Source organism: Mangrovicoccus algicola (assembly GCF_014903745.1).
In the GTDB taxonomy this organism is placed as follows: domain Bacteria; phylum Pseudomonadota; class Alphaproteobacteria; order Rhodobacterales; family Rhodobacteraceae; genus Mangrovicoccus; species Mangrovicoccus algicola.
The window spans coordinates 1-47,914 of the sequence record NZ_JACVXA010000039.1 but is presented as its reverse complement, the minus strand read 5'-3'; the positions used below and the strand labels follow the sequence as shown (position 1 = coordinate 47,914).

General features: G+C 68.3%; 41 protein-coding genes, 1 tRNA gene and 1 pseudogene. 28 read left to right on the top strand and 15 right to left on the bottom strand.

All coding sequences use genetic code 11. The features are described from left to right. Positions 1 to 194: 194 nt before the first annotated feature. From ICN82_RS13105 to ICN82_RS13095, 3 genes are read right to left on the bottom strand one after another with little or no spacing between them, the layout of a single operon-like run. Positions 195 to 1,463 (bottom strand): bifunctional folylpolyglutamate synthase/dihydrofolate synthase, encoded by a 1,269-nt coding sequence (locus ICN82_RS13105; protein WP_193183498.1) that lies wholly within the window; start codon positions 1,461 to 1,463, stop codon positions 195 to 197. After that, positions 1,460 to 2,371 carry an acetyl-CoA carboxylase, carboxyltransferase subunit beta gene (gene accD / locus ICN82_RS13100; protein WP_193183496.1) on the bottom strand — a complete coding sequence of 304 codons (912 nt, stop codon included), beginning with the start codon at positions 2,369 to 2,371 and terminating at the stop codon, positions 1,460 to 1,462. Before accD ends, ICN82_RS13105 begins: the two co-directional genes overlap by 4 nt. Before the next feature lie 56 nt (positions 2,372 to 2,427). Further along, positions 2,428 to 3,306, bottom strand: coding sequence for a CPBP family intramembrane glutamic endopeptidase (locus ICN82_RS13095; protein ID WP_193183494.1), 879 nt, complete (start codon positions 3,304 to 3,306; stop codon positions 2,428 to 2,430). Between the two features lie 81 nt (positions 3,307 to 3,387). On the opposite strand from ICN82_RS13095, the gene recQ reads away from it, so the two are divergent. Then, entirely contained in the window at positions 3,388 to 5,439 is a 2,052-nt protein-coding gene (gene recQ, locus ICN82_RS13090) for a DNA helicase RecQ (protein WP_193183492.1), read from the top strand. A 167-nt stretch (positions 5,440 to 5,606) separates the two neighbouring features. Here recQ and ygfZ read toward each other — a convergent pair whose 3' ends face one another. Next, entirely contained in the window at positions 5,607 to 6,377 is a 771-nt protein-coding gene (ygfZ, locus tag ICN82_RS13085) for a CAF17-like 4Fe-4S cluster assembly/insertion protein YgfZ (RefSeq protein ID WP_193183490.1), read from the bottom strand. Between the two features lie 71 nt (positions 6,378 to 6,448). Between ygfZ and ICN82_RS13080 the strand changes: the two genes are divergently transcribed. Then, entirely contained in the window at positions 6,449 to 6,991 is a 543-nt protein-coding gene (locus ICN82_RS13080; RefSeq protein WP_193183488.1) for a glycosyltransferase, read from the top strand. On the opposite strand, the gene ICN82_RS13075 is transcribed toward ICN82_RS13080, so the two are convergent. Further along, on the bottom strand, positions 6,988 to 7,644 hold the full coding sequence (locus tag ICN82_RS13075) for a glutathione S-transferase family protein (protein ID WP_193183485.1): 657 nt from the start codon (positions 7,642 to 7,644) through the stop codon (positions 6,988 to 6,990). The genes ICN82_RS13080 and ICN82_RS13075 overlap by 4 nt on opposite strands. A gap of 113 nt (positions 7,645 to 7,757) precedes the next feature. Between ICN82_RS13075 and ICN82_RS13070 the strand changes: the two genes are divergently transcribed. After that, complete coding sequence (locus ICN82_RS13070; RefSeq protein WP_193183483.1) at positions 7,758 to 8,969, top strand: polyhydroxyalkanoate depolymerase; 1,212 nt, start codon at positions 7,758 to 7,760, stop codon at positions 8,967 to 8,969. Here ICN82_RS13070 and ICN82_RS13065 read toward each other — a convergent pair. Further along, the gene (locus tag ICN82_RS13065) at positions 8,950 to 10,032 is read right to left on the bottom strand and encodes a hypothetical protein (RefSeq protein WP_193183481.1); all 1,083 of its coding nucleotides are present in this window, start codon (positions 10,030 to 10,032) and stop codon (positions 8,950 to 8,952) included. The genes ICN82_RS13070 and ICN82_RS13065 overlap by 20 nt on opposite strands. Positions 10,033 to 10,149: 117 nt before the next feature. Continuing rightward, the gene (locus ICN82_RS13060) at positions 10,150 to 13,584 is read right to left on the bottom strand and encodes a pyruvate carboxylase (RefSeq protein ID WP_193183479.1); all 3,435 of its coding nucleotides are present in this window, start codon (positions 13,582 to 13,584) and stop codon (positions 10,150 to 10,152) included. A gap of 253 nt (positions 13,585 to 13,837) precedes the next feature. On the opposite strand from ICN82_RS13060, the gene ICN82_RS13055 reads away from it, so the two are divergent. The 13 genes from ICN82_RS13055 to ICN82_RS12995 all read left to right on the top strand — a co-directional run bounded on the left by ICN82_RS13055 (position 13,838) and on the right by ICN82_RS12995 (position 27,814). Further along, complete coding sequence (locus ICN82_RS13055; protein WP_193183476.1) at positions 13,838 to 16,195, top strand: ATP-dependent helicase; 2,358 nt, start codon at positions 13,838 to 13,840, stop codon at positions 16,193 to 16,195. An 883-nt stretch (positions 16,196 to 17,078) separates the two neighbouring features. Continuing rightward, a complete protein-coding gene (locus ICN82_RS21660) occupies positions 17,079 to 17,579 on the top strand; it encodes a division/cell wall cluster transcriptional repressor MraZ (RefSeq protein ID WP_193183474.1) in 501 nt (166 codons plus the stop codon). Between the two features lie 3 nt (positions 17,580 to 17,582). Then, positions 17,583 to 18,569 (top strand): 16S rRNA (cytosine(1402)-N(4))-methyltransferase RsmH, encoded by a 987-nt coding sequence (gene rsmH, locus ICN82_RS13045; protein WP_193183472.1) that lies wholly within the window; start codon positions 17,583 to 17,585, stop codon positions 18,567 to 18,569. Next, a complete protein-coding gene (gene ftsL, locus ICN82_RS13040) occupies positions 18,566 to 18,916 on the top strand; it encodes a cell division protein FtsL (RefSeq protein ID WP_193183470.1) in 351 nt (116 codons plus the stop codon). The genes rsmH and ftsL overlap by 4 nt, the downstream gene beginning before the upstream one ends. Continuing rightward, positions 18,913 to 20,733 carry a peptidoglycan D,D-transpeptidase FtsI family protein gene (locus tag ICN82_RS13035; protein WP_193183468.1) on the top strand — a complete coding sequence of 607 codons (1,821 nt, stop codon included), beginning with the start codon at positions 18,913 to 18,915 and terminating at the stop codon, positions 20,731 to 20,733. The genes ftsL and ICN82_RS13035 overlap by 4 nt, the downstream gene beginning before the upstream one ends. Positions 20,734 to 20,743: 10 nt before the next feature. Next, a complete protein-coding gene (locus tag ICN82_RS13030) occupies positions 20,744 to 22,237 on the top strand; it encodes a UDP-N-acetylmuramoyl-L-alanyl-D-glutamate--2,6-diaminopimelate ligase (protein WP_193183466.1) in 1,494 nt (497 codons plus the stop codon). Then, a complete protein-coding gene (locus ICN82_RS13025) occupies positions 22,234 to 23,631 on the top strand; it encodes a UDP-N-acetylmuramoyl-tripeptide--D-alanyl-D-alanine ligase (RefSeq protein ID WP_193183464.1) in 1,398 nt (465 codons plus the stop codon). The genes ICN82_RS13030 and ICN82_RS13025 overlap by 4 nt, the downstream gene beginning before the upstream one ends. A gap of 4 nt (positions 23,632 to 23,635) precedes the next feature. Beyond that, a complete protein-coding gene (gene mraY / locus ICN82_RS13020) occupies positions 23,636 to 24,718 on the top strand; it encodes a phospho-N-acetylmuramoyl-pentapeptide-transferase (protein WP_193183462.1) in 1,083 nt (360 codons plus the stop codon). Next, complete coding sequence (locus ICN82_RS13015; RefSeq protein WP_193183460.1) at positions 24,718 to 25,185, top strand: hypothetical protein; 468 nt, start codon at positions 24,718 to 24,720, stop codon at positions 25,183 to 25,185. Before mraY ends, ICN82_RS13015 begins: the two co-directional genes overlap by 1 nt. Beyond that, complete coding sequence (locus ICN82_RS13010; protein WP_193183458.1) at positions 25,182 to 25,487, top strand: hypothetical protein; 306 nt, start codon at positions 25,182 to 25,184, stop codon at positions 25,485 to 25,487. The genes ICN82_RS13015 and ICN82_RS13010 overlap by 4 nt, the downstream gene beginning before the upstream one ends. Positions 25,488 to 25,523: 36 nt before the next feature. Next, positions 25,524 to 26,213 (top strand): TenA family protein, encoded by a 690-nt coding sequence (locus ICN82_RS13005; protein ID WP_193183457.1) that lies wholly within the window; start codon positions 25,524 to 25,526, stop codon positions 26,211 to 26,213. Positions 26,214 to 26,217: 4 nt separating this feature from the next. Then, positions 26,218 to 27,633 (top strand): UDP-N-acetylmuramoyl-L-alanine--D-glutamate ligase, encoded by a 1,416-nt coding sequence (gene murD, locus ICN82_RS13000; protein ID WP_193183455.1) that lies wholly within the window; start codon positions 26,218 to 26,220, stop codon positions 27,631 to 27,633. A gap of 106 nt (positions 27,634 to 27,739) precedes the next feature. Next, positions 27,740 to 27,814 (top strand) — tRNA-Val (locus ICN82_RS12995). Between the two features lie 82 nt (positions 27,815 to 27,896). Here ICN82_RS12995 and ICN82_RS12990 read toward each other — a convergent pair. Continuing rightward, on the bottom strand, positions 27,897 to 28,328 hold the full coding sequence (locus ICN82_RS12990; protein ID WP_226898473.1) for a tyrosine-type recombinase/integrase: 432 nt from the start codon (positions 28,326 to 28,328) through the stop codon (positions 27,897 to 27,899). Between ICN82_RS12990 and ICN82_RS12985 the strand changes: the two genes are divergently transcribed. Then, positions 28,312 to 29,556, top strand: a complete 1,245-nt coding sequence (locus tag ICN82_RS12985; RefSeq protein WP_193183451.1) for an IS256 family transposase — start codon at positions 28,312 to 28,314, stop codon at positions 29,554 to 29,556. The genes ICN82_RS12990 and ICN82_RS12985 overlap by 17 nt on opposite strands. 6 nt (positions 29,557 to 29,562) lie before the next feature. Here ICN82_RS12985 and ICN82_RS12980 read toward each other — a convergent pair whose 3' ends face one another. From ICN82_RS12980 to ICN82_RS12960, 5 genes and pseudogenes are all read right to left on the bottom strand, one after another. After that, on the bottom strand, positions 29,563 to 30,027 hold the full coding sequence (locus ICN82_RS12980) for a hypothetical protein (RefSeq protein WP_193183449.1): 465 nt from the start codon (positions 30,025 to 30,027) through the stop codon (positions 29,563 to 29,565). A 67-nt stretch (positions 30,028 to 30,094) separates the two neighbouring features. Further along, positions 30,095 to 30,604 (bottom strand): annotated as a pseudogene (locus tag ICN82_RS12975) (IS5 family transposase); the annotation flags it as partial. A gap of 38 nt (positions 30,605 to 30,642) precedes the next feature. Beyond that, positions 30,643 to 33,036 (bottom strand): methyl-accepting chemotaxis protein, encoded by a 2,394-nt coding sequence (locus ICN82_RS12970; protein ID WP_193183447.1) that lies wholly within the window; start codon positions 33,034 to 33,036, stop codon positions 30,643 to 30,645. Positions 33,037 to 33,557: 521 nt separating this feature from the next. Continuing rightward, the gene (locus tag ICN82_RS12965; RefSeq protein WP_193183445.1) at positions 33,558 to 34,241 is read right to left on the bottom strand and encodes a cysteine hydrolase family protein; all 684 of its coding nucleotides are present in this window, start codon (positions 34,239 to 34,241) and stop codon (positions 33,558 to 33,560) included. Between the two features lie 63 nt (positions 34,242 to 34,304). Beyond that, positions 34,305 to 34,826 carry a DUF1097 domain-containing protein gene (locus ICN82_RS12960; RefSeq protein ID WP_193183443.1) on the bottom strand — a complete coding sequence of 174 codons (522 nt, stop codon included), beginning with the start codon at positions 34,824 to 34,826 and terminating at the stop codon, positions 34,305 to 34,307. Positions 34,827 to 35,028: 202 nt separating this feature from the next. Between ICN82_RS12960 and ICN82_RS12955 the strand changes: the two genes are divergently transcribed. From ICN82_RS12955 to ICN82_RS12925, 7 genes are all read left to right on the top strand, one after another. Further along, on the top strand, positions 35,029 to 36,480 hold the full coding sequence (locus ICN82_RS12955) for a glutamine synthetase family protein (RefSeq protein ID WP_193183441.1): 1,452 nt from the start codon (positions 35,029 to 35,031) through the stop codon (positions 36,478 to 36,480). An 81-nt stretch (positions 36,481 to 36,561) separates the two neighbouring features. Continuing rightward, a complete protein-coding gene (locus ICN82_RS12950) occupies positions 36,562 to 37,530 on the top strand; it encodes a carbon-nitrogen hydrolase family protein (protein ID WP_193183439.1) in 969 nt (322 codons plus the stop codon). Then, entirely contained in the window at positions 37,527 to 38,207 is a 681-nt protein-coding gene (locus tag ICN82_RS12945) for a type 1 glutamine amidotransferase (protein WP_193183437.1), read from the top strand. The genes ICN82_RS12950 and ICN82_RS12945 overlap by 4 nt, the downstream gene beginning before the upstream one ends. Further along, positions 38,188 to 38,796 (top strand): helix-turn-helix domain-containing protein, encoded by a 609-nt coding sequence (locus tag ICN82_RS12940; RefSeq protein WP_193183435.1) that lies wholly within the window; start codon positions 38,188 to 38,190, stop codon positions 38,794 to 38,796. Before ICN82_RS12945 ends, ICN82_RS12940 begins: the two co-directional genes overlap by 20 nt. A 576-nt stretch (positions 38,797 to 39,372) precedes the next feature. Then, positions 39,373 to 40,026: a protein-L-isoaspartate O-methyltransferase family protein gene (locus ICN82_RS12935; protein ID WP_193183433.1), complete on the top strand. Its 654-nt coding sequence runs from the start codon at positions 39,373 to 39,375 to the stop codon at positions 40,024 to 40,026. A gap of 47 nt (positions 40,027 to 40,073) precedes the next feature. After that, complete coding sequence (locus ICN82_RS12930) at positions 40,074 to 41,495, top strand: TolC family outer membrane protein (RefSeq protein ID WP_226898471.1); 1,422 nt, start codon at positions 40,074 to 40,076, stop codon at positions 41,493 to 41,495. Beyond that, positions 41,492 to 41,950, top strand: a complete 459-nt coding sequence (locus ICN82_RS12925; RefSeq protein WP_193183431.1) for a hypothetical protein — start codon at positions 41,492 to 41,494, stop codon at positions 41,948 to 41,950. The genes ICN82_RS12930 and ICN82_RS12925 overlap by 4 nt, the downstream gene beginning before the upstream one ends. Before the next feature lie 171 nt (positions 41,951 to 42,121). On the opposite strand, the gene ICN82_RS12920 is transcribed toward ICN82_RS12925, so the two are convergent. Further along, on the bottom strand, positions 42,122 to 42,442 hold the full coding sequence (locus ICN82_RS12920; RefSeq protein ID WP_193183429.1) for a DUF6280 family protein: 321 nt from the start codon (positions 42,440 to 42,442) through the stop codon (positions 42,122 to 42,124). Positions 42,443 to 42,660: 218 nt separating this feature from the next. Between ICN82_RS12920 and efp the strand changes: the two genes are divergently transcribed. Further along, positions 42,661 to 43,224 carry an elongation factor P gene (gene efp, locus ICN82_RS12915; RefSeq protein ID WP_193183427.1) on the top strand — a complete coding sequence of 188 codons (564 nt, stop codon included), beginning with the start codon at positions 42,661 to 42,663 and terminating at the stop codon, positions 43,222 to 43,224. A 22-nt stretch (positions 43,225 to 43,246) separates the two neighbouring features. On the opposite strand, the gene ICN82_RS12910 is transcribed toward efp, so the two are convergent. Continuing rightward, a complete protein-coding gene (locus ICN82_RS12910; protein ID WP_226898470.1) occupies positions 43,247 to 44,464 on the bottom strand; it encodes an FAD-dependent monooxygenase in 1,218 nt (405 codons plus the stop codon). Positions 44,465 to 44,550: 86 nt separating this feature from the next. Between ICN82_RS12910 and ICN82_RS12905 the strand changes: the two genes are divergently transcribed. From ICN82_RS12905 to ICN82_RS12895, 3 genes are all read left to right on the top strand, one after another. Then, positions 44,551 to 45,879, top strand: a complete 1,329-nt coding sequence (locus ICN82_RS12905; RefSeq protein WP_193183423.1) for an amidase — start codon at positions 44,551 to 44,553, stop codon at positions 45,877 to 45,879. A gap of 139 nt (positions 45,880 to 46,018) precedes the next feature. Continuing rightward, positions 46,019 to 47,203, top strand: a complete 1,185-nt coding sequence (locus ICN82_RS12900; RefSeq protein ID WP_193183421.1) for an aminotransferase class I/II-fold pyridoxal phosphate-dependent enzyme — start codon at positions 46,019 to 46,021, stop codon at positions 47,201 to 47,203. Positions 47,204 to 47,214: 11 nt separating this feature from the next. Further along, the coding region (locus ICN82_RS12895) for a DNA translocase FtsK 4TM domain-containing protein (protein ID WP_193183418.1) at positions 47,215 to 47,914 on the top strand (700 nt) is incomplete at its 3' end.

Below are 47,914 nucleotides of genomic sequence, written 5' to 3'. Positions count from 1 at the left end.
GCCGCGCGGAGGGTCCGGCCGATCCGCCCGCCCGCGCGCGGAAACGCCCGTCGCCGGGCGCGCGCCGCGCAGTTCCCTGCGGGCCTCCGGCGGATGCCGGTCCTTCAGGGGCAGGGCGGATGCCTGCCTGTCCGTCTCGGGAGATGCCGGTGCGGCGCCCGTTGCGCCGGGGCGGCGCCGGAGCGCCCGCGCGGTCAGGCTTCGCGCAGCACGGCGCCCGCCAGGTAGAGCGAGCCGCAGATCAGGATGCGCGCCCTGGGGGCCACGTCGTTCAGCGCGGCTAGCGCGGCCGCGACCGACTCGGCGGCATTGGCCTGCATCCCGGCCTCCGTCGCGGCGGCGGCCGTCTCCTCGGCGCTCAGCGTGGCCGGGGCATCCGGGATCCCGACCGCGATCACGTTGCGCACATGCGCCGCCAGCGGCTTGAGATAGCCCAGCGGGTCCTTGGTGTTCAGCATCCCGCAGACGAGGATCGTCTCTTTCTGGGGCATCTTGGCCAGGGTCGCGGCCAGCGCCTCGCCCGCCGAGGGGTTGTGCCCGCCATCCAGCCACAGCTCTGCCTTCGGAACCAGCGCGTTCAGCTTCGTATCGATCAGGGGCTGCATCCGCGCGGGCCAGTCTGCCCCGGTCAGCGCGGTCTCGCAGGCTTCCGCCGCCATGCCCAGGTGGCGCAGCGCGGCCACGGCCATGCCGGCATTCTCGATCTGGTGGCGGCCGCGCAGCGCGGGCATCGGCAGGTCCAGCAGCCCGTCCGCGTCCTGGAAGACCAGCTTGCCCATCTCTTCCCAGGCATCGAAATCGCGGCCGCAGACGATCAGCGGCGCGCCGATCCGCGCGGCGCGGGCCTCGATCGCCTCCATCGCCTCGGCGGGCTGGCGCGCGACGATGCAGGGCACGCCGGGCTTCAGGATGCCGGCCTTCTCCGCCGCGATCTGTCCCAGCGCATCGCCGAGATATTGCTGGTGGTCGAGGCTGACGGGGGTGATGACCGTCAGGCGCGGCCGGTCCAGGACATTGGTGGCATCCAGCCGTCCGCCCAGCCCGGTCTCCAGCAGGCACCAGTCCGCGGGCACGCGCGAGAAGCCCAGGAAGGCTGCGCAGGTGGTGATCTCGAAATAGGTGATCGGGTCCGGGCCGTTGGCGGCAAGGCACTGATCCAGCAGCGCGTTCAGCGCATCCTCGGAAATCAGCTCCCCGGCCAGGCGGATGCGTTCGTGGAACCGCACCAGATGCGGCGAGGTATAGGCATGCACGGTCCCGCCCGCGGCTTCCAGCCCGGCGCGGATCATCGCCAGGGTCGATCCCTTGCCGTTGGTCCCGGCGATGTGGATCACCGGGGGCAGGCGCGTTTCGGGATGGTCCAGCGCCGCCAGAAGCCGCTCCACCCGGTCCAGCGTCAGGTCGATCACCTTGGGGTGCAGCGTCATCATCCGCGCCAGCAGCGCGTCGGACCCCTGCGTCATTCTTCCGCCTGGGGCTCGGCCGGGGTGCCGGGGGCGGGCAGTTCGCCCATGATCGCCGGCGGCAGGCCCATCAGCATCCGGGTGATGGTGATCAGCTCGGTGCGCATCTCGCCGCGCGGCGTGACGCGGTCCAGCATCCCGTGTTCCAGCAGGTACTCGGCGCGCTGGAACCCCTCGGGCAGCTTCTCGCGGATCGTCTGCTCGATCACCCGCGGCCCGGCAAAGCAGATCAGCGCGTTGGGCTCGGCGATCTGCACGTCGCCCAGCATCGCGTAGCTGGCCGTCACGCCCCCGGTGGTGGGATGGGTCAGCACGACGATATAGGGCAGGCCCGCTTCCTTGAGCATCTGCACGGCGACGGTGCTGCGCGGCATCTGCATCAGCGACAGGATGCCTTCCTGCATGCGCGCGCCCCCGGCGGCGGAGAACAGCACCAGCGGCCGCCCCTGCTTCACCGCCGTTTCGGCGGCGGCAATGATCGCATTGCCGACATACATGCCCATGGACCCGGCCATGAAGCCGAAATTCTGCGCGGCGGCCACGATCGGGGTGCGCCCGATCTCGCCGGTGGCGACCAGCATCGCCTCCTGCTCATGCGTGCTGCGCTGCGCGGCCTTCATGCGGTCGGGATAGCGTTTCTGGTCGCGGAAATGCAGCGGGTCGGCGACCGGCGCGGGCACCTTCACCTCGGCGAACATGCCGCCGTCGAACAGGGCGATGAACCGGTCGCGCGGGGTGATCGCCATGTGGTGGCCGCAATTGGTGCAGACATTCAGGCTTTCGCGCAGCTCGCGATGGAACAGCATGGTGCCGCACTCGTCGCACTTGGTCCACAGGTTCTCGGGCATCTCCCGGCGGGAGAAAAGCGAGTTGATCTTGGGACGGACGTAGTTCGAAATCCAGTTCATGAGCCTGCCTGTGTCACCGTTGCGCCTCAGATACTGACGCTGCGGGGGAATTGCAATCAGCGCGCCGTCGGCCGGGCCAGGATCGCCCAGGCCAGGGCCAGCGGGACGAGGTCGACCAGCGCCAGCCAGGGCTGCGCCTGCAGCGCCTCCACCGGGTAGGGCACATGCCAGAGCGCCAGTCCCGAAAGCTGGCTCTCGCTGGAGAAGACGAGGATGGCGAAGGCGTTGTTGGCCAGGTGCAGCCCCCAGGCGCTGCCCAGATTGCCGCTGCGCCGGGTCAGGTCCGCCGCGGCGAGCCCGAAGGCCAGCGCGTAGCCCATCGCCAGGGGCGACATGACCCCGAGCCCCGGCGCGTAATGGGCCGCGCCGAAAAGCAGCGCCGGCAGCCAGAACCAGATCAGCGGCCATCGCGGCAGCCGCGCGGCCAGCTGCTGCATCAGCAGCGCGCGGAACATCAGTTCCTCGGCCAGCGTCTGACCGGCGATCAGGATAAGCGCCGGCAGCAGCAGCGAAGCCCACAGGACCGGGTCGACATTCAGCGACGCGGCGGCGTCGCCATCCCCGGGCGCCACCCAGAGGAATGCCGTCATCACCAGCGCCATCACCAGCGCGGCGCGCAGGAAATCCGGCAGCCATCCCTCGCCCCAGAGCGTCGCGGGCGGGCGCCGCAGCAAGAGCCGCGTGACCAGCAGCACCGACAGGACCAGCGGCAGGAAACTGGCCAGCAGCACCAGCACCGACAGCGGCGTGGCGCCCCCGGCCAGGTCTTCCAGCACCGCGGGCGCGCCCGGGCCGAGCAGCCCGACCGCCGCCCACAATCCCGCCGCCTGCAGCGCGAAGGTCAGCACCAGGATCGCAAGGATCGCGAGGAGGGTGCGCCACAATCCGCTGCGCGGGCGGGCCGGGGCGATGAAGCGTTCGAAACGGGGAGGCATCGGGGCCTTGCTTGTTAACCGGGGCTTGTTGTGTCAGAGTTATGCCGGAACGAGCAGCAGACAAGAACAGGCCTTCGCCCCATGCCAGACGGGCTTTTCCGGTCCCCCGGCAGCTTGCTGTCGGAGATATTCGGTTTCGACGCCTTCCGCCCCGGACAGGAGGAGATCGTCGATGCCGTCATCGCGGGCCGCGACACGCTGGCCATCATGCCCACGGGCGGCGGCAAATCCCTGTGCTACCAGCTGCCCGCGCTCTGCCGCGAGGGCGTCACCGTGGTCATCTCGCCGCTGATCGCGCTGATGCGCGACCAGGTCCGCGCGATGCGGGCCGTCGGCGTGGAGGCGGGCGCGCTGACCTCGGGCAATACCGAGGAAGAGACCGAGGAGGTCTTCCGCGCCATCGATGAAGGGCGGCTGAAGCTTCTCTACATGGCGCCCGAACGGCTGGCCGCCTCGGGCACGCGCATGCTGATGCAGCGGCTGGGCGTCGGGCTGATCGCCGTGGACGAGGCGCATTGCGTCAGCCAGTGGGGCCATGATTTCCGCCCCGACTACCTGCGCATCGGCGCGCTGCGCAGCGATCTGGGCGTGCCGGTCGCCGCCTTCACCGCCACCGCCGATGCCGAGACCCGGGCGGAGATCGTGACGCGGCTCTTCGGCGGAGGGCAGCCGGACACCTTCCTGCGGGGCTTCGACCGGCCGAACATCCACCTGGCCTTCCAGCCCAAGGACAATCCCCGCCGCCAGATCCTGTCCTTCGCCGCCGCGCGCAAGGGCCAGTCGGGCATCGTCTATTGCGGCACCCGCGCCAAGACCGAGCAGCTGGCCGATGCCCTGCGCAAGGACGGGCACGAGGCGGTGTCCTATCACGGCGGCATGGATGCCGAGGACCGGCGGATGGTGGAAACCCGGTTCAGCCGCGAGGACGGGCTGATCGTGGTGGCCACGGTCGCCTTCGGGATGGGGGTCGACAAGCCCGACATCCGCTGGGTCGCCCATGCCGACCTGCCGAAATCCATCGAGGCCTATTACCAGGAGATCGGCCGCGCAGGGCGCGATGGCGGCCCGGCCGAGACGATGACGCTCTATGGCCAGGACGACATCCGCCTGCGCCGCGCCCAGATCGACGAAAGCGCCGCGCCGCCCGAACGCAAGGATGCCGATCATGGCCGCCTGAACGCCCTGCTGGGCCTGGCGGAGGCGCTGGGATGCCGCCGGCAGGTGCTGCTGGGCTATTTCGGCGAAGAGTCCGACCCCTGCGGCCATTGCGACCAGTGCCAGGTCCCGCCCGAGATCATCGACGGCACGGTGGCGGTGCAGAAGGTGCTGTCGGCGGCGCTGCGCACCGGCGAAAGCTTCGGCGCGGGGCATCTGATCGACATCCTGACCGGATCCGAGACCGAGAAGGTCAAGATCCGCGGTCATGACCGGCTGCCGACCTTCGGCTGCGGCCGGGAATTCTCGAAGACCCAGTGGCAGGGGCTGATCCGGCAGATGATGGGGCGCGACCTGCTGCGGCCCGATACCGAACGCCATGGCGCGCTCTACATGACCGAGGCCGCCCGCCCGGTGCTGAAGGGCGAGGTCCGGGTCGACCTGCGCAGGGACGCGATGGCCAGGGCGGAGCGCCGTCCCGCCGCAAAGGAGATGGTCCCCGAGGAGGATGCGCCGCTTTTCTCGGCGCTGAAGGCCAAGCGCAGGGCGCTGGCGGAGGCGCAGCAAGTGCCGGCCTATGTGGTCTTCAACGACAAGACCCTGGCCGAGATGGCCGAGCGGCGGCCGCAGGGCCTGGACGAGATGGCGCGCATCGGCGGCGTCGGGGCGAAGAAGCTCGAGGCCTATGGCGCGGCCTTCCTGGAGGTGATCGCGGGCGAGGCGGAGCGGCTGCACCCGGCGCGGCGGCGGCTGGCGGGCTCGCGCTCCGGGACGCTCTATGACCGGCTGCTATCGGCACAGGCCGAGCTGGCGCGCGGCGATTGCGGCACGCTGAAGCCGCTGAGCTGCTCGGCCGGACAGATCGCCCGCATCGCCGAGATGCGTCCGCGCGACATCGCCATGATGGAGACGATCCTGGATGCGCGCCGTGCCGAACGGTTCGGCCCCGCTTTCCTCGACATCCTGGCAGAGGAATGAGCGCCGCTGCCGGGCATCCCGGGGTCGCATTCCGGGGGCGGCGTCCGTCGGCCGCCTGATCGGGGGGCACGGACCTGACCCGGCCCGGCACCGCCCGGAAGGGGGGGCTTGCCCGGGGCCGGGCATCGCGGCGGGCGCTTCGGTGAGGGTGCGCGGCTGCGGGCCGGTCAGTCGCCCGCGGCCAGTTCCACGCGTGCCGGGCCTGCCGTCATCTCCGGGCCGATCCGGTCGAAGCGCAGGAAGGCCAGCCCCAGCCCCTCCGCCTGGGAGTAGAGCGTTCCCGCCGTCTTCCCCGCGGACAGGACCGGCGTGCCGACCGGGACGGGTTCGGAGACGCTGACCGGGCGCAGTCCCTTGCGCAGCTCGGTCTTGTGCTTCATGCGCGCGACGATTTCCTGCCCGACATAGCATCCCTTGCGGAAATCCACGCCGTTGAGCCGGTCGAACCCGGCCTCCAGGATGTAGCTGTCATTCGGGATCAGCTCCAGATCCGCCTCCGGCACGGCTTGCGCGATGCGCGCGGCCTCGATCATCGCGGCGACCCGGGGCGTCTCGGCCAGGTCCGGCCCGTAGCGGCGCCAGCCCAGGGCGGGATGGCGCGGATCGGCAAAGGCGCCTTCGGGCACCGGGCCCAGCCCGCGTTCCACGCCCAGCTCCGTGGTCTCGATGGTCACTTTCGCGCGCAGCTTGTACAGCCTCAGCCGCTGCGCCACCGCCTCGGCATGGGCGGCGGGCAGATCCATCAGCACCGCCTCCGCCCCGTCGGGGACCAGGAAGAAATCCGACAGGTACTTGCCCTGCGGGGTCAGCAGCGCGGCATAGACCGCCCCGTCCTTCAGCCTCTCGATGTCGTTGGTGACGAGCCCCTGCAGGAAGGAACGGGCCTCGGCGCCCGAGAGGCGCAGCACCTTGCGCGGACGTTGTGTTTGCTCTGCCATGGCTCTAGGTCTCCGGGTCAGGGGCGCGGGTCGCGCCGAAAATGACCGAAGAGCCCAGGAAAGGAAAGGCCATGGCGGCACCGATCTCCGTGGTGATCCCGACGCATGACGCGGTCGCGACACTGCCGGGCACGCTGCACTCGGTCCTGCCGGGCCTGACCACGGGGCTGATCCGGGAACTTGTCTTCGCCGATGACGGCACGCAGGCGGCCATCGCGGAGATCGCCGACGAGCTGGGCGCGCGGCTGGTGCGGGGGCCGCTGGCGGCGGGGCTGGCGGCGGCGGCGGGCGACTGGCTGCTGTGCCTCGACGCCGATACGCATCTGGGCGGCGACTGGTGCCGGGGATTGGCGCGGCACATGTCCGGGGAGGCGGGGCAGGCGGGGTATTTCCCGGTGCGGCCGCGCCGGGCGGGGATCGGACCGGTCCTGGCGGCGGCGCGGATGAACGGGCAGGCGCGCCTGCTGGGCCGCCCCTCGGCGGTGCAGGGGCTGTTCCTGCCGCGCGGGTTGCGCGCGGCGGCGATGCCGGGCGGGGGGTTGCGCGACCTGGCGCGCGCCCCGGCGCTGCGGGGGCGGTTCCGCGCGATGGAGGGGCTGGCGGAGCCGGGCTAGAACTCGACTTCCAGTTCGGCCATCTCGTCGGGTTCTGCCATGGCGGCGGCTTCCCAGTCGCGCATCGGTTCCCAGTCGAAGATCGTCCGGCAATAGGCGGCCAGCGGCGGCTCCAGCTCCACCGCATAGGTGCGGAAGCGCGTGCAGACCGGGGCGAACATCGCATCGGCCACGGAGGGCGCGTCGCCGAACAGGAACGGCCCGCCATAGGCGCGCAGGCAGTCGCCCCAGATTTCCTTGACATGGGCGATGTCGGGCCGCGCGCCCGAGAAGACCTTGAAGGCGGCGTGGCGCGCCTTGATGTTCATCGGCAGCGCGGAGCGCAGGTTGAAGAACCCCGAATGCATCTCGCCCGAGATGGCGCGGCAATGGGCGCGTGCCTTGCGGTCGGCAGGGAACATCCCCGCATCGGGGAAGGTGTCATGCAGGTAATTGGCGATGGCCAGCGTGTCCCAGACCTCCACCCCGTCATGGGCCAGGCGCGGCACGCGCACCGTCGGCGACAACAGCAGCAGTTCCTGTCGGGTGCCGGGATCGTCGATAGAGACGGGCTTTTCCTCGAAATCAAGCCCGGCGAGGCGGCACAGCAGCCAACCGCGCAGCGACCAGGACGAGTAGTTCTTGGACGAAATGGTCAGAGTTGCCTGAACCATGGCCGCTTCTCCGCGTTTCATGCCGCACTGCAGATAATACTGTCGCAGCAGGGTGAAACATGCACTAACTTTTTTCTGCGAGACAAACTGCGGCAAGGCAGGGGGCAGGCAGGATGCTGTATGCGGGCTATCAGTTCCAGGATGACGCGATCGCGCCCATGCGGCGGATGGCGCGCAGCCTGCGCCTGGGCGGGACCCCCTGGGGACAGGTGATGACCGGCGCGGCAGCCTGGTTCGACGCCTCGATGGAAATGCTCTCGCGGTTCGAGCTGGGCCATGCCCGCCCCGATTTCGGCATCCACAAGGTGCGGGTCGGCAATCGCGACGCGACCGTGACCGAGGAGGTGGCGATGCGGCTCCCTTTCGGCCAGCTGCTGCATTTCCGCAAGGATGTCGATACCGCGCAGCCGCCGATCCTGGTGGTCGCGCCCCTGTCGGGTCATTTCGCGACGCTCCTGCGCGGCACGGTGGAGGTGCTGCTGCGCGATCACGACGTCTATGTCACCGACTGGGCCAATGCCCGCGACGTGCCCCTGTCCGAAGGCGCCTTCGGGGTGGAGGATTACGTCGCCTACCTGATCCGCTTTCTCGAACATATCGGGCCGGGCTCGAACATCCTGGCGGTGTGCCAGCCCTGCGTGCAGGCCCTGGCCGCCGTCGCGGTGATGTCGGAGGACGGCAACCCCGCCACGCCGGTCTCGATGACGCTGATGGCCGGGCCGATCGACGTGCGCGAAAGCCCCACGGCGGTCAACGACCTGGCCAACGAGAAGCCGATGGACTGGTTCGAGACCAATGTCATCGCCCGCGTGCCCGCGCGGCATCCGGGGGGCGGCCGGCTGGTCTATCCGGGTTTCGTGCAGCTTTATGCCTTCATGTCGATGAACATGGAGCGCCACCAGGACCAGCACCGGCGGCTGTTCAACCACCTGGTGCGGGGCGAGCTGCGCGAGGCGCAGAAGATCAAGGATTTCTACGACGAGTATTTCGCCGTCCTCGACCTGCCCGCGGAATTCTACCTGGAAACGATCGAGCGGGTGTTCCAGAAGGCGGAACTGGCCACGGGCGAATTCACCTATCGCGGCCGCAAGGTGAAACCGGCCGCGATCCGGCGCACCGCGCTTCTGACCGTCGAGGGCGGGCGCGACGACATCTGCGCGCTGGGGCAGACCTCGGCCGCGCATGAGCTGTGTTCGTCGCTGCGGCCGCATCTGAAGCGGCATCACCTGCAGGCCAATGTCGGCCATTACGGGGTGTTCAACGGGCGCCGCTGGGAAAACGAGATCTATCCCCAGGTCAGGAACCTCATCCTGGCGATGGAGTAGCCTCGGCGCGGCGGGCCTGCCGCTCTGTCCTCTCCTGGGTCTTTCCGACATGCCACAGGTAAAGCCGCAGAAGCTTGTCGGCGGGGGCGGGGAAACGCCCCGAGATCGCCTTTTCCGCCAGAAGCGCGTCCAGCGGGGCCATGGGGATGCCCGACAGATCTGCCATATGCGCCTCCAGCGCCTCGCGGGGGGGCGCGGCATCCTGCAGCGCGGCGGTGAAGTCGATGGCGAACGCGTCGCGCAGCCAGGGCGTCTCGGCATGTTCCGCCAGGCAGGCCACCCGTGCCGCCTCGAGGCCGGGTCCGGGATAGGCGGCGGCGATCTCGGCGCCCAGGGCCAGGCGCGCGGCCTGCAGCACGCGGTCGCCGTCGCGCAGCGGCATGGTCCGGTTGAAGCAATAGACCAGCTTGGTCGCGGCGGCGCTCATGCCTTCGTTGCGCGTCCGGCGGGTCATGCGGGCCGTGTCCAGCCCGGTCAGCGCGGCGAAATCCTCGACGATGTCATGGCCCTTCAGCTTGTCGCGCGCGAATTCGCGGACCCGCAGCCGGCTGACCCGCGGATCGTCCCGGAACCCCTCGGTGCGCAGCCGGTAGAGCGGGTCGCAGACCGGAGGCAGGGCGGCGATGCCGCCGCCGCGGATGCGCTGCTGGAAGGCAGAGAGGGCATAGCCGCCGGGCGAGCGCAGATAGCACACCACGTCGAGCCGCGGGACCCTGTCGCGCAGGAACCCGATCAGCGCCGTCTTTCCCTGCGGGTCGAGAATGCTGATATCCTCGCCCGACAGGATCAGCCTGCGGCGGTCGGGGCGGGCCAGCAGGGCGTCGAGGCGGTTCAGGAAGCCGCGGCGCCGGTCCTCGACCTGCGACGGGCCCAGCCCCAGGGCGCGCCAGTGGTGATAGGCGCCGGGCTGGGAGGAGAAGGCGGTATAGACCGGGACGGAATGGTTGGCGGATTGTCCGAGCTGCGCATAGACCGTGTCCCCGTCGTCATAGCCCGCCAGCGTCGCCTGCAGCGAGCTCGTCCCCGTCTTGTGCATGCCGACATGCAGCAGAACCTCTTCCATCGCGCGCCTCCTCCCGCAAGGATCGATGCCAGGCCAGCCTAGCGGCCGCTCCTGCCGGGGCAAAGGCGGCAAATCGGTCGCGCGGGGCGGGGGCGGCGCACCGCCCCCGGCCGGGGGTCATTCCAGTTCGACCAGAAGGTCCTTGGCGTCGATCTGCGCGCCGGGGGTGACATGGACGGCCTTCACCTTGCCCGCCGCTTCGGCATAGAGCCCGGTCTCCATCTTCATCGCCTCGATCACCACGATCAGGTCGCCCTCCTTCACCTCCTGTCCCGGCGCGACCGAGATCTGCGAGGCGATGCCCGGCATCGGCGCGCCGATATGGCGGGGGTTCCCGGCCTCCGCCCTGGGCCGCGCCGCGGAGGAGGCCTTGGCCGCCCGGTTGGGCACGCGGATCGTGCGCGGCTGGCCGTTCAGCTCGAAGAACACCCGCACATCGCCATCGTCCTGGGTCTCGCCCACCGTCTGCAGCCGGATCTCCAGCGTCTTGCCGGGATCGATCTCGACCGAGACCTCCTCGGCCGGTTCCATCCCGTAGAAGAAGGTCCGCGTCGGCAGGGTGCGCACCGGCCCGTAGGTTTCGTGCCGCGCCATGTAATCGGCGAAGACCTTGGGATACATCAGCGACCCGTTCAGGTCCTCGTCGTCGATCTCCACCCCGAACTGTTCCGCCAGCTTCGCGCGCTCGGCCTCCAGGTCGACGGGCGGCAGGTGCAGCCCCGGACGTTCGGTATTGGGCGCCTCGCCCTTCAGCACCTTGGCGACGATGCCTGCCGGGAACCCGCCCGGGGGCTGGCCCAGATTGCCCTTCATCATGTCGATGACCGAGTCGGGGAAGGCGACGTCCTTCTTGGGATCCTCGACCTCGGCGCGGGTCAGCCCCTGCGACACCATCATCAGCGCCATGTCGCCGACCACCTTCGAGGAGGGCGTGACCTTCACGATGTCGCCGAACATCTGGTTCACCTCGGCATAGGTCTGGGCGACCTCGTGCCAGCGCTCCTCCAGCCCCATGGACCGGGCCTGCGCCTTGAGGTTGGTGAACTGCCCGCCGGGCATCTCGTGCAGGTAGACCTCGGAGGCCGGGGCCTGAAGCCCCGCCTCGAAGGCCGCGTATTGCGCCCGCACGGCCTCCCAGTAATCCGAGATCTCGCGGATCCGGGCGATGTCCAGCCCGGTATCGCGCGCGGTGTGGCGCAGGCTTTCGACGATGGAGCCGAGGCAGGGCTGCGAGGTGCCCCCCGAGAAGGCGTCCATCGCGGCATCGACCGCATCCACCCCGGCCTCGGCGGCGGCCAGGATCGTGGCGCCCGCCACGCCCGAGGTGTCATGCGTGTGGAAATGGATCGGCAGGCCGACCTCCTCCTTCAGCGCGCGCACCAGCATCCCGGCCTGTGTGGGTTTCAGCAGGCCCGCCATGTCCTTCAGCCCCAGCACATGCGCGCCCGCGGCCTTCAGGTCCTTGCCCATGGAGACGTAGTAATTCAGGTCGTATTTCGACCGCGCCGGATCCAGCAGATCGCCCGTATAGCAGATCGTGCCCTCGCAGAGCTTGTCCGCCGCGATCACCGCATCCATGGCGACGCGCATGTTCTCCACCCAGTTCAGGCTGTCGAAGACGCGGAAGACATCCACGCCCGAGGCCGCGGCCTGCGCCACGAAGCTTTGCACCACATTGTCGGGGTAATTGGTGTAGCCCACGCCGTTGGAGGCGCGCAGCAGCATCTGGGTCATCACGTTGGGCATGCGCGCGCGCAGGTCGCGCAGCCGCTGCCAGGGGCATTCCTGCAGGAAGCGATAGGCCACGTCGAAGGTCGCGCCGCCCCAGCATTCGACGGAAAACAGCCCCGGCAGATGCGCCGCATAGGCAGGCGCCACGCGGATCATGTCGATCGAGCGCATCCGCGTCGCCAGAAGCGACTGGTGCCCGTCGCGCATCGTCGTGTCGGTCAGCAGGAGCCGGTCCTGCGCGGCCATCCAGTCGGCGACCGCCCGCGGCCCTTCGGCCTCCAGCAGGGTGCGCGTGCCCGCGGGGGCCAGCCCGTGCTCGACCTCCGGCGGGCGCGGCTCGCGCGCCTCCGGCTTCACGCGCCCGGCGGTCTCGGGTTGGCCGTTCACCGTGATGTCGGCGATATAGGTCAGCACCTTGGTCGCGCGGTCGGCGCGGGTCTTGAAATCGAACAGCCCGGGCGTGGTGTCGATGAACTTGGTCGAATACTCGTTGTTGAGGAAGACCGGGTGTTTCAGCAGGTTGATGACGAAATCGATATTGGTCGACACGCCGCGGATGCGGAATTCGCGCAGCGCCCGGTCCATCCGGCGGATCGCGGCCTCGGGGGTCTGCGCCTTGGCCGTCACCTTCACCAGCAGCGAGTCGTAATAGCGGGTGATGACGCCGCCGGCATAGGCCGTGCCGCCATCCAGCCGGATCCCCATGCCGGTGGCGCTGCGATAGGCGGTGATGCGGCCGTAATCGGGGATGAAGTTGTTCTGCGGATCCTCGGTGGTGATCCGCGTCTGCAGCGCGTGCCCCGTCAGGCGGATGTCGTACTGGCTGGCCTTGCCGGTCGCCTCGGTCAGCGACTTGCCCTCGGCGATCTTGATCTGGGCCTGGACGATGTCGATGCCGGTGACTTCCTCGGTGACGGTATGTTCCACCTGGACCCGCGGGTTCACCTCGATGAAGTAGAAGCGCCCCGTCTCCATATCCATCAGGAATTCGACCGTGCCCGCGCATTCGTAATTCACATGGGCGCAGATCTTGCGGCCCAGTTCGCAGATCTCCTCGCGCTGCGCCTCGGACAGGTAGGGGGCGGGGGCGCGTTCGACGACCTTCTGGTTGCGCCGCTGGACCGAGCAGTCGCGTTCGTAGAGGTGATAGATGTTGCCCATCTTGTCGCCGAGGATCTGGACCTCGACATGGCGGGCGCGGGTGATCATCTTCTCCAGGTAGCCCTCGCCATTGCCAAAGGCGGCCTCGGCCTCGCGGCGGCCCTCGGCGATCTTGTCCCTCAGCTCGGACGGGTCCTGGATCGGGCGCATGCCGCGCCCGCCGCCGCCCCAGCTGGCCTTCAGCATCAGCGGATAGCCGATCCCGGCGGCCTCGGCGGCGATGGCGTCGAAATCATCGCCCAGCACTTCGGTCGCCGGAATCACCGGCACGCCCGCGGCAATCGCGACCTTGCGGGCAGAGGCCTTGTCGCCGAGCGCGCGCATCGTTTCGGCCTTCGGGCCGATGAAGGTGATCCCCGCCGCGTCGCAGGCCTCGACGAATTCGGGATTCTCCGACAGCAGGCCGTAACCGGGATGGATCGCGTCGGCGCCCGACATCTTCGCGACGCGGATGATCTCGGGGATCGACAGATAGGCCGCAACCGGGCCCAGCCCTTCGCCGATCCGGTAGGCCTCGTCCGCCTTGAAGCGGTGCAGGCCCAGCTTGTCCTCCTCGGCATAGACCGCGACGGTCTTCTTGCCCAGCTCGTTGGCTGCCCGCATCACGCGGATCGCGATCTCGCCGCGATTGGCCACGAGAATCTTCGAGAACTCCGCCATGGTCACATATCCTTACCAATATCGACGCCTGAGCGTGACTTAGCCCGCCACGCGACAGCTGGCAAACATTTGTGCGCGACAGGCGGCAAAGTGTTGCATATGTTGCGCTAACATTTGGGCGCCCTGCGGGGGATGCGCCCGTTTTCCAGACTTCAAGCAGAGATTTGCCGGTGAAGGGCGATCTGCGGAAATTTCCGGAACGTATCGGGAACACGCCTTCTCACCCGGGCCGGGCCGCGCTATAAGGCGGATCATGAACGAATTCGATGACAGCGACGCTTTCGAGGCGGCCGCGATTCCGCTGTCGCGCCGGGCCATGGCGGCGCGGCCGATGCCCTATCTGGACGGGCTGAACCCGGCACAGCGCCTGGCGGTGGAAACGCTGGACGGCCCGGTGCTGATGCTGGCCGGGGCGGGGACCGGCAAGACCCGCGCGCTGACGGCGCGGATCGCGCATCTGATCTCCACCGGGGCGGCGCGCCCGAACGAGATCCTCGCCGTGACCTTCACCAACAAGGCCGCGCGCGAGATGAAGAACCGGGTCGGCAGCCTTCTGGGCCAGGCCGTGGAGGGGATGCCGTGGCTGGGCACCTTCCACGCGATCTGCGTCCGGCTGCTGCGCCGCCATGCCGAACTGGTCGGCCTGAAGTCGAACTTCACCATTCTCGACACCGATGACCAGATCCGGCTGCTGAAACAGGTGATCCGCGCCGCCGGGATCGACGACAAGCGCTGGCCGGCGCGGCAGCTTGCCGGGATCATCGACCATTGGAAGAACCGCGCCTGGCGGCCCGATGCCGTGCCCGCGGCAGAGGCCAGCGCCTTCAATGACCGCGGCATCCCGCTTTATGCCGCCTACCAGCAGCGGCTGCTGGATCTGAATGCCTGCGATTTCGGCGATCTGCTGCTGCATGTGGTGACGATCTTCCAGAAGCACCCGGACGTGCTGGCGCAGTATCACCGCTGGTTCCGCTACATCCTCGTCGACGAGTACCAGGATACCAACGTCGCCCAGTACATGTGGCTGCGCCTTCTGGCGGCGGGGCATCAGAACATCTGCTGCGTCGGCGATGACGACCAGTCGATCTATGGCTGGCGCGGCGCCGAGGTCGGCAACATCCTGCGCTTCGAGAAGGATTTCCCCGGCGCCGAGGTGATCCGGCTGGAGCAGAATTACCGCTCCACCGCGCATATCCTCGCGGCCGCGTCCGGCGTGATCCGCGGCAACCAGGGACGGCTGGGCAAGACGCTGTGGACCCAGGCCGAGGGCGGCGAGAAGGTCCGCCTGATCGGCCATTGGGATGGCGAGGAGGAGGCGCGCTGGATCGGCGAGGAGATCGAGGCGATGGGCCAGGGCACGCGCGGCATGCGCCCCTTCGGCCTGGATGACTGCGCCATCCTCGTGCGGGCCTCCCATCAGATGCGCGCCTTCGAGGACCGGTTCCTGACCATCGGGCTGCCCTACCGGGTGATCGGCGGGCCGCGATTCTACGAACGGCAGGAAATCCGCGATGCGATGGCCTATTTCCGGCTGGTCACCTCGGCGGAGGATGACCTGGCCTTCGAGCGGATCGTCAACACGCCGAAACGCGGGCTCGGCGACAAGGCCCAGCAGAAGATCCAGATTGCGGCGCGGGAGGCGGGCATTCCCCTGAAGGAGGGCGCGCGGCGGCTGGTCGAGGCGAAGCAGATCACCGGCAAGGGCGCCGCGGCGCTGCGCGCGCTGGTGGAGGGTCTGGATCGCTGGGCGATGATGCTGCGCGCGCCCGACGCGAACCACGTGGAAATCGCCCAGGTGATCCTTGACGAATCCGGCTATACGGCGATGTGGCAGAACGACAAGTCGCCCGAGGCGCCGGGTCGGCTGGAGAACCTCAAGGAGCTGGTCAAGGCGCTGGAGGGGTTCGAGAACCTGCAGGGATTCCTCGAACATGTCGCGCTGGTCATGGATAACGAGGCGGGCAATTCCGGGCCGCAGGTGTCGATCATGACGCTGCATGCGGCCAAGGGCCTGGAATTCCCGGCGGTCTTCCTGCCGGGCTGGGAGGACGGGCTGTTCCCGTCGCAGCGGTCGATGGACGAATCCGGGCTGACCGGGCTGGAGGAGGAGCGCAGGCTGGCCTATGTCGGCATCACCCGTGCCGAGGAGGTCTGCACCATTTCCTTCGCCGGGAACCGCCGCGTCTATGGCCAGTGGCAGTCGCAGCTGCCCTCGCGCTTCGTGGATGAGCTGCCCGAAGATCACGTCGAGGTTCTGACGCCGCCCGGGCTCTATGGCGGGCAGGGCGCGCCCGCGGCCCGTTCGTCGCTGGATGACCGGGCCTCCCGCGCGGATGTCTACAACTCTCCGGGCTGGAAGCGCCTGCAGGAATCGCAGTCCCGCCCGCGCCCCATGCATCAGCCCAAGGAGTCGCTGACCTCGGTGATCGATCTGGACGCCGTGTCCAGCTTCACCATGGGCGAGCGCGTCTTCCACCAGAAATTCGGCTATGGCGCGGTGGCGGGGATCGAGGGCGACAAGCTGGAGGTCGATTTCGAGCGGGCGGGCACGAAACATGTCGTCGCGCGCTTTCTGCGACCGGCCGCGGCGGCCGACGATCCCCCGTTCTGACCCCAATTCAGGGCCCGGCCCCGTCCCGGGCGGGCCGGGCGTGAGGTTCCGTGAGGTTTCGTGATCGGCCGGAGGGGCGCCGCTGCGCCTGCCTGGCTGCGGCGCAAAAAAAAGCGGCGACACCAGGGAGGAGGAGGGTGCCGCCGCGAAGACAGAAAGCCCAGGGAGGAGGAGGGGCTTCCTGATCTGAATGTCGAAGGAAGCCTGACCCGCGGGTCAGGGCGCAGCCCCTCGCTTCCCATGGGACTACCATACCATTTTGCTGCGACTGCACAATGAAAATTTTGCCGCGGACGGCTCAAATCTGCCATGCGATTTGTGCATATTAATAAAAATACCTTTTTATATATGATAGTTAAAAGGAATTTGCCTGTCGGCTTCGTTTGCCGTAGGGGCGCCCGCCATGCTGCATGTGCAAAATGCGCTGCGCGGCGCCGACGGGGAATCGGGCCGGACGGGGCTGCGGCGGCATCCTCATGGGAATTCATGGAACCGGGGGGATTCCATGGCACCTCCGACGACGCTATGGTGAAAATCAGCGCAATCCCTGGCTGGATCTGCGTTCGGCAGGGGGCGTGCGGGTCGTTTCTTTCCCCTTGTTTTCACGCCTTTCCGCAGGGTTCCGGAATTTCCGCCTCCTGTTGCGTAAATTCCTCTTGAGTTCCATGAATTCCCATAGTATCCCTTTGGATAACGGAGAAAAGAAAACAAAAGAGCAGGCTTCATACAGGCACTCATCTCTCCGGTAAGAAATCTTCGCGCGGGTGTGTCCCCCAGATTTGCCAGCGCAGAAGATCGACCAAGAGGCATAGGTGGCGGATCAGGCTGTGGCAGCGGCCCGGTCCGCCGCTCTCGTTAAGGCGGGCGGATAGGGAAACGGGTCGTGCACTGCACCTTCCGGGGCGAAATCGGGCAGAAGATCGACGCGAAGGGCCGCGTCTCGATTCCTGCGCAGTTCCGCAAGGTGCTGGATGACGGCGATCCCGACCGCGAGACCGGCGAAGACCCCAACCTGATCATCGTCTACGGCGACAGCCGCCGCGCCTTCCTCGAGGGCTACAGCGCCCGCGCCATGGCCGAGGTCGAGGCCAAGATCCGCGCAATGAAATCCAGCCCGAAGAAACGCGTCCTGACCCGCATGTTCCTGACCCAGACCTGGGAGACCCGCGTCGATTCCACCGGCCGCATCGTGCTGCCCAAGCCGCTGCGCACGCGGCTGGGTCTGGGCGAGACCGGCGAGCTGACCTTTGCCGGGACCGGCGAGACCTTCGCGATCTGGAATTCCGTGGACTACCCCGCCGCCATCGGCGAGGAGGATCTTGCCCAGATCGAGGGGTTCGAGGAGGACATGGATATCGCCGACCTGCTGGACATGGAGGACTGAGCCGTGTCGGAGGCGCCCCATGTCCCGGTCCTGATCGGCAAGATCATCGAGGCGGCCAGTCCCGTGCGCGGCCGCTGGCTGGACGGCACGCTGGGGGCGGGGGGCTATGCCCGGGCGCTGCTGGAGGCCGGGGCCGAGCATGTCACCGGGGTCGATCGCGATCCGCTGGCGCTGCAGCTGGCGGCGGAATGGGGCCGTCCCTATGGCGAACGGCTGGGCCTGTATCACGGCACCTTCTCCACGCTGGACCGTGCCACGGACCGGCCGCTGGACGGGGTGACGCTGGATCTGGGCGTCAGCTCGATGCAGCTTGACCTCGCGGAGCGGGGGTTTTCCTTCCTGCGCGACGGGCCGCTGGACATGCGGATGAGCCAGGAGGGCGTCTCGGCCGCGGATCTGGTCAACCGTGCCTCCGAGGAGGTGCTGGCCGACATTCTCTATCATTACGGCGAGGAACGCGCTTCGCGCCGGATCGCGCGGGCCATCGGCAAGGCGCGGGCGGAGGCCCCGGTCGAGACGACCGGGCAGCTGGTGAAGATCGTCGAATCCTGCCTGCCGCGGCCCAAGCCCGGCCAGAGCCACCCGGCCACCCGCAGCTTCCAGGCGCTGCGCATCGCCGTGAATGACGAATTCGGCCAGCTGATCGAGGGGCTGGAGGCGGCCGAGCGCGTGCTGGCCCCCGGCGGCTGGCTGGCGGTCGTCACCTTCCATTCGATGGAGGACCGCGTGGTCAAGCGGTTCATCCAGGCCCGCGCGGCGCGTTCGGGCGGCGGCGGCAGCCGCTACGCCCCCGCGCAGGAGGTGCAGGAGGCGGTGCTGACCCCCAGCCCCAACCGCGCCATCGCCCCCGATCCCGAGGAAATCGACAGCAATCCGCGCGCCCGCTCGGCCAAGCTGCGGCTGGCGCGCCGTACCGATGCCGCGCTTTGGCCGCTGGACCGGGCCCAGCTCGGCCTGCCGCGGCGCATCCTGCCGGAGGATTTCTCATGAGAACGCTGATCGGCTTCCTTCTGGGTCTCGCCGTGCTGGGCCTGGGCTTCTGGGCCTACCAGGAGAATTACCGCACGCGCGACGCGGTCGACCAGGTCCGCGCGACCAAGCGCGAGATCATGCATCTGCGCGACGAGCTGACGATGCTGCGCGCCGAATGGGCCTGGCTGAACCGGCCCGAACGGCTGCGCATGCTGGTGGATGCCAACGGGGCGGCGCTGGGGCTTTCGGACATGGCGCCGGACCGGTTCGGCGTGCTCGACCAGGTGGCCTATCCGACCCGGCCCTATCTTTCCGTCCAGCCGGTTCTGCCCGGCGCGGCGGCGCCTGCGGAGGCCCGGCCATGAGCGACCTGCCCGAGGATGACGACGCCCCCCGCCGCCCGCTGCGGCCGCTGGCCCCGGTTCTGCGCGCGCGCGATCGCGGCGAGAATCCCGACCTGATCGAGCGCGCCAACCGCATCCGCCGCCATGACGGCATCCGCGAAAGGCTGAAGGCGCGGGCCGAGAGCCGCCTGCTGGTGCTGGGCCTGTTCTTCGTCGTGGTCTTCGGCGCGGTGGGCGGGCGCATGGCGCAATTCGCCACCTCGGTGCCGGAAGAGCCGCGCATGTCGATCTTCGGCTCCACCATCACCAGCGCGCGGGCCGACATCACCGACCGCAAGGGACGGGTGCTGGCGACGAACCTGCATACCCAGGCGCTTTACGCGCATCCCCAGGACATGATCGACATCCCCTACGCGGTGCGCGAACTGTCCCGGATCTTTCCCGACCTGGAGCATGACGAACTGCTGGCGCGGCTGACGCGGCCGGGGCGCAAATTCGTCTGGCTGCGCAAGACCCTGTCGCCGGAGGAGGTGCAGGCGGTCCATGACATCGGCGATCCGGGGCTTCTGTTCGCCACCCGCGACATGCGGCTCTATCCCAATGGCCACCTGGCGGCGCATGTGCTGGGCGGGGCCAGCTTCGGCGACGAGGGCGTGCGCGCGGCCGAGGTGATCGGCGTCGCCGGGATCGAGAAGGCGATGGATGCGCGGCTGCGCGATCCCGACAAGGTGGACGAGCCGCTGCAGCTGTCGATCGACATGACCATCCAGGCCGCGACCCGCAAGGTGCTGCAGGGGGGGATCGACCTCTACGAGGCCAAGGGCGGCAGCGCCATCATCATGGACATCAAGTCCGGCGAGATCGTCAGCATGGTGTCGCTGCCGGATTTCGACCCCAACCGGCGGCCGCGCCCGGCGCTCACCGGCGATCCGTCCGACAGCCCGCTGTTCAACCGCGCGGTGCTGGGCGTCTATGAACTGGGCTCGGTCTTCAAGATCTTCGCCACCGCCAATGCGCTGGATCTGGGCCTGGTGACGCCGGACACGCAGATCGATACCCAGAGCCCGCTGGTCTATGGCCGCTTCAAGATCGGCGACTTCCACAATTACGGCCCCACCAAGAGCGTGCGCGGCGTGATCGAGGTGTCCTCCAACGTCGGCACGGCCCATATCGCCCAGATGATCGGGCCGACCCGGCAGAAGGAATTCCTGGGCCGCCTGGGCTTCTTCGAGCCGACGCCGGTGGAACTGGTGGAGGCGCCGACCGGGCGGCCGCTGCTGCCCAAGGTCTGGGGCGACCTGGCGGGGATGACGATCTCCTTCGGTCACGGCATGTCCTCCAGCCCGCTGCATCTGGCGGTCGGCTATGCCTCGCTGCTCAATGGCGGTCACAAGGTGACGCCGACCCTGCTCAAGCGCGACGGCCCGGTGCCCGAGGGGCCGCGGGTCGTGTCCGAGCAGACCTCGCGCCAGTCGCGCGAGATGCTGCGGCTGGTCGTCACCGACGGCACCGCCTCGATGGGCGATGTGCCGGGCTATTACGTCGCGGGCAAGACCGGCACGGCCGACAAGCCCAAGCCGGGCGGCGGCTATTACAAGAACCGCAACATGGTCACATTCGCCTCGATCTTTCCCTATTACGATCCCAAATACGTGGTCATCACCACGCTGGACGAAGCCAAGGTCTTTGCCGCCGGCGAGGAGCGCCGCACCGCGGGCTGGACGGTCGTGCCGGTCGCGGCAGAGCTGATCCGGCGGGTCGCGCCGCTCCTGGACATGCGCCCGGCGATTGAAGAGCCCGCGCAACCTGGGATACGAGAAGCCCGCAACAACCATTGAGGGGCCGCCCATGACAGCGAATGCCGCGAAGGTTAAGTCTCTGGCAGAACTCGGCCTTCATGCAAAGGGCGGGCAGGAGGTCCGAATCACGGGCGTAGCGCTGGATAGCCGCCGCGTGGGCAAGGGCCATCTCTTCGCCGCGCTGCCGGGATCGAAGGTCCATGGGGCGGCCTTCGTGCCGACGGCCCTGGCGCAGGGCGCGGCGGCGGTGCTGACCGATCCCGAGGGCGCGCGCATCGCGGCGCAGGCACTGGGGGAAACGCAGGCCGCGCTGATCGTCACCGAGGATGCCCGCGAGGCGCTCTCGGCGGCGGCGGCGCTGTGGTACGGCGCCCAGCCCGATACCGCGGTTGCGGTGACCGGCACCAACGGCAAGACCTCCGTGGCGACCTTCACCCGCCAGATCTGGGAGGCGCTGGGGCGCAAGGCGGTCAATCTGGGCACGACCGGGATCGAGGGCGGCTATGCCGCGCCGCTGCACCACACCACCCCCGATCCGCTGACGCTGCACCGGCACCTGGCGGCGATGGCGGCCGAGGGCGTCACCCATCTGGCGATGGAGGCCTCCTCCCACGGGCTGGATCAGCGGCGCCTGGACGGGGTCCGCCTGGCGGCGGCGGGCTTCACCAACTTCACCCAGGACCACCTGGACTACCACCACAGTTTCGAGGCCTATTTCGAGGCCAAGGCCGGGCTTTTCTCGCGGCTTCTGGGCGATGACGGCGTGGCGGTGGTCAATCTCGACGACCCGCGCGGGCTGGATATCGCCGAGCTGGCAGAGGCGCGCGGGCAGGAAGTGATCGGCATCGGCCAGTCCGAGGCGGCCGAGCTGCGCATCACCGGCCAGCGCTATGACGCCTCGGGCCAGGATCTGCGCTTCACCTGGCAGGGCCAGCCTTTCCAGACCCGGCTGAGCCTGATCGGCGGCTTCCAGGCGGCCAATGTGCTTTGCGCGGCGGGGCTGGCCATCGCCGCGGGCGAGGAGCCGGGCGAGGTCTTCGAGGTTCTGCCGCGGCTGCGCACGGTGCGCGGGCGGATGCAGCATGTGGCGACCCGGGCCAATGGCGGCACGATCTTCGTCGATTACGCCCATACCCCCGATGCGGTGGCGACCGCGCTGAAGGCGCTGCGCCCGCATGTGCTGGGCAACCTGGTGGTGGTGCTGGGCGCGGGGGGCGATCGCGACACGACCAAGCGCCCGCTGATGGGGGAGGCGGCCGCGGCCCATGCCGACCGGGTGATCGTCACCGACGACAATCCCCGCAGCGAGGATCCCGACCTGATCCGGGCGATGGTGATGCAGGGCTGTCCGGAGGCCGCCAACGTGGCCGACCGGGCCGAGGCGATCCTGCGCGGGGTCGACACGATCCGCCCCGGCGACGCGCTCCTGATCGCGGGCAAGGGGCACGAGACGGGGCAGATCGTCGGCGACACGGTCTATCCCTTCGACGATGCGGAACAGGCAAGCGTGGCGGTGGCCGCGCTGGAGGGGCGGCAGCCGTGAGCGAATTGTGGACTTCGCAGGAGGCGGCCGCGGCGACCGGCGGCACCGCCCCGGTGGCTTTTGCCGCGACGGGATTGTCGATCGACACGCGCACGATCCGGCCCGGCGACATCTTCGTGGCGCTGAAGGACCAGCGCGACGGCCATGATTTCGTGGCCCAGGCGCTGGAGAAGGGCGCGGCCGCGGCGCTGGTCTCGCGCCGCCCCGAGGGCGTCGGCGCGGATGCGCCGCTGTTGATCGTGGGCGATGTGCTGGCGGCGCTGGAAGACCTGGCGCGGGCCGCGCGGGCGCGCACGGGGGCGAAGGTCGTGGGCATCACCGGTTCCGTCGGCAAGACCTCCACCAAGGAGATGCTGCGCCACGTGCTGGCGCGGCAGGGCCGCGTCCATGCGGCGGAGAAGAGCTACAACAACCATTGGGGCGTGCCGCTGACCCTGGCGCGGATGCCCGCCGATGCCGATGTCGCGGTGATCGAGATCGGCATGAACCATCCCGGCGAGATCGCGCCGCTGGCGCGGCTGGCCGATCTGGACGTGGCGGTGATCACCACGGTCGCCGCCGCCCATCTGGAGGCCTTCGACAGCCTCGAGGGCATCGCCCGAGAAAAGGCGGCGATCTTCACCGGGCTGCGGCTTGGCGGGACGGCGGTGATCAATGCCGATCTGGAAACCACCAGCCTGCTGCAGAAGGTGGCGGCCGAGGCGGGGGCGGCCCCGCTCCTGTTCGGGCATGAGGGCACCCGCGCGCGGCTGGCCGAGGCCCGGCTGTCGGATGGCGGCACCGACATCACCGCCGAGATCGACGGCACGGCCCATCTCATGCAGCTGGCCATGCCGGGCCGGCATTTCGCGATGAACGCCGTCGCCGTGCTGGCCGTGATCCAGGCGCTGGGGCTGGACGTGGCGCAGGCGGCGCGGGACATGGCCGACTGGACCCCGCCCGCGGGACGGGGCACCTCGGAGTCGCTGGCATTGCCGCAGGGCTCCGTGCGGCTGCTGGACGACGCGTATAACGCCAATCCCACCTCCGTGGGCGCCGCCTTCGAGGTGCTTGCCGCCACCAGCCCCGCCGCCCCGGACGGGCGGCGCATCGCGGTGCTGGGCGACATGCTGGAACTGGGCCCGGGCGAGGCGGCGCTGCATGCCGGGCTGGCCGGGCATCCGGCGATCTCGGCGATCGACGGGGTGGTCGCGGTGGGACCGCGCATGGCCGCGCTTGACGCGGCGCTTCCCGCAGGCCAGAGGCTGGCCCGGTTCGACACGGCTGCCGCGGCCGCCGCGGCCCTGCCGGACCTGCTGCGGGCCGGGGATGTCGTGCTGGTCAAGGGCTCGCTGGGCTCGAAAGTCTCTCAGGTCGTCACCGCGCTGCGCGAGGCGGCCAAGCAAGGAACCTGACGGAATGCTCTACTGGCTGACGGCGCTCTCGGATGGCGGCGATGTCTTCAACCTCTTCCGCTACATCACCTTCCGGGCGGGCATGGCCTTCGCCACGGCGCTGGTCTTCGGATTCATCTTCGGGCGGCCGCTGATCAACCTGTTGCGGCGCACCCAGGGCAAGGGACAGCCGATCCGCACCGACGGGCCCGAGACGCATTTCTCCAAGGCCGGCACGCCGACCATGGGGGGCGTGCTGATCCTGGGCGCGCTGATCGTCTCGACGCTGCTCTGGGCGCGGCTGGACAATCCCTTCGTCTGGATGTGCCTCATGGTGACGGCAGGCTTCGGGCTGATCGGCTTTGCCGACGACTATGCCAAGGTGTCGAAGCAGAATGTCTCGGGCGTGTCGGGCAAGGTCCGGCTGGGGCTGGGCTTCGTCATCGCCGCCGTGGCGGCGGTGTGGATGATGCATGTGCATCCGCCCGAGCTGACCGGCAACCTGGCCTTCCCGATCTTCAAGACCTTCCTTCTGCATCTGGGCTGGCTCTATGTGCCCTTCGCCATGCTGGTCATCGTCGGCGCCGCCAATGCGGTCAACCTGACCGACGGGCTGGACGGCCTGGCGGTGATGCCGGTGATGATCGCCGCCGCGACGCTGGGGGTGATCGCCTATGTCGTGGGCCGCGCGGATTTCTCCACCTATCTCGACGTGCATTACGTCGAGGGCACGGGCGAATTGCTGATCTTCTGTTCGGCGCTGATCGGCGGGGGGCTGGGCTTCCTGTGGTACAACGCGCCGCCCGCGGCGGTGTTCATGGGCGATACCGGCTCGCTGGCGCTCGGCGGCGCGCTGGGGGCCATCGCGGTGGCGACCAAGCATGAAATCGTGCTGGGCATCGTCGGCGGGCTGTTCGTGGTCGAGGCGCTGTCGGTGATCATCCAGGTCTTCTACTTCAAGCGCACCGGCAAGCGGGTCTTCCTGATGGCGCCGATCCACCACCATTTCGAGAAGAAGGGCTGGCAGGAGCCGCAGATCGTCATCCGGTTCTGGATCATCTCGCTGATCCTCGCGCTGATCGGCCTGGCCACGCTGAAGGTGCGGTGATGACGGAGGAGGTCGAGATCGGCACCCTGCAAGGGCGGATCGTGATCTCGGAGGATCAGCTGGGCCGGGCGATGGCGAGGACCGCGCCGGGCCCCGACCTGGCCGGGACGCTGCTGCGGCTGGTCGAGATCGCGGTGCTGGCCATTCCCTTCGCGGCGATCGTGTCGCTGATCCCGGCGCGCCTGCCGGAGCGGGCGGACAGCCTCGCGGGATGGACCAGCCTGTGGTTCTGCCTTGTCGCGGCCGTGCTGGTCTTCGTGCTGCTGGCCATCCTGGGGATCTGCCTGCTGTTGCGTCACATGCGCCTTGCGCTGGCTGTCGGCGGGGGGGCGTCGCGGGCGGTCCCGGTGGCGGTCTTCGTGCTGCTTCTGGTCTTCGAGGCGGCGTTTGCCGCCGCGCTGTGGCTGGGTGCGGGGCAGGGGCGGGCGCTGCTGCCGGATGCGTCCGGCGCGCAGGCTGCGCCATGAGCGGTTTCTTCCGCTCCGCCGCCTGGCAGGTCGCCGAACTTGTCGCGGCGCTGATCCTGGGGCCCGCGCTGGTGCTGCACGGGGTCTGGATGCGCCGGGAACTCGACCTGGCCGAGGCCGTGGCGCTGCTTTGCTTCCTCGGGCTGGGATGGCATGCGCTGGCCGGGCGGCGCGGCTGGGCGCAGGCGCTGTGGCTGGCAGGCTCGGCCGCGGCGATCACCGGCGCGACGCTGCAATGGGGCCGGGTCGCGCGCGAGGCGCCCTGGCTGCGCGATATCATGGCGGCCTCCATCGGCTGGTAGGCCGCAGACAGGAACGGAAATCATGGGGAGGGTGCCATGCGCCCCTGCGAGATGCTTCGCGACAGCTGCCGTGCCGACTGGGACGCGGCCACCGATCATGCCTTCTGCCGGGCGCTGGCGGCCGGGACGCTGCCGCGCGACCGCATGGCCTGGTATCTGGGGCAGGATTACCTGTTCATCGAGGAATTCGTGCGCCTCTTGGCCGCGGCCGTCGCCCATGCGCCCAGCCTGGCCGACGGGCTGCCCGCGGCGCGGTTCCTGGGCCTGATCGCGGGGCCGGAAAACGACTATTTCCAGCGCAGCTTCGAGGCGCTGGAGCTGACCCCCGCCGAACGCGCGCCCGCGCCCTCCGCCCCGGCTGCCGGGTTCATGGCGCTGATGGCCCGCGCGCGGCGCTCGGGGCGCTACGAGCAGATGATCGCGGTGCTGCTGGTCGCGGAATGGAGCTATCTGAGCTGGGGCGAGCGGCACGCGGGCTATGATCCCGCGCTGCCCTTCTGGTTCGCCGAGTGGATCGACCTGCATAGCGGGCCGGGATTTGCGGGCGTCGTGGCTTATCTGCAGGAGCAGATGGACGGTGCCTGGCCGGGGCTCGATGCGCAGGCCGCGGCGGAGGCGGCCGCGATGTTCCGCGAGGCGGTCGCGCTGGAGCGGGCCTTCTTCGATGCCGCCTGGGCGGGCGGCGACAGCGCGGCCCGGGCGGCCGCAATGACCGAGACGGAGTGAGACGATGATCCCTGTAAGAGGCATGGACGGCGCGCAGGTGGCGGTTCTGGGGCTCGGCCGGTCGGGCCTGGCGACGGCGGCCAGCCTGCAGGCGGGCGGGGCGCAGGCGCTGTGCTGGGATGACAGCCCCGAGGGCAGGGCGGCCGCCGAGGCCCGGGGTCACGAGATCCGCGATCTGACGAAGCCCGGGGCAATGGCCGGGATCGACCGGCTGGTCGTGTCGCCGGGCATCCCCCACCTGTATCCCGCGCCGCATCCGGTGATCCGTGCGGCCATGGCGGCGGGCGTCCCGGTGGATAACGACATCGGCCTGTTCTTCCGGTCGCTGGCGGGCAGCGAATGGGCCCGGTTCGAGCAGCCGCCCAAGGTTGTGGCGGTGACCGGCTCCAACGGCAAGTCGACCACCACGGCGCTGATCCATCACTGCCTGGAGGCGGCAGGGCGCGAGGCCCAGCTGGCCGGCAATATCGGCCGCGGCGTGCTGGATATCGACCCGCCCGGCGATGGCGGCATCGTGGTGCTGGAACTCTCCAGCTACCAGACCGATCTGGCCCGCGCGCTGACCCCGGATGTGGCGGTCTTCACCAATCTTTCCCCCGATCACCTGGATCGCCATGGCGGCATGGGCGGCTATTTCGCGGCCAAGCGTCGGCTCTTCGCCGAGGGCGGCCCGGATCGCGCGGTGATCGGCATCGACGAGGCCGAAGGGCTGTTCCTCGCCGGGCAGCTGGCCGAGGCGCCCTCCGACGACCGGGTGATCCGGGTCAGCGTCACCGAAAAGCTCGACGGCGCGGGCTGGAACGTCTTCGCCCGCAAGGGTTTTCTGGCGGAGTACCGCAAGGGGCGGCAGGCCGGGTCCATCGACCTGCGCGGCATCCGCGGCCTGCCGGGGCGGCACAATCATCAGAATGCCTGTTCCGCCTATGCCGCGCTGCGCGCTCTGGGGCTGGCCCCGCGCGAGATCGAGGCGGGGTTCCTCAGCTTCGAGGGGCTGCCGCATCGCAGCCAGATCATCGCCGAGGCGCGTGGCGTCACTTATGTCAACGACTCCAAGGCCACGAATGTGGACAGCGCGGCGCAGGCGCTGCAGGCCTTTCCGCGGATCCGCTGGATCGCCGGCGGGCTGGGCAAGGAGGGCGGCATCGCCACGCTGGCGCCGCATCTGGGCGCGGTGGTGAAGGCCTATCTGATCGGTCATTCGGCGCGGGATTTCGCGCTGCAGCTGCCGGGCACCGAGCACGAGATCAGCGAGACGATGGAGCAGGCCGTGGCCCAGGCCATGGCCGAGGCGCAGGAGGGCGACACGGTGCTTCTGGCGCCGGCCGCCGCAAGCTTCGACCAGTATCCCAATTTCGAGAAGCGCGGCGAGGATTTCATCCGCATCGTGCGCGGCCGTCTGGGGCTGGGGGCGGAGGCCTGAGACCGCCGGTCCCGGAACGTCCCCGGGACCTCCCCCCGGGGAACCGCATTTTTTGGCGAAAAGCCCCTTGCGGCCCCCGGAGCATCCCATTAAAGAGCGCTCCACCGGGTGATTAGCTCAGTGGTAGAGCGCTTCGTTCACATCGAAGATGTCAGGAGTTCGAATCTCTTATCACCCACCATACCTCTCTTGAAATCCAGTCTTTACAGATGCGATGTGTCCGATTTTCGTGGGCGCTGGCTTGGCGTGGGACACAATTGCGTTCACCACTCCATTCCGGCCAGCAGCGTGACCGCCGATTCTGCCAGCTTGGACCGCTGAACGTCGCGGGTGTAGACCTCGCTGGTCCGAGCCTGCGAATGGCCATGCACAGCCATGATCTGGTGCTGCGTGGCGCCTGCCTCGGCGAGCAGGTGACCGGCCGCCTTCCTGATCCCGTGCGGGCTGCGATCGGGCAGTCCCGCCTCGATGCACCAGCGCTTGAAGCAGTTGCGGAAACTGTCCGAGCTTCGCCATGGGCGCCTTGGGCCGTCAGCAGATAGCGGCCCGATAGATGCGATAGTGTCCGAGGTGCTGGTGTAATTTCGACGCCGCTGACGGTGTGATCCCGGGTGGCCATCGAGGTGTAGGATTGAGGTGGAGTTTCGACGCTTCAACCTGAACCATACGGAGACCCCGATGACCAAAACAAACATGGACCTGTCCGAGCTCATGGCCAAGCACGATCAGGGTGATTTGCTGCGAAGCATCGCCGAGGCCGTACTGCAGCTGATCATGGAGGCCGACGTGGATGGCCTGGTCGGCGCCGGGCGGCACGAGTGCAGTGGTGAACGGACCACATGGAGAAACGGATACCGCGACCGGTCGCTCGACACGCGTCTGGGCACGCTGAACCTGCGCGTGCCGAAGCTGCGGCAGGGCAGCTATTTCCCGGGCTTCCTCGAGGCCCGGAAGACCTCCGAGCAGGCTTTGGTCGCGGTGATCCAAGAAGCGTGGATCGGCGGCGTATCCACCCGCCGTGTCGATGAACTGGTTCAGGCGATGGGCCTTTCCGGTATCTCGAAGAGCACCGTATCGAAGCTCTGCAAGGACATCGATGAGCGCGTTGGCGAGTTTCTGAACCGTCCGCTGACCGGCGAATGGCCTTACGTCTGGCTGGACGCCACCTACCTCAAGGTGCGCCAAGGGGGCCGGATCGTGTCGGTTGCGGCCATAATCGCCGTTGCCGCCAACACCGAAGGCCGTCGCGAGATCGTCGGCTTGGGCATCGGCCCCTCCGAGGCCGAGACGTTCTGGACCGAGTTCCTGCGGTCCCTGGAGGCCCGGGGCCTGAGCGGCGTGCGCCTGGTCATCAGCGATGCGCACACCGGCCTGAGGGCGGCAATCTCGTGGGTGTTCGAAGCCACCTGGCAAAGGTGCCGCGTTCACTGGATGCGCAACGCCTTGGCGCACGTGTCGCGCGGCCAGCACACCGTTGTGGCCGCCGCGATCCGGCAGGCTTTCGACCAGCCCGACCGCACCCACGCAGGCGAGATCTGGCACAAGGTCGCGGAGCAGCTGCGTCCACGCTGGCCAAAGCTGGCTGACCTCATGGACGCCAGCGAGCATGACGTTCTGGCCTACATGTCCTTTCCCCGCCAACACAGGACGAAGCTGCACTCGACCAACCCAATCGAACGGTTGAACAAGGAGGTGAAGCACCGAGCCGACGTCGTGGGGATCTTTCCCAACGAGGCATCCATCACGCGGCTCATCGGTGCCGTCCTCTTCGAACAGAACGACGAGTGGCAGACCGCCAGCCGCTACATGATGGTCGAGGCATTCGCCCAGATCGACAAGGAGGAGATCGACCCCATTCTCAGTATCACCACGAAAGCCGCCTCATCATGCCCTCAGGCCATCCGGGAAATTACACCTCATTGACGGACGCTACCATAGATGCTCGACCTCGCGGGCGCGAATTGCAGGCAGGAGCGGCGGCGGCACCGGGATCGTGACCTTGCTCGATCCCTTCTTGCCGGGCTGCCACTGGAGCCAGGTCAGGCCGTCTGGCTGTATCTCGTTTGTCCGGCCGAGCGCGATCGCATCCGAGACCCGCGCCGCCGTGAACATGAAGAGCGCGAGCGCCATATGTGCGTCGCTGCCGCACGGATGGCGCTGGCGGAATTGTTTCAGGTCTCCGACGCTCCGGGGCTTCGCGCCGCCACGGCTCTGATAGGTCATGGGGCTATCGGCGGCCGGGTTGTCCCTGACGATCTCCCGCTCCACCGCCCATCGGTACATCGCGCGCACCGCGCCGACCGCGGCCTTGCGGGCTCCCGGCCGGTCCGCCATCGTGTCGAGCCAGCGCAGCCAGTCCTTTCCGGGCACGCGGCGACAGTCGAAGGAACTCATGACAGGTCCGATGGGCGTTGTTGCAGAATGGTGTCCTCAGGTGTGAGGGCCGCTTTCCCCATAGGCGTCAGCCGCCGCGGATGATCTCGGCGGTGCCGCGGGCGTTGAAGCGGTTCATGAGGGCTCTTCGGATGTGGATTTCGGCGGTCTGGCGGTCGGGGGCCCTTGCGGCGATGCGCTCGCCGAAGGACTGGAGGCAGCGCATTTGGGACTCGGCGCGGCTGCGAACATGGTATCCGCTCCACCGCTTCCAGAAAGCGCGCCCGTAGTGACGCGTCGCGCGCGGGATTTCGTTGCGGGCCCGGGCGGCGGGACAGTTCTATTTCCACGGTCCGCCGGTCTTGCGGATCGGGATGATCGAAGTGGCGCCCCGTGCGGTGACAGCGCTGTGGCATCGCCGCGTGTCGCAGGCGCCATCCGCGGTTATGGTGGCGATGTCCTCTTCCGCGGGGATCTGGCCCAACAGGTCCGGCAGGTTGGGACTGTCGCGTTCCCGGCTGGAGGTGAACTCGACGGCACGGATATCCGAGGTGGCGGCACCCATCGCCAGATGCATCTTGCGCCATGCGCGCCGACCTGTTCGAGGCCCTCGTTCTTCGTCGTCGACGCAATCGGCTACGCGACATTGGCGGCAGGGGCCGAAATGTGTTCAGAGGCGGTGTCCGGATCGACCTTGAAGGCTCCCATCTCCTCCGAAAGCCGCCGAGCCTCGGTTTCGAGTGTATGGATCGCAGCATTGGTTTCCTCGAACATCGCCGCATTTTGCTGGGTCGTACGGTCGATCTGTGTCGTCGCCTCGCTGATTTCGGAAATCCCCAGCTTCGCTTCCTGGAATGTCGCCGCAATCCGGTCAATTGCCCCCGACACCTCGCCAATATCGCCGACGATGTGGCGCAGAGCCTCTCCGGAATTGGCCGCCATCTCGACCCCGCGACGCACGCTTTCCGAAGAGCGCGCCATCATGTCGGCAATCTCTCTTGCGGATTCGGAAGATCGCTGTGCCAGGGCGCGCACCTCGGAGGCCACGACGGCGAAACCGCGACCGGCCTCGCCCGCCCTTGCAGCTTCGACGCCCGCATTCAGTGCGAGAAGATTGGTTTGAAAGGCAATATCGTCGATGACGCCGAGCACCTTCTCGATACTCTCGGCGGCCCTGGAAATCTCCTCCATCTGCGCGATCGTCCCTTGGACGACCTCGTTTCCCTGTTCGGCGCGCGAGGACATGGTGCCGACCGACTGCCGTGCCGAAACGGCGGCCTCGGAGGCCGTGCCGATCGAACTCGACATCTGGTTCAGCGAAGCCGCGGTCTGCTCGAGCATGGCGGCATTGCGTTCGGACCTGCGGGCAAGATCGTCAGTGGCCGTCGACAGTTCCCGGGCAGAGCCATTCACGGTCACGGCGGAGGCGGACACCCGTGCCAGCGTCTGGCCAAGATTGCCGATGGTCCGGGCCATCACCCCTCCGATCTCGGCGAAGACTCCGGACAGGGAGTCGTCCATGCGATGCGTGAGATCGCCATCGGCAATCCGTTCAAGCGCGGCGCGAATCTCGGCCAGTCCGCGATCGGCAACCTCGCCGATGCGGTTGACCCCGGCGCAGATCTCAGCGATCGCGCCTTCCTTGCCGTCCAGGCCGAGACGCTGCGAGAAGTCGCCTCTCGCACAGGCATTGACGACAAGCGCAATTTCTTCGGCATTGCGCTTGTCGCGATCCGCCCGCTCGGCACGGCGTGCGGCAGCAGCCTCTTCCTGCCGCAGCTCATAGAGACGCTGCTCTTCCTTCTGGTCTGCCGCGCGCTGCTCGGCCGCGGCTTTCGCCCGAGCCTCTCGGGCAACCAGGTCGCGTCCTTCGATGATGCTGGTCCGGAACCGGTCGAGAGCGACGACGATCGCGCCCAGTTCCCTCGGCGTCTGCGTCGGCAATGCGGTTTTCAGCTCGCCGTTCGACATCCGGTCGGCCGCCTCGGCAATGCCCGACAGCATTTCCAGAATGCAGCGCAGCATGGCGCGCAGCGCCATGGACATGCCGAGGATGAGGATGCCGAGCAGCGCAAGCGCCACGCAGAGCGACCGGAAGCTGGCGCGATACAGGCTGCCGACCATGGCAGCGATCTCCGCCGACATCTGTTCTTCCAGATCCTTCATCGCGTTGATGCGGACCGTTGACGCGTTGAAGAAATCCGTGCCGGTGATGCCGGACAGATCGGCTGTCCGGGGGAAGGCGAAGGCGAGGTCGCGATAGGTCCACACCGCCCGGGTTTCGGGCAGGGCGCGCATCGCTTCGAAGGCGGCCCGGTCCGGCGCCGGGGCGTTCGACAGGAAGAATTCGAACCCCATCTCCTGCTGCGCGATCAGGCGCTGCAGCACGAGCAGCCGCGCGAGGTCGAACCGGCCAAGCGCGAATCCGCCCGAGGCAACGGCACGTTCGACCCCGGCGCGTTCTTTCGCCGCGAGGAAGGCGACAAAACTGCCCAGGCTCGCCGTCACGCCGCTGTCGCTGCTGCGCCCGCCGATCCGCGAGATCTGGTCCAGCATGATGGTATTGCCTGCCGTGTAGAATCCGATTGCGTCCGGAACCGGAATGGTTTGCGCGTCCACCTGGTCGCGGATCTCGGGGCGCGCCTGAAGTTTCGCGAGGATCGCTGCCGTCTGACCTGACAGATCGGGATCGCTGGTGGCCAGATCGAGTTTGCCGATCAGCCCCGTCAGCGTGGCGCTTGCAGCATCCGTGGCCTCGCGCTGCGCGGCGAGCTGGGGACCGAACTCGGCGCCCTTGCTGCTGAGGAAGATGCTGGTTGCGCCCCGCTCTTTCTGCTGCTCGTGAACAAGGTCGCCGAGCGCATCGACCAACTGCATCAGCTCCCCGAGCTGCCGGGTTTCCAGCATCTCCCGGGCTTCGGCGCGGATCAGGATGATCGCGAACGCCACGGCTGCCGCCATGGGCAGGAGCGCAGCGCCGAGGAAGATCGTTCTGAGACTTTGCCTGCTGAGGAATGTCGTGATGGTCATGGGCCTCGATTCCCGTTGATCGCGACCTTGCTAGAAGCGGATGGTTTATTTTCCCCTGAACAATTCCGTTGAATTGGAAAGGCGCGCGAACTCTGCGACCTGGACCGGAGACCGCGCCGCCATGGCCCCCGGCTGCCGCGTGTGCCCGGCTGGGGGCGGGTGAAGGACGCAGATGCCAGGTTGCGAACACATCTTCCTGCCGCGGTCTCCAAGAGATAGCAGAAATTTCATTCGCCATGACGCAACGTGCTGCTGCTGCTTGGAAATTTCGTAACCATCCTCGCGGAGGTCAACCGCGGCGAGCCCGGCAAAGGGCGGGCAGGTGAGGAAGGCGAAGAGGTCATCCCCGGTCTCGCCTTCCGCCGACGGCCGGAGGCGTGCGGTTTTCAAATTCGAGAGGGGAAGGGGGAGACTCGAGCGCGCCCGGCCAAGGTGTAGCGCATTGCCGATATGTCGGATCACCGGCGCCATCGGGCCGCGGTGGAAGTCCGCCGTAGCAAGATTGCGCGATGATCGGCCCGTCAGTCCGGAAGATAGCCAAGGAGATCGTCTGCGCGCATGACCTGGCAGTAAATCATGTTCAGCACCTCGAGTTCCCTGCGGTGCAACTCCTCCGTGCCAGCCGCACAGCAGTCGTCGAGCACGATCACGTCAAAGCTTTCATCCGCCAGGCTTCGCACGGTGGAGCTGACGCACTGGTCGGTGAAGATGCCAGCACAGACCACGTTGCGGATGCCCATGTTGGACAGCCCGAGCCGCAGGTTGGTGCCGGTCAGGGCGCTGTCGGTGGTCTTGGTCACAACGATCTCGTCCGGCGCCGGGGTCACCTCTTCCAGGATTTTCGAGGCGAAGGCGTCCTTGGGCAGAAGCAGGTTGTTCCAGCCCGGTTTCTTCTGGCTGAGGGAGCGATCGCGCCCATCCGCGTGCTGGCAGGCGATGCGGGCATGGATCACCTCCATGCCGCGGTCGCGGAAAGCAGCGATCATGGCGGCGGTGCGGGGCAGGACCGTTTCGCGCAGGCGCGCGTCGAATTGGGCCCATTCCGGCGGCACCTCCGGCGGGATCCCGTCCGGGCGGCGCCAGAGGTAGCAATTTTGCAGGTCGATCACCAGCAAAGCCGTATCTGCGCGCGCCAGCACCGGATCCTCCGGCGGCGGCGCGCCATCGTAGTAGAAGCTGCGGTTGGCGGTTTTCCAGTTGCTCATGATTTCTCCTCTCGGGACCGGTGCGGCGGACGCCGGGCGCAAGCCCTTCGCCCGCCCGCGTCCTCAGGTTTCCGCCACGGGCTTTGCCAGCACGCCCGAAAGCCAGGCAGACCCGTAGGCGAAGAGCGTGCCGCCGATCATCGAAAGCCCGACATTGACGAGCACATTGGAGAAGCTGAGCGAAAGCATCGTGCCGATGGAGAATACACCCGGTGTCTGGCTGATATAGGCAAAGGTCGCCGCATAGCCGAAGGTGACCGCAGGCACCGAGGAAAACGCCGGGATCACCGAGGCCGAGATGTAGATCACCACGCTGATCAGCACCATCAGGCCGGCCCAGACCGGCACCGCGATGCCGAAGGGGTTGGCCAGGATGAGCAGCCCGACGGCCCAGGCTACGACCACGCCGAAGAGGTTGCAGGTGATGTTGAGCGCCACCTGCGCCCGGGTGCCGCCAATGGCAAAGAACGAGGCCCAGGCGACGAAGGCCGCCCAGATCAGCACCGTTCCGCTGGACATGTAAAGGAAAGTGGCCAGGCCACCGAAAATTCCGACGCCAAGCGCCGTTGCCGTTGTCTGGTTCATGGGAGTCCCTGCTGTTCGTGATTCTCTTATGAATAAAGAAAGCAGATCTTTTTCTCTTTCAAGAGAATTTTACACCTTGACGAAAATTGCTCTGACTCAGAATGTCCAGTCCGGGTAAGGTCACCGAGACGGCTGACGCGCACCAGGCTCGCGCCTCCGGGTTCCGGGCTCCTTGCGGACAACAAAGCAACAGGGATTGAACATGGTTAATCAGAAACAGGGCTTCATCGAGCGTCACGGCTTGTGGAGCGATGCGCAGAAGGCCGCGGCAGAGGCGCTTGTCGCCCAGATCAAGCAGAGCGGCATCCGCAATGTGCGTGTCGGCTGGGGCGACCAGCACGGCATCGTGCGCGGCAAGACCGTCAGCGCGGAGCATTTCATCAAGTGCCTGAAGGACGGAAAGGATTTCCAGCTGGTCACGGCAATCTTCGACACCACGAACCATCCGATCGTGCCGCCCTTCGGCGCCGAGAACCACCTCGGCATCCCCGAGATGATCGGCCTGCCCGATGGCGTCCTGGTGCCCGACCCCACGACCTTCCGCGTCCTGCCCTGGGTCGAAGACACCGGTTGGTGCCTGAGCGACGCCTATTTCGGCAACGGCGCGCCTTGCCCGCTCTCGACCCGCCAGATCCTGCGCGAACAGGTCGCCAAGCTGGAATCGGACGGAATGGGCATGCTCGTGGGGCTGGAATTCGAATTCTACGTTTTCCGCATGCTCGATCCCAAGCTATCGCCCGCCGACAGCGGCTATCCGCCCGCTGCGCCCGAGGTGGAAATGATCTCCCACGGCTACCAGTACCTGACGGAGACCCGCGGTGACGAGATCGAGGACCTGCTGAGCTACCTGCAGAAGAACATCGACGCGCTCGGCCTGCCGGTGGAGACGATCGAGGACGAATGGGGCCCGGGCCAGATCGAGGTGACATTCGACCCGCTGCCGCCGCTGGAAGCCGCTGATGCCGCCCTGCTGTTCCGCACAGCGATCAAGCAGCTGTGCCGCCGCAAGGGCTATCACGCCAGCTTCATGGCCAAGCCCAAGATCGCCAATACCTTCCCCAGCGGCTGGCACATGCACCAGTCGCTGGTGGATGCCGAAACCGGGGCCAACCTCTTTGCCGCCGACGGCGAGGACACGCCGCTGTCGAAGCTGGGCATGGCCTACCTGGGGGGGCTTCTGGCCCACGCCTCCGGCTCGGCGCTGATGTCGACGCCCACGATCAACGGCTACAAGCGCCGCGCGCCCAACAGCTTCGCGCCGTTGAAGGCCGCCTGGGCGAAGGAAAACCGCGGCGCCATGCTGCGGGTCATCGGCCAGGGCGGCGACCCGGCCAGCCGGATCGAGAATCGCGTGGGCGAGCCCACGGCAAATCCCTATCTCTACATTGCATCGCAGATCCTCTCGGGCCGCGATGGCATCGCCAGGGACATCGCCCCCGGCGATCCGGTGACGGCGGCCTATGACGAGGACCGCCCCGACCTGCCGGAAAGCCTGATGGCCGCGATCGACGGTTTCGCAGCCGATGACGTGATCCGGACCGAGTTGGGCGAGAAGGCACATCACTACCTTGTCTCGCTGAAAAAGTTCGAGGTCGCGCGCTTCCTTTCCGAAGTGACCGACTGGGAGCATCGCGAATACTTCGAGATGTACTGACGACCTGTCCGACCGGCCCCGGCCGGTCGGGCCCGGCGGCCCTTGCGGGCGCAAGAGGAAACACGGAGCGAAGGCAAGGACATGAAAGTCGCAGCGGCACAAATCCGGCCCGTCTGGCTCGACCCCGAAAGGACCGTTCAGCGGATCATCGACACCATCGCCGAGGCGGCTGCCCTGGGGGTCGACCTTCTGGCCTTCCCGGAGGCCTATCTCAGCGGCTACCCCTTCTGGCTGTGCCGCACCAATGCGGCGGCCTTCGACGATGCCCGTCAGCGCCAGGCCTATGCCGCCTTCCTGGACGCGGCGGTCGAGATCTCGTCCCCCCTGGTGGCCCGGGTGGCGGAAGCGGCCCGCGACAGCGGCGTTTCCGTCTATCTCGGGATGAACGAACGCGGCACCAGTGCCGGGCGCGGCAGCATCTGGTGCACCATGCTGGCGATCCACCGCGAGACCGGCGTGCTTGGCGCACATCGCAAGCTCATGCCGACGCATGACGAAAGACTCTGCTGGGCGATCGGCGATGCCCACGGCCTGAGGGTGCATGATTTCGGCGGCCTGCGCGGCAGCGCCCTGAATTGCTGGGAGAATTGGATGCCCCAGGCGCGCTATGCGCTTTATGCCGGGGGCGCGGAGGTCCATTTCGCTGCTTGGCCCGGCAATGCGGAAGTGGCCAATGTCGCCCCGGAGTTCATCGCCCGCGAGGGTCGGCTATGGGTGGTCAGCGTCATGGGCCTCCTGTCGATGGCGGATATCCCCGCGACCTTCCCCTTCCATGAGCAGCTCGTCGCGGAAGGCGTCGACACGATCTTCCGCGGCGGATCCCGGATCGTCTCGCCTGCCGGCGAGGTTGTCGCCGAGGGCCCGGCGGATTTCGAGGGCCTGATCGCCGCCGACGTGGACCTGGCGCTTCTGGCCGGTGCCCGGCAAAGTCTTGATCCAACGGGCCACTACGCCCGCACCGATATCTTCGACGTGACCATCCGCGGCGACCGCCCGGAGGCCGTCCTCTGGACAGGATGCAGCGGAGACCGCGGGAAGACCGGCGCGTGAAGGTCCTTGTCCTGCAGAATTCCACCAGCTCCGGCCTGGGCACCTTCGGCAGCCTTCTTGCGGACAGGCATGGGGCCGAGCTGATCATCCGCGACGCCCGGACGGAAAGCTATCGGGAGTTCCCGGATCACGACCTGCTGGTCGTCCTGGGATCGCCGCGCGGGGTCTATGAAATGGACGCGCATCCTTGGATCCGGCAGCAGCGCGACTTCCTGAAAAGCCGGGTCGCGCAGGATCGACCGACCCTCGGCATCTGTTTCGGCGCGCAGCTGATCGCGTCGGCCCTGGGCGCCGAGGTTCTGCCGATGGGCGACAAGATCCATGGCTGGCGTGTGAACGACCACGCCGCCGACGCGCTCTGGCAGGGGCCCTGGTTCCGCTGGCACGGCGACAGGTTCGACGTTCCCGAGGGCTGCGAGCTGCTGGCCGCCGACGGCACGGTGCCACAGGCCTTCCAGCATGGGCGCGCCATCGGGGTCCAGTTCCATCCCGAGGTCGATGCGACCATCGTCTCGTCCTGGATTGCCGAACATCGCGGCGCCCCCGACGGGCATCTCGATCTTCCTGCCGATTTCGAAGTAGACTGCCTGGAAGAGCTTGAACGGGCGAGGCCGCGCACCGCGGCGTTGCTCGATGAACTACTCAGAAGAGTGATGAATGACCAAGGACGCGGCTGACACCCCTGACCAGAGGATAACCGCCGAAGTCGGGCGCAGGCTGCGCGCCCGGCGCAAGGAATGCGGCTGGACCCTGGGCGATCTCAGTGAACGCAGCGGCGTCTCGGTCCCTGCCATATCCAAGATCGAGATCGGCCAGTCGAGCCCCAGCTTCGACACGCTCATGCGGCTGATACGGCCCCTCCAGCTGAACTTCGTGGAGATTCTCGATCCGCCGACCGAGAGCGCCCCGTCCGGCCGGCTGACCTCGACCCGTATCGGAGAGGCGGAACGGCACAGCACGGATCACTACGATTACGAGGTCCATTCGTCCAACCTGCGCGGCAAGGTAATGGTGCCGCTGAAGATGCGGATACGCACCCATGAGGTTCCGCCGCCCGATGAATGGAGCATCCACCGTGGCGAGGAGTACATCTATGTCCTCTCCGGCACGCTCGGGCTCCATACCCAGCACTATGCACCTCTGGTGCTCAAGGTCGGCGAAAGTGCATATCTGGACAGCACGATGCGGCACGCCTTCACGTCCGAGGGACCGGAGGATGCCGAGATTCTCTCGATATGTCTTTCCATCGTTCCGTTCGAGAGGTGAAGGACCCTGCCGAGCCGACGCCTTGGCCGGTGCGCCTGATCCGGCGGAATCGAGGGGGCGGGTGCGCTGGACCGCTCTTCCTTGCCATGGGGCGATGCCCGGTTGCCCGGCTCCGTCTCGCCCGAGGTTGGATCGACGGCTGCGGCGTTCCGGTCCCGGGCTTCGCCGGAGCCCTGCTTCTGGACGTGCGCGCTGATCGGGCTGGCATCGACGGCGAAGCCGGTTCCGCCGGCCAGGCCCTCGGCAATGCAGGTCGCGACAACGTCCTCGAACGGGCGGCGGAACAGGTCGCTCTCATGGAACGTGCCGAGGCGCGGCTTTGAACAGGTCGAGTCATCGGGCATCTTGCCTTCGAGACCGATCCCCGCATGTCCGCTCTGCCGATCCTGCCGCACGCCCCCGGACCGGCGTGGCGGCCGCGCGCCGGGAAGGCCGGGATCCCGCGGGGCGGCGCAGGTCGGGGGCCCGACAGCGTTAATGCGGCCTTATAGCTTGGTCCGCCACATTGCCCCGCGGGGGCGGTTGTGCCATGACTTTGCCCGGTCCGTCTGTCAGCCACGGGGAGAGCCTTCGCCGATGACCGATTATTCCCATCGCCGTACCGTCATGGTCGACACCCAGGTGCGACCCTCGGATGTCACCCGCTTTCCGATCATCGAGGCGCTGCTGCGCGTCCCCCGCGAGGTCTATGTGCCCGAGGGCCTGCAGGATGCCGCCTATATCGGCGAGAACCTGCCCCTGGCCGAGAACCGGGTGATGCTGGAGCCGCGCACCTTCGCCAAGATGCTGGAAGCTGCCGACATCCAGCCCGGCGACCTGGTCCTGGATATCGGGCCGGGGCTGGGATACTCGGCCTGCGTGCTGGCGCATCTGGCCGAGGCGGTGGTCGCGCTGGAGGAGGACGAGGACATGGCCCGCGAGGCCGCCGGGCTGCTGTCGGAGCATGGCGCCGACAATGTCGCGGTGATCGAGGGGCCCCTGGCCGCAGGGCTGCCCCAGCACGGTCCCTATGACGTTATCGTGATCGAAGGCGCGGTGGAGGCCGTCGGTGATGCCCTATTGGCACAGCTCAAGGAGGGCGGTCGCATCGTCGCGCCGTTTGTGGATGGCGCGCTTGGTGCCGTACGGGTAGGGTACAAACTGAACGGAACGGTTTCGTGGCGGTTCGCCTTCAATGCGGGGGCGCCCGTCCTTCCGGGTTTCGAGCAGCAGAAAGACTTCGCGCTCTGAGGGCCTCCCTTCCCGGCGACCGGGGCGCTGCAGATAAATGGGGAACCATGGTGCGCAAGATCAAGACAACCCTCTGGGCCTGCGCGGCGATCGTCGCCGCCGCGGGCGCCTCGGCGGAAACCCTGACCGACACGCTGGTTTCGGCCTATAACAATTCCAACCTCCTGGAACAGAGCCGTGCCGTGCTCCGGGCCTCGGACGAGGATGTCGCGATCGCGGTCTCGGCATTGCGGCCGATCTTCGCCTATTCCGCCAGCCGGGCCTATTCGTGGGATCTCGATACCGACGTGATCCAGACCACGACCGGCCCGCAGCGCGAGGACGACACCTCGATCACCAACACGCTGGAACTGACCGCGCAGATGAGCCTCTACGAGTTCGGCCGCAACCGGCTGGGCGTCGAGGCTGCCAAGGAGGCGGTGCTGGCCGCGCGCCAGGCGCTGCTGGCGCAGGAACAGGATGTCCTCTTCGCGGCCGTGCAGGCCTATACGCAGGTCCGCCAGGCCCAGGCCTTCGTGGATCTGCGCCGCAACAACGTGCGCGTGCTGGAGGAGGAACTGCGCGCGGCGAACGACCGTTTCGACGTGGGCGAGGTGACGCGCACCGATGTCGCCCAGGCCGAGGCCTATCTCGCCGAGGCGCAGGCCAGCCTGGTCGCGGCCAACGGCGATCTGGAAATCGCGCGCGAGGCCTTCCGGCTGGCCGTCGGACGCTATCCCGGGGATCTCGCCCCGCCGCCCTCCTTCTCCAGCCGCCCCTCGAGCCTGGAAACGGCGCGCGACGTTGCGGTGCGCACCCATCCCTCGATCCGCCAGCAGCAGTTCCTGGTCTCGGCGCAGGAGGTCAATGTCGACATTGCCCAGCGGCAGGTCCTGCCATCGCTGCGGGCGACCGGTTCCGCGGGCTATTCGGATTCCGTCTCCAGCTCCAATGACGGGTCGCTGGAGCCGGTGGCCAGCCTCGGCATCGAATTCGGCGGGCCGATCTACCAGGGCGGCCAGATCAACGCGCTGTACCGCCGGGCGGTCACGGTGCTGGAGCAGAACCGCGCCAGCCTGCTGCAGACGACGCTGAACGTGCAGGAACGCGTGGGCTATGCCTGGGCGAATTTCCAGGTCGCGATTGCCAGCCTGGAGGCCACGGAGCGCCAGATCGAGGCGTCGCAGGTCGCCTTCGAGGGCACCCGCGAGGAGGCCACCCTGGGCGCGCGCACCACGCTTGACGTGCTCAATGCCGAGCAGGACCTGCTGGATGCGCGCGGCAGCCGGATCGAGGCGCTGACCGTGGAGCAGGATGCCTATTACTTCCTGCTTTCCACCATGGGCCAGCTGACGGCCAAGGATCTGGGGCTGGATGTCGTCGCCTATGACGAGAACGCCTATTACGACAATGTGCGCGCGGCGCCGTCGGTCTTCACCTCGGAACAGGGGGTCAAGCTCGACAAGGTCCTGCGGGCGCTCGGCAAATGACCGGTTCGCGTGATCCCGAGGAGGTTCTTGCCTCCATCCGCCGCCTGGTGGCGCGCGAAGTGCAGAACCAGCAGGCGCGCGAGAAGGCCGAGCGGCCGGATCGCGGCGACCTGCCCGTGGTGAGCCAGAAAGCCAGTGCCGCGGCGCGGCGTCTGGTCCTGGGGGCGGGCGAACGCGTCGCCGCGAACGGGACGATCGCCCCGGCGCCGGGGCGTTCCGGCGCTGCGGACTGGGCGCGGATCGATGCAGAGGCGCCTGCCGCGCCTGCCGCCGAGGATGCGGAGGAGGCCCGTCTGCGGGCGCTGATCCGCGATATCCTGCGCGAGGAGGTCCGAACCCGCATGGGGCCGCGGATCAACGAGAATATCCGCCGGATCCTGCGCGAAGAGCTGCAGTCGCTTTTGTCGGAGGCCCGTCCCGCGCCGGATGACGCGCCGTCCGAAGGCCGGGACTGAGCCCGGCCGGGCCCGGGCCGCGCGGCGCGGACCAGCTCCGCGACGGATGGCGCGGGGGCAGGGGCCCGCGGGGGGAATGCGCCGGGTCCGGAAACGGGCTTGCGCAAAAGACAGAAGCGCTCCCCTGGGGGAGCGCTTCGGTACCGGCCTTCGGGAAGGCCGCAGGCAGGGTCAGGCCGCTTCTGCCGCCTCGGCCGCGTGGCGCCGCTCGGATTCCTCGCGCGACAGGGCGACCGAGGTGCGGATGCCTTTCGACACGAAGTCCATGAGCCCGGTCACGACGCGCTCGTTCGGGTCGATGCCGGCACAGCTCAGCACCTCGCGGCCGTCCCGAGAGCGTGCCCAGCGGGCGATCTGCTCCGGACCGTTGCCGTATTTCTTGTCATCCGCAATCGCGTCATCCAGTGCGGCAAGCACAACAGCCGCGAACAGTTTGCGGGCACGGTTGCCCTGCTCGTGATTAAAAGCAGTGCCGTCGACGAATTCGCCCATTTCGTTTCCTTATTCTTGCTCTTGCTTCTTTTGAGGTGCGGCGCAATATGCATGTCCCGCTCCGATTCGGTATTGTGTTTCCAACATAACCGTCATGCGCTTGTCGCATATCTGCATCGGGAGCCTCCGGCGTGCCGTCCTCTGCGGTCGTTGTTGCCAGCCCGATACCCGGGCGATATAGGGGCCTGCATATCCCGTTCAACTCCGCAGGCTCCGAAATGCCGAAAATCACCGGTAACGAAATACGACCCGGCTTCATTCTCGATCACGACGGAGGGCTGTGGTCCGCGGTCAAGGTCGATATCGTGAAGCCCGGCAAGGGAGGGGCCTTCGCCCAGGTGGAACTGCGCAACCTGCGCAGCGGCTCCAAGCTGAACGAACGGTTCCGCTCGGCCGACAAGGTGGAGCGCGTCACGCTGGAGCAGAAGGACCAGCAGTTCCTCTACGAGCAGGACGGCAAGCTTGTCTTCATGGATGCCGAAAGCTTCGAGCAGATCGAGATCCCGGCCGCGCTCCTGGGGGAGCGGCGCCCCTTCCTGCAGGACGGCATGACCGCCGTGGTGCAGTATTACGACGAGGAGCCGCTCTCGGCGCAGCTTCCGGCGAAGGTCACCTGCGTCGTGGCGTCGACCGAGCCGGTGGTGAACGGTCAGACGGCCTCGAAAAGCTTCAAGCCCGCCACGCTGGATAACGGGGTGCGCATCATGGTGCCGCCCTTCATCGGGCAGGACGAGGCGATCATCGTCAATACCGAGACGATGGAATATTCCGAACGCGCCTGACGCGTCGCCGGGCAGGGGCGGGCTAGAGCGCGCGTCCCTGCAGCAGCCGCGGCACATCCCCCGACAGGCCCGCCGCCTCGCGCATCAGCCCGCGGCGAAGCGCCGGGATCGCATTGGCCAGGCCCAGCCCCAGGTCGCGCCCCAGGCGAAGCATCGGATTGTCATTGGAAAACAGCCGGTTGAATCCGTCCGTCGCCAGGGTCAGGGCGCCTGAATCGAACCGCCGCCAGCGGGCATAGCGGTCGAGGACCAGCGGCCAGCCCGGATCCTCGCCCTGCCGCGCAGCCTCCACCAGGACCTCGGCCAGCGCCGCGACATCGCGCAGCCCGGCATTCAGCCCCTGGCCCGCGACCGGATGCACGCCGCGCGCGGCATCGCCGACCAGCGCCAGCCTCTCGGCGGTGAAGCTCTCGGCCACGCTCATGTCCAGCGGATAGGTATGGCGCGCCCCGGCCAGGCGGATCTCTCCGAGGAAATCGCCGAAACGCGGGCGCAGCACCTCCAGGTATTGCGCATCGGGCAGGGCATGGATCGCCGCCGCCTGCGCGGCGGTCTCGCTCCAGACGATGGAGGACCGGTTGCCGGTCAGCGGCAGGATGGCCAGCGGCCCCGGCGGCAGGAAGATCTGCCAGGCGCAGCCGTCATGCGGGCGTTCATGACCGATGGCGCAGACCAGCGCGGTCTGGCGGTAATCCGTCACCTGCCGCCTGATCCCGGCCCGCCGCGCGGTGCCGCTGCGGCGGCCATCCGCCCCCACCAGCAACGGCGCCGAATGCGTCTGTCCGTCCTCCAGGATCACCGTCGCGCGGCCGGGTTCGGTCCGCTGGGCCGCGACCGCGCCCCGGATCCGCCGGATGCCGGGTGCCTCCGCCAGCGCGGCCAGCAAGGCGGCGCGCAGGTGGCGGTCCTCGACCATCTGCCCCAGCGGGCCCTCGCCCAGGTCGCGGCTGTCGAAATGCAGCGTCATCGGCCCCGCGCCCTCGCCGGGACGGCCGTCGCCGACGCGGATGTCCAGGATCGGCTGGGCCTCGGGCGCGATGCGTTCCCACAATCCCAGCACCCCGAGCATCTTCACGCTTGCCGCGGCCAGCGCGTAGCTGCGCCCGTCGAAATCCGGCACGCCCTGGGCGGCATCGGAAAGCGGGTCGATCACCGCGACGCGCATCCCGGCGCGGGCGAGGGCAAGGGCGAGGCAGGCGCCGTTCAGGCTGCCGCCGGTGATGAGCACATCCTGTTCCATGCGCCATGGATGAAGCGGCCTGCCGGGATTGTCCATCCGCATCGGGACGAATAGCGTGGCTGCGACACCATTGACGAGGGCGTGACATGGACGAGTGGCGGGGCCGCAGCGCGGCGGAACTGGGGCGTGGCATCGAGGCGGGACGCATCGACCCGGTGGAACTGGCCACGGCCTTCCTGGAGGCGGCGGGCGCCCATGAGCATGGCGCGCGCATCTATGCGCGGCTGACCCCGGAGCGGGCCATGGCGGGGGCGGAAGCCGCCGGGGCCCGCGCCCGCGCCGGGCTGCGCCGCGGCCTGCTCGACGGGGTGCCGCTCAGCTGGAAGGACCTCTTCGACACGGCCGGGGTGGCGACCGAGGCGGGATCGCGCCTGCTGGAGGGCCGGGTGCCGGAGGCGGATGCGGCCGTGCTGGCCACCGCGACGCTGGGCGGGTCGGTCTGCCTGGGCAAGACGCACATGACCGAGCTGGCCTTTTCCGGCCTGGGGCTGAACCCGATGACCGCGACGCCGCCCAATGTCACCGATCCGGCGCTGGCGCCCGGGGGCTCCTCCTCGGGGGCGGCGGTGTCGGTGGGGCTGGGCCTGGCCGCGGGCGCCATCGGGTCGGATACCGGCGGGTCGGTGCGGGTGCCTGCCGCCTGGAACAACCTGGTGGGGCTGAAGACCACCGCCGGGCGGGTGCCGCTGGCGGGGGCGGTGCCGCTGGCCGCGCGGTTCGACACGATCGGCCCGATCTGCCGGACGGTCGAGGATGCGGCCGAGTTGCTGGCGCTGATCGAGGGCGGGCGGCCTGCCGATCTGCGCGGCGCCTCGCTTGCGGGGCTGCGCCTTGCGGTGCTGGAGACGATCGCCCTCGACGATCTGCGCGATGAGCCGGGGCGGGCCTTCGAGGCGTCGCTGGCGCGGCTCTCGGCCGCCGGGGCGCGGGTGGAGCGCATCGGGGTCCCGCCCGTGGCCGAGGCGATGGCGGCGGCGGCCATGCTGTTCCCCGGCGAGGCCTACGGCACCTGGGGCAAGGTGATCGAGGCCGCCCCGGAGCGGATGCATCCGCCGATCCGCGACCGGTTCCGCCAGGGGGCAGGGGTCGCCGCGCAGGATTTCGTGGCCGGGTGGCAGGCGCTGGAGACGCTGCGGCGCGCCTATCTGCGGGCGACGGCGGGCTATGACGCGGTGGTCCTGCCGACCGCGCCGATCCTGCCGCCGGATGCCGCGCGGCTGGAACGCGATGCCGATTATTTCCGCGCCGAGAATCTGCTGGCGCTGCGCAACACGCGGATCGCCAATCTGATGGGGCTCTGCGCGCTGAGCCTGCCCACCGGCACGGATTGCTGCGGCCTGATGCTGATGGCCGGTCCGGGCGCGGAGGAACGGCTGATGCGGATCGGCCATGCCGCCGAGGCGGCGCTGACCTGATCCGGGCCGCGATCCCGCCGGGTCACAATCTTGCCCTGCGCGGGGCAAGGGCGCGGTCGCGGACTGGACGCAAGACGGGTGTTCCGGTATCGTCCCGGGCAGATACCGGGGCGGAAGATCCCGGAAAGCTGAGGCACAGATGCAGTATCCAGACCGGTTCTCCGATCTGCCCGCTTACGCGTTTCCGCGTCTGCGGGCGCTTCTCGACCATCACGCGCCGGGCGGCGCGCCCTTGTCGATGTCGATCGGCGAGCCGAAACATGCATTCCCCGACTGGGTGACCCGGATCATCGCGGAAAACGCCGTCGGTTTCGGCAGTTACCCGGCCAATGACGGCACGCCCGCACTGCTGTCGGCGATCGCCGCCTGGATCGGCCGGCGCTATGGCGTCACCGTCGATGGCGCGACACAGGTCATGGCGCTGAACGGCAGCCGCGAGGGGCTGTACAACATCGCCATGGCGATCGCGCCGGAGACCAAGGCCGGGCAGCGCCCGGTCTTCCTGATGCCGAACCCGTTCTACCAAGCCTATGCCGTGGCGGCGATCTCGGTGGGGGCCGAGCCGGTGATGGTGCCCGCGACGCGCGCGACCGGGCATCTGCCCGATTATGCATCACTGCCGCCCGAGACGCTGGACCGGGTGAGCCTGTGCTATATCTGCTCGCCCTCCAACCCGCAGGGCGCGGTGGCGGACGAGGCGTACTGGCGCGATCTGCTGGCCCTGGCGGAACGGCACGATTTCAGGATCGTCGCCGATGAATGCTATTCCGAGGTCTATCGCGGTGCGCCGCCCCCGGGCATCCTTGCCGCCGCCGCGGTGGCGGGGGCCGATCCCGAACGGGTGCTGGCGATCCATTCGCTGTCGAAACGCTCCAACCTGCCGGGGCTGCGTTCCGGAGCGGTCACGTCGGGTCCCGAGAATATCCGCCGCATCCGCCAGTTGCGCGCCTATGGCGGCGCGCCGCTGCCGCTGCCGCTGCAGGCCGCGGCCGCCGCGGTCTGGGAGGACGAGGCGCATGTCGTGGAGAACCGCCGCCTCTACGGGCTGAAATTCGACATGGCGGACCGCATCTTCGCCGACGTGCCGGGCTACGAGCCGCCGCGCGCGGGGTTCTTCCTGTGGCTGCCCGTGCCCGACAGCGAGGCCGCCTGCCTGAAGCTCTGGCAGGAAACCGGCGTGCGCTGCCTGCCCGGCGCCTATCTCGGCCGCGACAGCGGCGTGGGCAATCCCGGGGCGGGCTATATCCGCGTCGCGCTTGTCGCCCCGATGGAGCAGACCGAGGCCGGTCTGACCCTGATCCGCCATTGCCTTTATGACAGCTGAGGACCTGAGCCATGGCCTATTCGACCCGCGGACGTGATCCCCTGCTGGACGCCGAGACCCAGGCGGCGCTGGAGAAGCGCACCAGCGAACTGATCGGTCTGGCGCTGCTGGCCGGGGCGGTGGCGCTGGGGCTGATGCTGGCCAGCTATTCGCCCTATGATCCGTCCTTCCTGGGAAGCGCCACGGGCGATCCGGAGAACCTGCTGGGCTATCCCGGCGCCTATATCGCCTCGGCGCTCAGCTTCATCTTCGGCCGCGGCGCCTGGGCGCTGGTCGTGGCGCTGGCGGTCTGGGGCGGACGGTTCCTGTTCCATCGCGGCGGCGACCGCCTGCTCTCCCGCGGGGTGTTCCTGCCGATCTGGGTGGCGCTGGCGGCGGTCTATGCCTCCAGCCACGTGCCGGGGCCGGACTGGACCCATCATTTCGGGCTGGGCGGCATGCTGGGCGATGCGGCGCTGGGGATCGTGATCGGCATCCTGCCCCTGGGTCTGGGCGCCGCGCTGAAGGTCGCGGCCGTGCTGCTCGGTCTGGGCGTGCTGGGCTTCGGCCTGTTCTGCACCGGCTTCACCCGGGCGGAACTGTCGGGGCTGGGGCGGTTCCTGGGCATCGGCACGGTGCTGGCCTATGACAAGCTCCTGCGCCGCGCGGGCGAGGACGGGCAGGGCGCCGCCCAGGGCCTGTCCGACCGGCGCGCCCGCCGCGCCGAGACCC

Excerpts from the sequence above, each read along its gene's own strand:
- ICN82_RS13105 (WP_193183498.1), bottom strand. The coding sequence starts at position 1,463 with ATGACGCAGGGGTCCGACGCGCTGCTGGCGCGGATGATGACGCTGCAC.
- accD (WP_193183496.1), bottom strand. The coding sequence starts at position 2,371 with ATGAACTGGATTTCGAACTACGTCCGTCCCAAGATCAACTCGCTTTTC.
- ICN82_RS13095 (WP_193183494.1), bottom strand. The coding sequence starts at position 3,306 with ATGCCTCCCCGTTTCGAACGCTTCATCGCCCCGGCCCGCCCGCGCAGC.
- recQ (WP_193183492.1), top strand. The coding sequence starts at position 3,388 with ATGCCAGACGGGCTTTTCCGGTCCCCCGGCAGCTTGCTGTCGGAGATA.
- ygfZ (WP_193183490.1), bottom strand. The coding sequence starts at position 6,377 with ATGGCAGAGCAAACACAACGTCCGCGCAAGGTGCTGCGCCTCTCGGGC.
- ICN82_RS13080 (WP_193183488.1), top strand. The coding sequence starts at position 6,449 with ATGGCGGCACCGATCTCCGTGGTGATCCCGACGCATGACGCGGTCGCG.
- ICN82_RS13075 (WP_193183485.1), bottom strand. The coding sequence starts at position 7,644 with ATGGTTCAGGCAACTCTGACCATTTCGTCCAAGAACTACTCGTCCTGG.
- ICN82_RS13070 (WP_193183483.1), top strand. The coding sequence starts at position 7,758 with ATGCTGTATGCGGGCTATCAGTTCCAGGATGACGCGATCGCGCCCATG.
- ICN82_RS13065 (WP_193183481.1), bottom strand. The coding sequence starts at position 10,032 with ATGGAAGAGGTTCTGCTGCATGTCGGCATGCACAAGACGGGGACGAGC.
- ICN82_RS13060 (WP_193183479.1), bottom strand. The coding sequence starts at position 13,584 with ATGGCGGAGTTCTCGAAGATTCTCGTGGCCAATCGCGGCGAGATCGCG.
- ICN82_RS13055 (WP_193183476.1), top strand. The coding sequence starts at position 13,838 with ATGAACGAATTCGATGACAGCGACGCTTTCGAGGCGGCCGCGATTCCG.
- ftsL (WP_193183470.1), top strand. The coding sequence starts at position 18,566 with ATGAGAACGCTGATCGGCTTCCTTCTGGGTCTCGCCGTGCTGGGCCTG.
- ICN82_RS13035 (WP_193183468.1), top strand. The coding sequence starts at position 18,913 with ATGAGCGACCTGCCCGAGGATGACGACGCCCCCCGCCGCCCGCTGCGG.
- ICN82_RS13030 (WP_193183466.1), top strand. The coding sequence starts at position 20,744 with ATGACAGCGAATGCCGCGAAGGTTAAGTCTCTGGCAGAACTCGGCCTT.
- mraY (WP_193183462.1), top strand. The coding sequence starts at position 23,636 with ATGCTCTACTGGCTGACGGCGCTCTCGGATGGCGGCGATGTCTTCAAC.
- ICN82_RS13015 (WP_193183460.1), top strand. The coding sequence starts at position 24,718 with ATGACGGAGGAGGTCGAGATCGGCACCCTGCAAGGGCGGATCGTGATC.
- ICN82_RS13010 (WP_193183458.1), top strand. The coding sequence starts at position 25,182 with ATGAGCGGTTTCTTCCGCTCCGCCGCCTGGCAGGTCGCCGAACTTGTC.
- ICN82_RS13005 (WP_193183457.1), top strand. The coding sequence starts at position 25,524 with ATGCGCCCCTGCGAGATGCTTCGCGACAGCTGCCGTGCCGACTGGGAC.
- murD (WP_193183455.1), top strand. The coding sequence starts at position 26,218 with ATGATCCCTGTAAGAGGCATGGACGGCGCGCAGGTGGCGGTTCTGGGG.
- ICN82_RS12985 (WP_193183451.1), top strand. The coding sequence starts at position 28,312 with ATGACCAAAACAAACATGGACCTGTCCGAGCTCATGGCCAAGCACGAT.
- ICN82_RS12990 (WP_226898473.1), bottom strand. The coding sequence starts at position 28,328 with ATGTTTGTTTTGGTCATCGGGGTCTCCGTATGGTTCAGGTTGAAGCGT.
- ICN82_RS12980 (WP_193183449.1), bottom strand. The coding sequence starts at position 30,027 with ATGAGTTCCTTCGACTGTCGCCGCGTGCCCGGAAAGGACTGGCTGCGC.
- ICN82_RS12970 (WP_193183447.1), bottom strand. The coding sequence starts at position 33,036 with ATGACCATCACGACATTCCTCAGCAGGCAAAGTCTCAGAACGATCTTC.
- ICN82_RS12965 (WP_193183445.1), bottom strand. The coding sequence starts at position 34,241 with ATGAGCAACTGGAAAACCGCCAACCGCAGCTTCTACTACGATGGCGCG.
- ICN82_RS12960 (WP_193183443.1), bottom strand. The coding sequence starts at position 34,826 with ATGAACCAGACAACGGCAACGGCGCTTGGCGTCGGAATTTTCGGTGGC.
- ICN82_RS12955 (WP_193183441.1), top strand. The coding sequence starts at position 35,029 with ATGGTTAATCAGAAACAGGGCTTCATCGAGCGTCACGGCTTGTGGAGC.
- ICN82_RS12950 (WP_193183439.1), top strand. The coding sequence starts at position 36,562 with ATGAAAGTCGCAGCGGCACAAATCCGGCCCGTCTGGCTCGACCCCGAA.
- ICN82_RS12940 (WP_193183435.1), top strand. The coding sequence starts at position 38,188 with ATGACCAAGGACGCGGCTGACACCCCTGACCAGAGGATAACCGCCGAA.
- ICN82_RS12935 (WP_193183433.1), top strand. The coding sequence starts at position 39,373 with ATGACCGATTATTCCCATCGCCGTACCGTCATGGTCGACACCCAGGTG.
- ICN82_RS12930 (WP_226898471.1), top strand. The coding sequence starts at position 40,074 with ATGGTGCGCAAGATCAAGACAACCCTCTGGGCCTGCGCGGCGATCGTC.
- ICN82_RS12925 (WP_193183431.1), top strand. The coding sequence starts at position 41,492 with ATGACCGGTTCGCGTGATCCCGAGGAGGTTCTTGCCTCCATCCGCCGC.
- ICN82_RS12920 (WP_193183429.1), bottom strand. The coding sequence starts at position 42,442 with ATGGGCGAATTCGTCGACGGCACTGCTTTTAATCACGAGCAGGGCAAC.
- efp (WP_193183427.1), top strand. The coding sequence starts at position 42,661 with ATGCCGAAAATCACCGGTAACGAAATACGACCCGGCTTCATTCTCGAT.
- ICN82_RS12910 (WP_226898470.1), bottom strand. The coding sequence starts at position 44,464 with ATGGAACAGGATGTGCTCATCACCGGCGGCAGCCTGAACGGCGCCTGC.
- ICN82_RS12905 (WP_193183423.1), top strand. The coding sequence starts at position 44,551 with ATGGACGAGTGGCGGGGCCGCAGCGCGGCGGAACTGGGGCGTGGCATC.
- ICN82_RS12900 (WP_193183421.1), top strand. The coding sequence starts at position 46,019 with ATGCAGTATCCAGACCGGTTCTCCGATCTGCCCGCTTACGCGTTTCCG.